This is a genomic window from Pedobacter sp. AK013 (genome assembly GCF_014205835.1).
GTDB lineage: Bacteria > Bacteroidota > Bacteroidia > Sphingobacteriales > Sphingobacteriaceae > Pedobacter.
Genome location: NZ_JACHCQ010000041.1, coordinates 1 through 50,988 on the forward strand (window position 1 = coordinate 1; position 50,988 = coordinate 50,988).

Annotated in this window: 44 protein-coding genes and 2 pseudogenes; 43 read left to right on the plus strand and 3 right to left on the minus strand. The window is 40.1% G+C overall.

Annotated features, from left to right (window positions below; all coding sequences use genetic code 11):
- Positions 1–66 precede the first annotated feature (66 nt).
- From HDC90_RS21660 to HDC90_RS21805, 30 genes and pseudogenes are all read left to right on the plus strand, one after another.
- Entirely contained in the window at positions 67–789 is a 723-nt protein-coding gene (locus HDC90_RS21660; protein WP_255497804.1) for an RHS repeat-associated core domain-containing protein, read from the plus strand.
- Between the two features lie 156 nt (positions 790–945).
- Positions 946–1,449 (plus strand): hypothetical protein, encoded by a 504-nt coding sequence (locus tag HDC90_RS21665; RefSeq protein ID WP_184470152.1) that lies wholly within the window; start codon positions 946–948, stop codon positions 1,447–1,449.
- 200 nt (positions 1,450–1,649) lie between these two features.
- Positions 1,650–3,017, plus strand: a complete 1,368-nt coding sequence (locus HDC90_RS21670; RefSeq protein WP_255497798.1) for an RHS repeat domain-containing protein — start codon at positions 1,650–1,652, stop codon at positions 3,015–3,017.
- A gap of 1,045 nt (positions 3,018–4,062) precedes the next feature.
- Entirely contained in the window at positions 4,063–5,424 is a 1,362-nt protein-coding gene (locus HDC90_RS21675; RefSeq protein ID WP_184470154.1) for an RHS repeat domain-containing protein, read from the plus strand.
- Positions 5,425–5,427: 3 nt separating this feature from the next.
- A complete protein-coding gene (locus HDC90_RS21680) occupies positions 5,428–5,622 on the plus strand; it encodes a hypothetical protein (RefSeq protein ID WP_184470157.1) in 195 nt (64 codons plus the stop codon).
- A gap of 1,030 nt (positions 5,623–6,652) precedes the next feature.
- Positions 6,653–6,808: pseudogene (locus tag HDC90_RS21685) on the plus strand (RHS repeat-associated core domain-containing protein); the annotation flags it as partial.
- Positions 6,809–6,925: 117 nt separating this feature from the next.
- Positions 6,926–7,498 carry a hypothetical protein gene (locus tag HDC90_RS21690; RefSeq protein WP_184470159.1) on the plus strand — a complete coding sequence of 191 codons (573 nt, stop codon included), beginning with the start codon at positions 6,926–6,928 and terminating at the stop codon, positions 7,496–7,498.
- A gap of 13 nt (positions 7,499–7,511) precedes the next feature.
- The gene (locus HDC90_RS21695; protein ID WP_184470162.1) at positions 7,512–7,868 is read left to right on the plus strand and encodes a hypothetical protein; all 357 of its coding nucleotides are present in this window, start codon (positions 7,512–7,514) and stop codon (positions 7,866–7,868) included.
- Positions 7,869–8,353: 485 nt separating this feature from the next.
- Entirely contained in the window at positions 8,354–8,575 is a 222-nt protein-coding gene (locus HDC90_RS21700; protein WP_184470164.1) for a hypothetical protein, read from the plus strand.
- A 403-nt stretch (positions 8,576–8,978) separates the two neighbouring features.
- Positions 8,979–9,818, plus strand: a complete 840-nt coding sequence (locus HDC90_RS21705; protein ID WP_184470166.1) for a LytTR family DNA-binding domain-containing protein — start codon at positions 8,979–8,981, stop codon at positions 9,816–9,818.
- Positions 9,819–9,821: 3 nt separating this feature from the next.
- Positions 9,822–10,766 (plus strand): hypothetical protein, encoded by a 945-nt coding sequence (locus HDC90_RS21710; protein ID WP_184470168.1) that lies wholly within the window; start codon positions 9,822–9,824, stop codon positions 10,764–10,766.
- A 2-nt stretch (positions 10,767–10,768) separates the two neighbouring features.
- The gene (locus HDC90_RS21715) at positions 10,769–11,257 is read left to right on the plus strand and encodes a hypothetical protein (RefSeq protein WP_184470170.1); all 489 of its coding nucleotides are present in this window, start codon (positions 10,769–10,771) and stop codon (positions 11,255–11,257) included.
- Positions 11,254–11,892 carry a toxin-antitoxin system YwqK family antitoxin gene (locus tag HDC90_RS21720; RefSeq protein ID WP_184470172.1) on the plus strand — a complete coding sequence of 213 codons (639 nt, stop codon included), beginning with the start codon at positions 11,254–11,256 and terminating at the stop codon, positions 11,890–11,892. The genes HDC90_RS21715 and HDC90_RS21720 overlap by 4 nt, the downstream gene beginning before the upstream one ends.
- A 14-nt stretch (positions 11,893–11,906) precedes the next feature.
- Positions 11,907–12,758 (plus strand): tail fiber protein, encoded by an 852-nt coding sequence (locus HDC90_RS21725; RefSeq protein ID WP_255497799.1) that lies wholly within the window; start codon positions 11,907–11,909, stop codon positions 12,756–12,758.
- 160 nt (positions 12,759–12,918) lie between these two features.
- The gene (locus tag HDC90_RS21730) at positions 12,919–13,824 is read left to right on the plus strand and encodes a hypothetical protein (RefSeq protein WP_184470174.1); all 906 of its coding nucleotides are present in this window, start codon (positions 12,919–12,921) and stop codon (positions 13,822–13,824) included.
- A complete protein-coding gene (locus tag HDC90_RS21735) occupies positions 13,824–14,822 on the plus strand; it encodes a hypothetical protein (RefSeq protein ID WP_184470176.1) in 999 nt (332 codons plus the stop codon). The genes HDC90_RS21730 and HDC90_RS21735 overlap by 1 nt, the downstream gene beginning before the upstream one ends.
- Positions 14,803–15,651: a hypothetical protein gene (locus HDC90_RS21740; RefSeq protein ID WP_184470178.1), complete on the plus strand. Its 849-nt coding sequence runs from the start codon at positions 14,803–14,805 to the stop codon at positions 15,649–15,651. Before HDC90_RS21735 ends, HDC90_RS21740 begins: the two co-directional genes overlap by 20 nt.
- 3 nt (positions 15,652–15,654) lie before the next feature.
- A complete protein-coding gene (locus HDC90_RS21745; protein WP_184470180.1) occupies positions 15,655–16,581 on the plus strand; it encodes a hypothetical protein in 927 nt (308 codons plus the stop codon).
- Entirely contained in the window at positions 16,582–17,514 is a 933-nt protein-coding gene (locus tag HDC90_RS21750; RefSeq protein WP_184470182.1) for a tail fiber protein, read from the plus strand.
- Between the two features lies 1 nt (position 17,515).
- The gene (locus HDC90_RS21755; protein WP_184470184.1) at positions 17,516–18,490 is read left to right on the plus strand and encodes a tail fiber protein; all 975 of its coding nucleotides are present in this window, start codon (positions 17,516–17,518) and stop codon (positions 18,488–18,490) included.
- Between the two features lies 1 nt (position 18,491).
- On the plus strand, positions 18,492–19,256 hold the full coding sequence (locus HDC90_RS21760) for a hypothetical protein (protein ID WP_184470186.1): 765 nt from the start codon (positions 18,492–18,494) through the stop codon (positions 19,254–19,256).
- A gap of 121 nt (positions 19,257–19,377) precedes the next feature.
- Positions 19,378–20,049 (plus strand): hypothetical protein, encoded by a 672-nt coding sequence (locus HDC90_RS21765; RefSeq protein ID WP_184470188.1) that lies wholly within the window; start codon positions 19,378–19,380, stop codon positions 20,047–20,049.
- 8 nt (positions 20,050–20,057) lie between these two features.
- The gene (locus tag HDC90_RS21770; protein WP_184470190.1) at positions 20,058–21,062 is read left to right on the plus strand and encodes a hypothetical protein; all 1,005 of its coding nucleotides are present in this window, start codon (positions 20,058–20,060) and stop codon (positions 21,060–21,062) included.
- Positions 21,063–21,208: 146 nt separating this feature from the next.
- Positions 21,209–22,447, plus strand: a complete 1,239-nt coding sequence (locus tag HDC90_RS21775) for a hypothetical protein (RefSeq protein WP_184470192.1) — start codon at positions 21,209–21,211, stop codon at positions 22,445–22,447.
- Positions 22,435–22,800, plus strand: coding sequence for a type II secretion system protein (locus tag HDC90_RS21780; protein ID WP_184470194.1), 366 nt, complete (start codon positions 22,435–22,437; stop codon positions 22,798–22,800). Before HDC90_RS21775 ends, HDC90_RS21780 begins: the two co-directional genes overlap by 13 nt.
- Positions 22,781–23,257 (plus strand): type II secretion system protein J, encoded by a 477-nt coding sequence (locus HDC90_RS21785; RefSeq protein WP_184470196.1) that lies wholly within the window; start codon positions 22,781–22,783, stop codon positions 23,255–23,257. Before HDC90_RS21780 ends, HDC90_RS21785 begins: the two co-directional genes overlap by 20 nt.
- A 1-nt stretch (position 23,258) precedes the next feature.
- On the plus strand, positions 23,259–24,398 hold the full coding sequence (locus HDC90_RS21790; protein ID WP_184470198.1) for a type II secretion system F family protein: 1,140 nt from the start codon (positions 23,259–23,261) through the stop codon (positions 24,396–24,398).
- A 63-nt stretch (positions 24,399–24,461) separates the two neighbouring features.
- A complete protein-coding gene (locus HDC90_RS21795) occupies positions 24,462–27,683 on the plus strand; it encodes a hypothetical protein (protein WP_184470200.1) in 3,222 nt (1,073 codons plus the stop codon).
- An 8-nt stretch (positions 27,684–27,691) separates the two neighbouring features.
- Positions 27,692–31,126 carry a DUF6443 domain-containing protein gene (locus HDC90_RS21800; RefSeq protein WP_184470202.1) on the plus strand — a complete coding sequence of 1,145 codons (3,435 nt, stop codon included), beginning with the start codon at positions 27,692–27,694 and terminating at the stop codon, positions 31,124–31,126.
- 20 nt (positions 31,127–31,146) lie between these two features.
- Positions 31,147–31,638: a hypothetical protein gene (locus HDC90_RS21805; RefSeq protein ID WP_184470204.1), complete on the plus strand. Its 492-nt coding sequence runs from the start codon at positions 31,147–31,149 to the stop codon at positions 31,636–31,638.
- On the opposite strand, the gene HDC90_RS21810 is transcribed toward HDC90_RS21805, so the two are convergent.
- A complete protein-coding gene (locus tag HDC90_RS21810; RefSeq protein WP_184470206.1) occupies positions 31,621–32,046 on the minus strand; it encodes a hypothetical protein in 426 nt (141 codons plus the stop codon). The two genes, HDC90_RS21805 and HDC90_RS21810, sit on opposite strands and share 18 nt — an antisense overlap.
- Positions 32,015–32,350, minus strand: a complete 336-nt coding sequence (locus HDC90_RS21815) for a helix-turn-helix domain-containing protein (RefSeq protein ID WP_184470208.1) — start codon at positions 32,348–32,350, stop codon at positions 32,015–32,017. Before HDC90_RS21815 ends, HDC90_RS21810 begins: the two co-directional genes overlap by 32 nt.
- A gap of 145 nt (positions 32,351–32,495) precedes the next feature.
- Here HDC90_RS21815 and HDC90_RS21820 point away from each other — a divergent pair, with 145 nt between their 5' ends.
- The 5 genes and pseudogenes from HDC90_RS21820 (at position 32,496) to HDC90_RS21840 (ending at position 38,489) form a co-directional block, all read left to right on the plus strand.
- Positions 32,496–34,121 carry a hypothetical protein gene (locus HDC90_RS21820; protein ID WP_184470210.1) on the plus strand — a complete coding sequence of 542 codons (1,626 nt, stop codon included), beginning with the start codon at positions 32,496–32,498 and terminating at the stop codon, positions 34,119–34,121.
- 15 nt (positions 34,122–34,136) lie between these two features.
- Positions 34,137–35,018 (plus strand): tyrosine-type recombinase/integrase, encoded by an 882-nt coding sequence (locus HDC90_RS21825; protein WP_184470212.1) that lies wholly within the window; start codon positions 34,137–34,139, stop codon positions 35,016–35,018.
- Positions 35,008–35,865 (plus strand): site-specific integrase, encoded by an 858-nt coding sequence (locus HDC90_RS21830; protein ID WP_184470214.1) that lies wholly within the window; start codon positions 35,008–35,010, stop codon positions 35,863–35,865. Before HDC90_RS21825 ends, HDC90_RS21830 begins: the two co-directional genes overlap by 11 nt.
- A gap of 913 nt (positions 35,866–36,778) precedes the next feature.
- Positions 36,779–37,567, plus strand: a pseudogene (locus HDC90_RS21835) (RHS repeat-associated core domain-containing protein); the annotation flags it as partial.
- A 7-nt stretch (positions 37,568–37,574) separates the two neighbouring features.
- Positions 37,575–38,489: an ankyrin repeat domain-containing protein gene (locus tag HDC90_RS21840; protein ID WP_184470216.1), complete on the plus strand. Its 915-nt coding sequence runs from the start codon at positions 37,575–37,577 to the stop codon at positions 38,487–38,489.
- A gap of 287 nt (positions 38,490–38,776) precedes the next feature.
- On the opposite strand, the gene HDC90_RS21845 is transcribed toward HDC90_RS21840, so the two are convergent.
- Complete coding sequence (locus HDC90_RS21845; RefSeq protein ID WP_184470218.1) at positions 38,777–39,415, minus strand: hypothetical protein; 639 nt, start codon at positions 39,413–39,415, stop codon at positions 38,777–38,779.
- Positions 39,416–40,439: 1,024 nt separating this feature from the next.
- Here HDC90_RS21845 and HDC90_RS21850 point away from each other — a divergent pair.
- From HDC90_RS21850 to HDC90_RS21885, 8 genes are all read left to right on the plus strand, one after another.
- Positions 40,440–40,856, plus strand: coding sequence for a type IV pilin protein (locus HDC90_RS21850; RefSeq protein ID WP_184470220.1), 417 nt, complete (start codon positions 40,440–40,442; stop codon positions 40,854–40,856).
- Entirely contained in the window at positions 40,856–41,383 is a 528-nt protein-coding gene (locus HDC90_RS21855) for a hypothetical protein (RefSeq protein ID WP_184470222.1), read from the plus strand. Before HDC90_RS21850 ends, HDC90_RS21855 begins: the two co-directional genes overlap by 1 nt.
- The gene (locus HDC90_RS21860) at positions 41,373–42,797 is read left to right on the plus strand and encodes a GspE/PulE family protein (protein WP_184470224.1); all 1,425 of its coding nucleotides are present in this window, start codon (positions 41,373–41,375) and stop codon (positions 42,795–42,797) included. The genes HDC90_RS21855 and HDC90_RS21860 overlap by 11 nt, the downstream gene beginning before the upstream one ends.
- Entirely contained in the window at positions 42,798–44,741 is a 1,944-nt protein-coding gene (locus tag HDC90_RS21865) for a type II secretion system protein GspD (protein WP_255497803.1), read from the plus strand.
- Positions 44,742–44,743: 2 nt separating this feature from the next.
- The gene (locus HDC90_RS21870) at positions 44,744–45,934 is read left to right on the plus strand and encodes a hypothetical protein (protein ID WP_184470225.1); all 1,191 of its coding nucleotides are present in this window, start codon (positions 44,744–44,746) and stop codon (positions 45,932–45,934) included.
- A 1-nt stretch (position 45,935) separates the two neighbouring features.
- On the plus strand, positions 45,936–46,481 hold the full coding sequence (locus HDC90_RS21875) for a hypothetical protein (protein ID WP_184470227.1): 546 nt from the start codon (positions 45,936–45,938) through the stop codon (positions 46,479–46,481).
- Positions 46,482–46,751: 270 nt separating this feature from the next.
- Positions 46,752–50,084, plus strand: coding sequence for an RHS repeat domain-containing protein (locus HDC90_RS21880; protein WP_184470229.1), 3,333 nt, complete (start codon positions 46,752–46,754; stop codon positions 50,082–50,084).
- Between the two features lie 8 nt (positions 50,085–50,092).
- On the plus strand, positions 50,093–50,988 hold an 896-nt coding region (locus tag HDC90_RS21885), incomplete at its 3' end, for a DUF6443 domain-containing protein (protein ID WP_221451924.1).

The following is a 50,988-nucleotide window of genomic DNA, read 5'->3' on the forward strand; positions in this document are numbered from 1 at the left end:
AACTTTACGCAAAAGGAACGTTCTTTATAACAGCTGAAAAATGCGGTAGGAAAACCTGAAAAACGGCTGAAAAGTTGTGGTAGGCAGTATGATTACGGCGCAAGGTTCTATGATCCGGTGATAGGGCGTTTCAATGTTGTAGACGCACTTTCTGACCATCCTAATCAAATTGATAAATCTCCATATGCTTATGGATGGAACAATCCGGTAAACCTTAGGGATCCTGATGGGAACTGTCCGATCTGTCCAATAATATGGGCAGTCGTTGAAGGTATCTCTATTTATGAGGCAGCGGTTGGGACTGCGGCTGTAATCACTACTGCTGTTGTCATCAATAATGGAAGAAATTACATCAATAATAACCGTTATTCACTTCAAAGAGATGATTATACCTCAAGTGGTATTGATTATAGCAAGGCTGTTGTTAAAAGTAGTAATTCGTCAAAATCTTCTGATAAGAAAGGTGATACTCCTGAAAATCCAGAGGCGACCAGTAGAGCAGCCCGACGTGGGGCCATGCGTAAAGCAGGTGTTCCTACAAGTCAGCCTTTGCATAAAGATAAAGATACAAAATCTGAAGATGCAGTACTTTTAGATAGAGATGGGAATCATACGGTTCAAGATGCTAAAAATGACGAAAGCCATAAAGGTCAACCACATTGGGAAGCAGGTAAAACAAAAAAAGATCCAACAAAGCCCGATGGATTAAATCGAAGTGGAAACGGTAGATCACAAACCAATAAGCCAAGAATGGAACAACCTAAAGGTAAAGTATATTATAAGCCATAAACTAATAATGTGAATTAAGGATTGAGTGATATCTGAAAATAACGTTTGATAAGGTGTTAATCCAAAATTAAGTATTTAATGTACTGTTAGTGTTTAAAATAGGATATATAAAATATAGTGATTATCTCAGGTTAATAATTATAATTTAAACTTTAAATGATGGGTAATTCTAAATTAGATTTTTTAATAAGAAAAAATAAAGGTAAAAAGGTTTACAATAGGTATAAACAAATATTTCTGGATGCGGGCTTTGCCGAGAAAGATATCAAATATGTTGACTTGGAAACTTCAGATAAAATAATAGCTAGCATTAAACAAATTTTTCCACCAATCAAAGAGAAAACTGAAATATTAACCGATAGTAGAGATCCGATAGATTCTAAATTATTATCAATAGCATTTAGTGGTAGTGATACTCTTGCAGAGTGCTACATGTTTTCCGATGATTATGATATTTGTGGAATGTATCTTGCTAAATCGAATTTTGTTGAAAAATTTTGTTTAAATATTGCAAAATATGGTTATAGTAAAACCTGCTTCATAGTTGATAAAAATTTTAAATTTTCGATGACAATAAATTATGATAACATTATTAATTCTGAATCAATAGGAAGTTTCGATATTCATCTTAAGGAAAATAAAGGAGCTATTGATATGTAACGATTACATATTCACCACTGTCCGTAGTCTTGAGCCTTTGGATTTAGGGTAGGGAGACTACGGATTCATTAATATTGAACGCGAGTTGAGGATTGATACTTAAAAATAATTTTATTCTTTAGCCTGGCCTTGGTGCCAGGCTTTTTATTTTCTTACGGTACGCCAATACCTTCAGTTATACCTACGACAGGCTGAACCGCTTGACCAACGCCTCAGCAGGAAATAACCTGGGCGAGGCCATTAGCTATGATGTAATGGGCAATATTACCAGTTTAACCCGCGATGGTTTTGGCACGAACAACTATACGGGCTACAATGGTAACAGGTTAACAGCTATCAGTGGTTTTACCAACAGCAGTTATGGCTACGACGCCAATGGCAACCTCACCAGCGATAGCCAGAAGAACATCACTCTGGGATACAACTTCCTTAACCTGCCGCAAACGGTAAGTGGAAGCCAGAATTTAACCTATACTTACAATGCTGCTGGTGAAAAACTGCAAAAACAGGCAGGTGGTACTACCACTAATTATATTGATGGTATCCAGTACACCAATAACAGCATTGATTTTATCCAAACCGAAGAGGGCTTAGCCCGTAGAAGTGGCAGTAATTACAGTTACGAATATAATCTGAGCGATCATTTGGGCAATGTAAGGGCAACTTTTTACCAGAACCCGACGACCAACCAACTGGAAGTACTGCAGCGTGATGATTACTATGCCTTTGGGTTGAGAAAAGAACCTGTTGTAAAAGCTGGGCTTAACAAGTATCTTTACAATGGCAAGGAGTTGCAAGAGGAGCTGGGGCAGTATGATTACGGCGCAAGGTTCTATGATCCGGTGATTGGGAGGTGGAATGTGGTGGATCCACATGGTGAACGATACGAATCAATATCAAATTATTCTTATGCTTTTAATAATCCAGCCCGATTCGTTGATTTAAAGGGAAGAGATCCCGGAGATGTTGTTGTTGTCTTTGGAGGTGCTGATTTAAGTAGAAATGGTGATCGTGGAGGAGCTCCATTAATATTACAAAAAATTCGCGAGGGCCATTTAGATAAAAGAGGAGGAGTGGGACAAGCTTTTCAATCAACCTATTGGGGGACTTCTCTAGATGATTCTAAAAGTTTAGATAAAGCCACTCAATACGCCTATGATTTTGTATTAGCCAATTATAATAAAGTAGGACAAGAAGATGTTGAAGGTGGTCAAATTATAATACAGGGATATAGTTACGGAGGAGTTCTAGCGAATCACTTAACCAAAAGGCTTAAAGAAGCAAAGCTTGATGTGAATCTTTTAGTTACTGTTGACGCTGCTGCAGGACCAGAATCGTCGAATGTAGATCGGACGATATCATCAAATGTTGAGAAAAACATTAATTATTATCAAACTACACCTTCTTTAATTAGATCTAGGGGGGATAGAAATAAAAAGGGGGATGGAGATAAAAATAAAAATACAATAAGAAATATTGATGTATCAAAAATCACAAATGAACACGGTAAAATTGATGATAAATTACTTCAAAACGTAGTGAATGATATATTAAAACAACTAAATTAATGAATAGAAAAATTAAGGAACAGTGCATTTGGTTTTTTTATATTATAGGTATTTTTTTTATCATACCTATAATATCTTACTATCTATCCTTACCAGATATATTTCCAAAACAAGCCTATATTCAAGTCTATTTAAGTGGTCCAATATTGTTGATTTTAGGATTATTTTTGTTTTTCAATTACAGAAAAAAAACAATTGGTTTAATTTTTCTGGTAACAGGTGTATGGTGGATATTTAATATAATATATGAGTTGTTAACTAAATAGGCCCTAGGAAGAACAGGAATATGGAATGCCATAGTTACCCAACTGTCCGTAGTCTTGAGCGCTAGGTTGAGCAATAGCAGACTACGGGCTAATTAATGAGGTTTGTTTTAAACTTGAAACGAATATGGATGTTGTTAGAAATTTGTAATTGTCTTAGCTGGTCTTAGTGTCTCGCTAAAACCAAAATTTAGCCAATAGAGCAAAGCGCTGCAATTTCAAATTGCGGCGCTTTGCTATTACTACCAGTCTTAATTCTTATTAGGGATATCGCAAAGGTTAGCTCTTTACTATCCACAAGAGCTTAAACTCAGTTTACCCCTTTATCACTCAAAAATCCCCTTCCCATCAACACTATAACTGTAAATCGATGTATTCGATTCCATTCTTTTCAAAATGCCCGATAGGAATATCACCTTTTTCAAAATAGGCCGATTTGCTTTCTGCAGGAATGCCACAAAGAATAATATTGGGTTCTACATAATGATAAACAACATCATTTCTGTTCCCCCTCTGTCCGTAGTCTTGAGTTGAGCCTTAGGATCGAGGCTAAGGAGACTACGGATTAATTAAATTCCTTTAAGTATTGCAATTGTATTATGCTTAGTGAGTGCTAGTAGATGACTTATGCTTAAAAATGATTTTATCTTGGTCTTAGTGCCAAGCTTTTTATTTCAGTACAGCCAATACCTTCAGTTATCAGTTATACTTATGATAGGCTGAACCGCTTAACCAATGCCGCAGCAGGCAATAACCTGGGCGAGGCCATTAGTTACGATGTAATGGGCAATATTACCAGTTTAACCCGCGATGGTTTTGGCACGAACAACTATACGGGCTACAATGGTAACAGGTTAACAGCTATCAGTGGTTTTACCAACAGCAGTTATGGCTACGACGCCAATGGCAACCTCACCAGCGATAGCCAGAAGAACATCACTCTGGGATACAACTTCCTTAACCTGCCGCAAACGATAAGTGGAAGCCAGAATTTAACCTATACTTACAATGCTGCTGGTGAAAAACTGCAAAAACAGGCAGGTGGTACTACCACTAATTATATTGATGGTATCCAGTACACCAATAACAGCATTGATTTTATCCAAACCGAAAAGGGCTTAGCCCGTAGAAGTGGCAGTAATTACAGTTACGAATATAATCTGAGCGATCATTTGGGCAATGTAAGGGCAACTTTTTACCAGAACCCGACGACCAACCAACTGGAAGTACTGCAGCGTGATGATTACTATGCCTTTGGGTTGAGAAAAGAACCTGTTGCAAAAGCTGGGCTTAACAAGTATCTTTACAATGGCAAGGAGTTGCAAGAGGAGCTGGGGCAGTATGATTACGGGGCCAGGTTCTATGACCCGGTTATTGGCAGATGGAACGTGGTGGATCCGTTGGCAGAGAAGACACTTAGTATTAATCCATATACCTATGGAAATAATAATCCTATTAGCATGATAGATAATGATGGTAAATATGCTGTCTCTGTTCATTATGACATAACATATAAAGCTTTGATTAAGCTAGGATATTCTAAAGAGCGAGCAGATTTAATTGCTCATTATTCTAGTACATATGCTGATCATCCCCCTGCGGGAGCAGGTTTTGCAGACTTTATGCTTCATCCTTTTGAAACTAAAACCCATCATTACAGGAAAGGTATTGATTATAGTAAAACTGCAGAATCACAGTTGGAGAAAAATAGTCATTGGCACTCTATGATGAGTGATGCTGAAGCAGATGCGGGTATGACAGAGAAACAAGCAATTGATAGAGGTCTCAAATTTGGCTGGGATAATATCTTTGGCTCTGATGGAGGAAAAGATTTGGGAAAACTTGGGCAAGGTATACACGCTTTGCAAGATGCAATCGCACATGGAGGTGTTAAAACTAATGATCATCTAGGATGGAATTCATCTTCTTTTGGAAAATTTTATAATGATTTGTATGGTTCGACTAAGGATGCATCAGATATTACAAGATCAGCGTTTATTGTTTTAGATGTTCTTCAAGGTAAAAAGGCAAATTTAAAAGATGGAGACACTTTAAATGTTGCAGGAATGTCTAACAATCAATTAATGCAGTTTTTGCAGTTGTTATCTAAACAGGGTTTTGAAGGAAAACTTAAAACAAACTAGATTATGAAAGTTGTATTTTTGATTGTAAAAAGTATTGTTATTTTGTTGCTAATCATAGATTTGCTTTTTTGGATGATGGCACATGCAAGTGGTCATATTATACCATCAAAAACTAATTGGGCATTTGGACTAAGTAGTGGTGGGCTAATATTGGTTTTGATTTTACTAAATATAGTTAGCAAGAAAGTACTTAGATAATTCTCGCCCCTGGTTTAAGTGTTCGCTTTTTAGCGGTCACTTAAATCCAAAATGAAAACCCAGGACTGTGTCCGCGATATTTGCAGAGAAGGAAATTAAAGCAGAGCCTAACAGAAATGGAGGGCACTGAAAAAGTTAGCCCCATCTGGTCTTAGCGTCTCGCTAAGACTAAAATGTAACTTAGACGACAAAGTCCGGCAGTTTAAAAACTGTTGGGCTTTGTTATTTCTGTAGGAGTTTAAGTTTGAGGAGTCTAGCTTTAATAGCTCCATAGGTGCGGGAATGTAGTTTGGCGAGCTGAGTAATCTTGATGCCTCCAAACAAAAAGTCTGCCTAAAAACTGCCCCAACGCCTGCGCAGGCCTGTCACACTGAGCCCGTCGAAGTGCAAAGCCGTCATTATAATGGGTGTTATGTTAAATAGCCGCTCTTCCCGACGCCTGGCCACCGCACCGCCGTCTCCCTCCGGTCAGTCATCGGCGAAGCCTGCGGCAGCAAGGCAGAGATTGATAATGGTAAAATGGTTCAGTGGTAGACTGGTCGGGGGAACAACGGTAGAACTTCGTAGCAGGGATATTGCACCCGCCCAACCTCTCAGGGATAGAAAGAGCCGCACCAGCCAACACACGAAACCAAAGCTCTTTCCATCCCTTTGAGGGAAGAGATGATGCCCCGGGAATGTTGAAAAAAGAACCGATAGAAAAAATAAAAAGCCATTATCTTTATATCGCTGGCGAAAGCGGAAACAGGCTCTGCTGAGGAGCAACCTGCGAGGAAATACACCAGTGTGCGACGAAGTATAACGTTGAAAAGGAAGTCAGGGCTAAGGTTCTGGCTTTTCTTTTTTTGTTCATACTTCAGAGCACTCAATGCCTAAAAAAAACTAAAAATCCCGGAGGGAACAGGAAAAATGAACGGAAACACTGTTGGTAAAAGCCAAACAAAAAACTAACTTTACGGATAAGGAACGTTCTTTATAACAGCTTAAAAATCCGGTAGGAAAACCTAAAAAACGGCTGAAAAGTTGTGGTAGGCAGTATGATTATGGCGCAAGGTTCTATGATCCGGTGATTGGAAGGTGGAATGTGGTGGATCCGTTGGCAGAGAAGATGCGGAGGTATTCGCCATATAATTATGGATTTAATAATCCGATTAGATTTGTTGATCCTGATGGGATGGAAGGAACGGATTAGGTCAAAAAGGGTAACAAATATCTATGGGATGATAGGGTTATAGATCAAAAAACTGCTAACGAGTATCAAAGTGGCTCCCAGTATATTGGGGAGCAGGCAGAAATAACTCCTATGAAAACGGATGGAAGTACTGTTGGTGCTACTATAAGTCTTAACAATGATGGAACTATAACTAGAGAGGGTGTTACCTTAGGTCAGAATTCCGATCAGATATTCACAAATGCAGCTGGATCGGAATTTGTACCAAGACAAACAGTTGGATCTCACTATGGTTTGTCTGTAAACGGCGCATTATTTGGTGGGTTTGGTTATGGTGGAGGAGTGGTAAAGGATGCTACTGGAAAGTGGTCTACCTATTTTACTTTTAATGGTAATATTGGTATTGGTGGTGGTGTGGACTTAGATATAGGTAAAAATACTCCAACTGGTTCAAATCAATTTTATAAAGAAGATTTTGCAGGGAATTCTGGTTCATATAATTTCGGAGTCTCAACTCCTATAGTAGATTTTGGATATGGTTTTGGAGGAAGTCTTGATCCACACGTAGGGGGTACGAAAGCGATGAATCCTGGTAATTTTGGTAGAAATAATGGCGGATATAAAACAGAGCAAATTGGCTTGTCACCTGGAACCGGTGCTGGTGCATCTGTTATGTTTAGCTATGGTAAAACATGGGTTTATTAACTAATAAATAGTAATGAAAAGAACAGATAAAATAATATTATATAGTATTTTTTATATCCCCGCTATTCTCGTGTTATGCTATTTCTTTTGGCCTGTTGTTTTTGGTAAACCGACCTCTGAGCTTATAAAGGAGGATGATCTTGCCGAGCGGTTCAGTGGAAAAGTAGAGTCCTTATATTTTGACAAGCAAAATCATAATGTTAAGATTGCATTATTATCGAATGGATATAAATATGAAATTTTTAGACAATGGGAGCCTAAAATTCAAGTAGAAGATTCAATTTCAAAGAAAAAAGGATCATTCGAAGTGATTATTTACAAGGGTAATAACAGATCTATCTTGGATTACAGAGATACTTACAGAAAGTAACCATCTATTCCTCCTAAGCTGGCGCACGCGTGTCGCGTGTGCGAAATGCCATCTGTCCGTAGTCTTGAGCTTAAGGAGACTACGGACCAATTAATAGAGAAGCGTTTTCAGTCCCAAACACCAACCAGTTGGAAGTATTGCAACGCAATGATTATTCACTGCTTGTTTATTTTTTTAACTGTGTTTATGGAGCTCGGTTGCGCTTCAGTTATTGTACTTTTGGTAGGTGGAATGTCATAGATCCCAAATCCGAGCTATTTGAAATGTCTTCGCTGTATGTTTACTCGGTGAACAGCCCTGTTAACTTTATTGATAAAGATGGTAGGCCTCCATTTATATTAATGGGCAGGTTACTGCAGAAAATCAAAGAGGAGACAAATCTTACTGGGATTACCAACTTTTGAGAACCATTGCAAATTCGAGAATTCCTAATCCAGGAGGCGATGTTCATTTTGTAGATGGTGATCAATGGCAAAATGGTAGCAATGTTAAAACATATGCTCAGCCAGGTTGGAGAGAAGTTCCTAATTCTTTCTATTAATAAAGAAAATTATACCAATGGCGGTAATCAAGCTGGACTAAAAAGAAACGCTGGGTATAGTTACGGTAAAGCTGATTTTGAAAATGTGCTAGCTAAACTTGCCAAAGACCCAAAGACCGGAAAGATGATTGGAAAAATACATCTCCAAACACACCAACAGATATGAATAAAATTAAAAAAGCTTATAAGCTATTTTTGAGCGGTTTTGTATATTTCATTAACTTTATTTTGTAATAATAATATTGCATTTTGTTTTGTAAATGTAGTTTTTTTATGCTTTTAAAATTAATGTTTTAATCGTATTTGCATGAATACAACTAACTGGGCAATATTTTATTTTTTTTTGCATTTTGTTTTTGTGTTTTATATTTTTTTAAGGATATTAGACATGGTTAAATGGCAAAAAAATGTACTCGTCTATTGTTAATGCTTCTCTCAATTTATTCTGCAACGCAGGTATTATCCCAACCCAAGATTCATAAACAAACCAGTCGGTTTCTGCTGTAATCAATAATTAATTTCAATGTCTGGTAAGGGGCATAACAATATTACATTTTAGACCTAACATTATGATCAGCTGTTACGTAATCGGTGAACTGCATACCGTTGAATCTTTATGTATGTACTTGAGCGACTATCCGCTTACCCAATTAAAAGGATACGCAGTACAGCGGCCAGAAAGCTTTGATGCAGTATATTCCATCAGGCCGGATATTGTTTTTGTTGATGTTGCATTTTTAAGCGGTAGCAATGGCTGGCTGGAACGTATCAAGCAGTTTTCTTCAATTGTTTTGGTATCAGAAAATACGGAAATGGCTTTCGAAGCTTTTGAGCATTCGGCATTTGATTACCTGCTCAGACCGATTACATTTAACCGTTTTGTAAAAAGCATCAATAAATTTGATCACCTTACACAACTGGCCCATTCTATACACAGCCCTAGGAAGCAGCAGGTGGTAGATTCTTTTTTTATCAAAGCAGATTCCAAAGGTCTGAAAGAATTCCTGATCAAATGCGATCAACTGATCTACATACAGGCCATGCAGAACTATGTTGTGCTTCACATGGAAAACGACCAGCGTTTTTCCTGCCACAACTCTATGAAAGAAATGGAAGATAGTTTACCTGCCAATTGTTTTAGCAGGATACATAAATCTTACATCATTAACGATGAAAAAATTACCGCTATAGAGGGGAATACGGTAATGCTGAATGGCGATGAAACCAATAAACTCCTGATAGGGAGCACATACCGGAAAGCTTTTTTTGAAAAAAAAGCGCAAAAAATGATTAAAAAAAAGGTTGGTGTCCAAATCTTTTCTTATTCCAGGTTAGCGGTGGCTTTAATTACCTTTGGAGGAGTGCTAATAAAAGCCAAGGCCATAGGCGAATTTAACATACAGTTTTAAAATATGAGAAAAAATATAAATCTTTTAATGGGAAGCATTTTGCTATTGCTGGCAGGCTGTAGCGAATTTATTGAGCCATCTATTGAAAACAGAAATATAGATGTACTGGCTCCTGCAAATAAATTGGAAACCAATAGCTATCAACAAACTTTTTGGTGGAATCCAATGGCCGATGCACTGTTTTACAGGTTACAGATTGTTTCGCCAAAATTTGACAGTGTAAGTAAACTGGTTTTGGATACCCTGATCAGGACTGAAAAATTTGTGTACACGATGGATCCTGGCAAATATGAATGGCGTGTGAGGGGCGAAAACGGCAGTAGCGCAAGTAGTTACAATACCCGTTCACTCCAAATATTTCCATCCAGTCTTAAAGATCAGAGCATACAGCTTACGGGGCCGGCAAATGGGCTTTACTCGTCTAAACCAGACGTCAGGTACGAATGGCTTAAGCTCTTTGGTGCTACGGTGTATAGGTTACAGGTAGATAACAATAATTTTCTCGACGAAAATAACATGACACTTAACGTTACCACAGATAACCTGGGCTTTTTACAAACACTTACTAAGGAAGGAACCTACCAATTCCGTGTAAGGGCAGAAAACAGTACAGAGAATTCGAAATGGAGTACCGTAAGAAGCTTTACCTACGATGCTACAGGCCCTGATCGGGTGCTGCTAAATACACCACTGAATAAGCAAAGCGTATCGCGGCCGGTAAGACTAACCTGGAATAGACTTGCTGATGCAGAACGCTATGAGATATCGGTATACCAAAGTGATGAGCAGACGCCCTATAGTAAGAGTTATCCACAGATGGTGACTTCGACCGAACACGTATTTGATGCCGGTAATCCTGGAGAAACCATTGCATGGAGGGTAAGGGCTTTTGATAAAGCTGGAAACGCTGGTGCCTATAGCGAGATCAGAACTTTTACCGTACAATAAGTATGAAAAGTAAAAAAACTACCTATATCCTAATTTGCTGTGTTGCAGGTGTATGGGGCATTATTTTTTATAGGGTTTTTGCCGGATTGGCTGCAGAAGATAATATACCAGTTAATTCGAGAACAATTAAAGAACCTTATTTTAATATGACCGATCATGCAAAAGATCAGGTGATATTAGAAATGAGCTATGCTGATCCTTTTGCTTTGGCCAATTCAGAACCTGAACCTATTGTTAAATCAGCTGCCCCTGTTTTGCCTTCAGCGCCAATACCAATAAAAACACAGGTAAACTGGACCGGAATTATTTACAGCGGACAGATTTATAATCCTACAGAAAAAAAACACGTAGCCATCATTAGTGTAAACGGTAAAGAAGTAATGCTTAGTGAGGGTGAACGCTCAAATGGCTTAAAATTTATAAAAAGGGTTGGCGACTCGATAAAAGTCGAATACCAGAATGCAACAAAATTTTTATCAATAAAACAATGAAATCAGTTTACATCACCATGTTCCTGTTGTGCCTGCTGTTTTTTAAGGCTGATGCACAACGCATAAATTCTTATTTTAATGTAGATAATTATACCCATACGGTTAATTACGACCATTACAAAGCTGTTTTTTATGTGCAAAGGCCAGAAATAGGAGCGGGTAACATCAAATCAGACCGGAAATATGCCTGGTTTAGTGGCAACCAGATCCGTTATACCCAGGGTGGTTATAGTGGTAAACTGCTTGACGGGGCATACAATGAATTTTACGATACCAAAGGACTTAAAACCCAGGGTGTTTTTGATATGGGACTTAAGATCGGAAAATGGAAAAGCTGGGGAGAGGATGGCGTTTTAGATTCGATTGTGAATTATGCTAATGGAAAAGCCAATGGCAGATTTGAGAAATACGATAATGAAGGGATATTATTAGAAAGGGGAATCTATCGCAACGGACAATTAAACGGGAAATTGGAAAAGCGTGTTAGTGCAGATAGTATCCAGGTAATTCTATATAAGAAAGGTAAGGTTATGGCTTACAAACCCAGCAAAGCAGTTAAAATTACCCGTTGGTTAAAATCCATTTTTAAAAAAGATAAGAAACTTAGTAAAAATGGAGTCAAATCCAATAACTAAAAATACTTTAAATAATGAAAAATACCATCAAATTATCAGCCCTCGTTTTATTCAGCATTAGTTCATTATTGGTAAATGCACAAACCGCTACAAGAAATAATGCTGGTTTGCAAGGTGATGCAGGAGCCGTATCCGGCTTTTTTGAAACCGTTAATCCCGTTAACTATCCGGCCGGATCAAATGGCTGGTGGCATTTATTAGATGTTCGCCATAGTAATACAGCTAATAATTACGCCATGCAGTTTGCGGGTAGTTTTTTTAACCAGGAATTATATTTCCGAAAGACGAATAATAATGCCGGTCAGCCTTGGTCGAAAGTTCTTTTAGAAACAAATGGTAATGTTGGTATAGGGACTTCATCACCATCCACAAGGTTGGAAGTAATGCCACCAGCAATTAATGAAAGTTCTGCAGGCGTTTTTCATCTACGTGGCGATCAAGCTTGGGGAAATGTATTAACATTAGCAACAGATGCTACAAATGGCAATGATGATGCAAAGTTATTGTTCAGCTATAGGAATAAATCAAAGCAATGGTCTATTGGTGGCGGCAAGGGAGCAACAAGCTTTGGAATATGGGAAGATGGGGGGGATGGTGTTTACGGTAGTGGTTTTGGCAACCAGAGATTTATCGTAACTGCAGGAGGAAATGTAGGTATAGGAATTTCGACTCCACAAGAAAAACTTTCTGTAAAGGGTAATATTAGAGCTAAAGAAATCAAAGTAGAAGCTACCAACTGGCCCGATTATGTTTTTGAGGAGGGTTATAAGGTTGGAACATTGCAAGAGTTAGAAAGTTATATCAAAACCAATAAACATCTTCCCGATATGCCATCGGCCAAAGAGATTGATAACCAGGGTTTATAATTGGGCGAAATGGTGAAAATGCAGCAGAAAAAGATAGAAGAATTAACGCTGCATCTCATCGAATTAAGTAAAAAAGTAGAAACTCAGGATGCTTATATCAAACAGCTAAAAAACAAAAAATAATACTGCTCTTTTTAAAATTTTAATCCAAACCAAACCAATGAAAATTTTCTTACTCTCCATACTGCTATGCTCAGCAGGCATTGTAATGGCTCAGCCACAGGTGGTAACCACAGGAAACAATGTTATAGATGCCTCCAACCCCTATGCGGCCGATGTGGTTATCGGTAGTGATGCTGCTGGAGGAACAAGGCACGACAGTAGCATCATGTGGTGGTCTAATTTGAGCGCCTCGCGCATTAGTAATACGGGGAATGCCTTTAATTTCTCAGTATGGGCTGCGCCTCAAACACCTAATGTTTCACTTTCAACAGAAATAGGCGGAAGAAGTTATCTGATGGGTAACCTCGGGATCGGAACAAGTACACCTGAAGAGTTGCTCGAAATTAGAGCTAACCAGCCAGTTATCACCTTTCATCAACCAGGTATCTCATCCTTTAAAATGGGAACGAGTAACGGAGTGTTTAAGTTATTGGCAATGGATAACGGCTTTGGCGGGCATACAGGGAATTTTTCCGATACGAATAACCCCTATGTTTTTAGTTTTTTGCAAAATGGTAATGTTGGAATTGGAACAAGTACACCCCGCGAAAAACTATCGGTAAATGGTAAAATCAGGGCACACGAAATTAAAGTAGAAGCCACCAACTGGCCTGATTATGTTTTTGAAGAAGGTTATACGGTTGGAACGTTGCAAGAGTTGGAAAGTTATATCAAAACCAACAAGCACCTGCCTGATATGCCATCGGCCAAAGAGATTGATACCCAAGGTTTACAATTGGGCGAAATGGTAAAAATGCAGCAGAGAAAGATAGAAGAGCTTGCTCTACACCTCATCGAAAAAGAAAAGCAGCTTCGAAATCAAGAAAATAAAGTTATTCAGTTGGAAAGTAAACTCACCCAACAAGAAAAAACCATTCAGGAAATTTTAAAGAAAATAAAATAATGAGAAATACCATCAAATTATCAGCCCTCGTTTTATTCAGCATTTGTTCATTATTGGTAAATGCACAAACCGCTACAAGAGATAATGCTGGTTTGCAAGGTGATGCCGGAGCCGTATCCGGCTTTTTTGAAACCTCCGCTCCGGTAAATTACCCGGCAGGAGCAAGTAGCTGGTGGCATTTATTAGATGTTCGCCATAGCAACACGGTTAATAATTTCGCCATGCAGTTTGCAGGTAGTTTTTTTAATCAGGAATTATATTTCAGGAAAACGAATAATTATGCATCACAAAATTGGTCGAAAGTTCTGTTAGAGACTAATGGGAATGTAGGTATAGGTACAAGTAACCCAAACTCTACTTTAACTATAAGATCGGCTTCCACAGGCGTAAGTATTAATCCCGGTGCCAGTCCATATTTCGGTACTTTGGCTTTTAACAGAGAGTCGGGCACAGGAGCCATATTCGATCCTTCGGGTAAGGCCTTTCAGATTAATAATGGTGGGGGAGATCAAAATCTGCACATCCAGGTGTATAATGGAGATGGTACTTTAGTGACGAATAATTCATTGGTTATTTCGGGTGCAAACGGAAATGTGGGTATCGGTACAGCAAATCTAACTGATGCCCTTACTGTTGCTGGTAAAATCGGTGCACGGGAAATTAAAGTTTCTACTAATGCAGGAGCCGATTTTGTATTCGAACCTGATTACCAACTCACCGATTTAACTGAACTGGAGAAGTTCGTAAAAAGCAACAAACACCTGCCCGAAATTCCAACTGCTAAACAAATGGTCGAAAACGGTGTAAATCTTGGAGAACTGAATATCAAACTGCTGCAAAAGGTTGAAGAACTTACTCTTCATCTGATTGAAGAACACAATAGAACTGTTGTACGCAACAAAGAGATAGATGAACTAAAAACCTTATTAAAACAACAGCAGAATCATTTAAATGAAATTGAATTAAAATTAAAAAAAGATGAAAAACGGAATAGATAAAATTATAGCTGTACTGGTTTTATGTTTAGCTTTTACAAGTGCAGGTGCACAGAACTGGAATAAGCCGGTATATATTGGTGGTGATGGTGTGACAGAATTGGGGAAATATATCGATTTCCATGAAAGTGATAATGGTACAGAGGATTTTTCTTTAAGGTTTGGTGTTTTTGGAAACAGATTGATCTCATCCGGTGCATTCAGTGTGCCAGGAATAGGTATCAACACCAATTCTTTTAACAATAACGAACTCCACATTTACGGTAACTCCCCTTCAGCAACAAACCTCATCTTATCGGCGAACTACGAAAATATTTACCGCTGGAAGTTTAAAACGACAGATAGAGGTAATGCCATAGATCTGGATATAGTCGCCACCAATAACATAGATCAGGAAGAACAATTAATTAAGTTTTCACCTTCTTTCTCCGGTCGCCCGGAACTCAGTTTTATGAACGACTGGTTAGTGGTAAACAATGGTAATATCGGCATGGGCACCGTTACACCAAGTGAAAGGCTAGCGGTAAATGGCAAGATCCGTGCCCGTGAAATCAAAGTAGATGCTACCAATTGGCCCGATTATGTTTTTGAAGAAGGACATCAGACAGGAACATTAGAAGAATTGGAAAGTTATATTAAGGCCAACAGGCACTTACCCGAAATACCCATAGCCAAAGAAGTTGAATCGAATGGAGTAGAATTAGGCGCAATGAATAAGCTTCTGCTAAAGAAGATAGAAGAACTTACCATACACTTGATTGAAAAAGATAAACAAATCAACTCACTGATCAATAGAGTAGATGTTTTGGAAAACAAAAAGAAAAATAAATAACAAATGAGACAACTCCTTTTAACCTTAACATTTGCCTTTATTTTTTGCAACTGTTTTTCTCAGGGTACAATATCACCCCTTTTCTACGATGAAAGTAACGGACTTAACGTAATTGAAGGTACGACCATGATTAATGATGGGAATGCGAACGGGGGGACTTGTATGTTCAGGCCTGCTGGCGCTCCAGGTGGGACCATCTGGGCAGGCCCTTATGTATCGGTTACCGCGGGTAATTATCTTTTTCAAGCAAGAATAAAAGTAGCCTCAAATGGCTCAGCCGCTAACCTTTTCATGCTTGATATTGTAAGTCAGTTTGGTTATGTAACACATGGAGCTATTTGGATCAAGCCAAATATGTTCAGAGCGAATAACGAATGGCAGCTGATTACCATCCCCGTATCTATCCCGCACGGAATTACCAATTTGGAAATGAGGGGAATGAATTTTCAGCCTGGAGTAACCGATGTGTATCTTGATTATGTTCAGCTTGTACCATCAAGCCTTCCAGGCCTTTATTCAAATGAATTAACCATTTCGGGCAATGGCGATGTAGGCATTGGGACTACCACTCCCCGCGAAAAACTATCGGTAAATGGTAAAATCAGGGCACACGAAATTAAAGTAGAAGCCACCAACTGGCCCGATTATGTTTTTGAGGAGGGTTACAAGGTTGGAAATTTACAAGAGTTGGAAAGTTATATTAAAGCGAATAAACACTTGCCTGATATGCCGGCTGCAAAAGAGGTGGAAACGAATGGAATAGCAGTAAGTGAAATGCTCAAACTCCAACAGCAAAAAATAGAAGAACTTACCTTATACCTGATTGAGCAGAATAAGGCTATCGACACTCAAAATGAAAAGCTTTTACTGCAAGGTAAGCAGATCAAACTGCTTAAAATTCAGATTAATGCAATTAAAAAAGGGAAATAAATGAAAAGGTTGGTATTAATCGCAATGCTTTCTGTTGGTGTGCTTGCTAAGGCACAAACTTTTGATGCCGGTGGCAATGGTCCGGCAGTAGCAATGGACGCCGTCGATCGGTTTAACTATTTAGGAAAACCGGTAGCTCATTATGGTTTAGGTTGGTATAGCGAAGCGATGAGCATCCCGCCTTATATGTATATGTCGGGCTTTGCAGGAATTAAGCTTTTTACCTGGGGAGAGGCACGAATGATTATTGATGGAAGTGGCAAAGTCGGAATAGGCACATTAAATCCCGAATCGAAGTTGCATCTTCAGGATGGCAGTGTATTTATTAAAACTTTACGCGCCGGGAGTAATAGCGAGTATCCATTAATTTCGGGTACGCAGGCGGTAAATGGTACTTCTGGCCATGCTGGCATTTATTTATATGAAGATGGGAGCGGAGGTTTCGGACAAGCTTCCGGACTGGCGTTTAAAGTATCGGTAAATGATGCCAGCCCCGCAACTGCATTATTAATCAAAGCCAATGGCAATATTGGTATTGGTACGGATACCCCAAATGAAAAACTCTCCGTAAACGGCAAAATCCGTGCTAAAGAAATTAAAGTAGAAGCCACCAACTGGCCCGATTATGTTTTTGAGGAGGGTTACAAGGTTGGAAAGTTAGAAGAGTTGGAAAGTTATATTAAAGCGAATAAACACTTGCCCGATATGCCGGCTGCTAGAGAAATTGCCACTAATGGATTGGAATTAGGAGAGATGGTAAGATTGCAACAACAGAAGATAGAGGAATTAACATTGCATTTAATAGATAAAGATAAAGCCCTTAAAAAAGTAGAACTCGAAAATACCCAACTGAAAGCAAAACAGGTGGAACAAGACACCGCCATTAAAAAAATGATTGAACGAATAGATAAAATTGAACTTAAAAAGCCATAAAATGAAAAAAATATTACTCGTATCTATATTAATTGGAAGTGTTCTAAATCAGGTAAAAGCACAATTGGGAAATGTTAAGGGAAATGCTTTTGAGATATCTTCATCAGGTGGTACAACCACAAACAACGTGATGCATAAAACATGGCTTTTACGTAACAACGATGGAGATAGTTGGTACACAGCATCCGTACACGATGGAATTGCTGTTGATGTATCATTCTGGAATCCGCAAGTAGATACGCGCACCTGGTGGGAGCGAAATCCTTATAGCGGAACACAGATGTGGGGAGATGCGAGCCAAACTTATATGGTGTTATCGGGCGGGAACTTAGGCTTGGGTACCCTTACCCCGACTTCGAAGCTTGAAGTACAAACATCAGGCAATGGTTGGCCATTAAGTTTACGGGCCAATGCCTTTAGTCCTGGTGATATTAACGGGATAAAGTTTTATTCAGGATACATAGGTGAAGATAAATGGGCAGGTATAGCTAGCGTGGCAGAGGATTTGCATAGCAATAAAACCGCTTTATCTTTTTATTCTGGCCAAACAGAAAAAATAAGATTGGCCTGGAATGGAAACGTTGGTATTGGTACATCTAACCCACAGGATAAGCTTACAGTAGCTGGAAACATTGGCGCCCGCGAAATAAAGGTTTCTATTAACGCAGGTGCAGATTTTGTATTTGAGGCTGATTATAAACTTCCGGACTTAGCAGAACTTGAAAAATTTGTGAAAACCAACAAGCACCTACCTGATATTCAGACTGCAAAGCAGATGATCGAAAATGGTATAAATCTGGGAGAATTGAATATTAAACTGTTGCAAAAGGTTGAAGAACTCACCCTGCACCTAATAGAGAAAGATAAAAATATTACACAGCTAACAGAACAGTTAAAATTGCAGGCAGAAATGCTTAAGGCTTTTGCGAAACAGTTAAAAACAATCGAGGAATCTAAAAATAAACTTAAAGATTAATATGAAAACAATAGCAACATTATGTTTTGCTGTTCTATGCATAAACAGCTTTGCTCAAGAAACTTTACAGTCAGTTACCGATAGGGGGACGACAACAAATAAGGAAATCCAATTCAGATCAGAGGCAAATCCAAACAAATATGCTTTTGCTGGTGGTACCCCTGGCTATGCAAGGATTGGTGCTTATGATATAACAACCGGCTATGATAACTTATTTATTGAAGCTGCAAATGTAAGTGTTGGGCATTCTGCTCCACGTGCTGTTTTTGACATTACCAAGCCAATTCCCGACGGAGCATTAGGTGCGGTATTAGGAAGATTACCTGAGGGTGACGATGTTGGAAGTGGGACTTTTTTGGGCACACAAGGACATAATACCAATGCCTTAGGAGGGAAAAGCTTTTCCATTGTACATAACTTTTACGGTCAAACAAACAGTTCTATCAATTTCCATAGAGGTGGAGATATGACAGGAGGATTTATTAGTTTCAGCACTAATGCGAATGAAGAAAAATTAAGAATTGATGCTTATGGCAATGTGGGTATTGGTACAACTAATCCCACCGAAAGATTGTCAGTAAATGGCAAAATACGCGCTAAAGAAATCAAAGTAGAAGCCACCAACTGGCCCGATTATGTTTTTGACGAGGGTTACAGGGTTGGAAAGTTAGAAGAGTTGGAAAGTTATATCAAAGCAAACAAACATTTGCCTGATATGCCGGCGGCCAAAGAAGTAAAGGAAAATGGAGTAGCGCTCGGCGAATGAACAAACTTTTACTTCAAAAAATAGAAGAATTAACGCTTTATGTAATTGAGTTGAAAAAAGAAAATTTAGACCAGCAAAAACAACTCGATCAATTGAAAAAAAATAATCAGCAATAAAAAACATGAAAAAAATCTATTTAGCACTCATTTTAGCCTGTTCATCTATAGTGGTTCAGGCGCAAAGTCAGACCATCAATGGTGATTTATCTATAGGTGTCGAGGGGACAGCATTGACTGGACCAGGGAATAGGGTGTATTTTAATGGAGCAAGCTTTAATGGAGATGAGTTATCTATTTATCGTTTTAACAGAGGGGCAGATATTAGCGATCTGAGGGTAAATATTGGCGATAATTATGGTAGCGGTGATGATCGTTTTCTTGTGGGATCTCATAACTGGCAGGATGGCCAATATTACGCGCATATGGTTGTGGGCGCAGATGGAAAGGTGGGTATTGGCACAGAAACTTTCGGTGCTGAACGCCTGGCCGTTAATGGCAATATCCGCGCCAAAGAAGTTAAAGTGGAAGCAACAGGCTGGCCTGATTATGTATTCCAAAAGGATTATAAAATCTCCTCTCTATCAGATTTAGACCGTTACATTAAAGCAAATAAACATCTTCCGGGTATTCCAAGCGCACAAGAAGTGGAGAAAAACGGGATTGAACTAGGGGAAATGAACAAACTGTTGCTGCAAAAAATCGAAGAACTAACCCTGCATCTGATTGAAAAGGATAAAACAATTGAAGGCATATTGAAGAGGATGGACGAAATGGAGCAAAAAATAAAAAAATAAGCACACTGATGATGAAATTTCAAATATTATTCGCTGTTGGTACATTATGCCTAAGTACTGTATGTATTGCCCAGAATACTTTTCCTATAACAGGTAATGTTGGCATTGGAACAAATTCTCCTGTTATTCGGTTACAAGTTCAAAAGGAATCTTCTGCTCCTGCGATTATGATTGGTGGAGGGTATACGGGGACGCCAAGATTGCAGATTTATGGTTTGGGGGAAGACCCTAGTGCTTGGATGGGGCTTGGGACAGATATGGGCGGGCATTCATATGAACACAGTATTTATTTTCCGAAAGCGCCATCCGGCAGTACTGTAGGGAGGTTGAGTATCGGTAATTATAATGGTAGTTTGTATCAATCCAGATTAACGATTTTAGATAATGGGAACATTGGTTTAGGTACCGAAAATCCTCAAAGCCTTTTGCATGTTGCTGGTGGATCTCTGATGGAGGATAATTTAAAAATTTTTGCTAAAGATGCCGCATGGGCTGAGGGAGTTTTGGTGGTAAAACCTTCAGGATGGGGCGGATTGAGGATAGCAAGATTAGATCCATTAACTAATAATTATGATGGCAATTGGGCAGTTGGCTATAATGCTAATACTGGGAATGATTTTTCAATTTCTAACCATGTTGGAAATGTGCAGTCAGATTATCTTTTTCATATTAATGCTGTAACCAAAAATGTAGGTATTGGTACTTCCACGCCTTCTGAGAAACTTGCGGTCAATGGAACAATTAAAGCAAAGGAAATTAAGGTAAATATGCAGGGCTGGCCTGATTATGTTTTCGCTACAGACTATCGTAAACTTAGTCTAGGTGAACTTGAAAAATATATTTCGGTTAATAAACACCTGCCGGGTCTTCCTTCGGCAAAAGAAGCCGAAAAGAATGGCATTGAACTTGGAGAAATGAATAAAAAACTGCTCGAAAAGATAGAAGAGCTTACTCTGTACATGATCAGCCAACAAAAAGAAATAGATGAATTGAAGAAGAAAGTTAAACAGTAAACAGTTTTCAGTTGGCAGTTTTCAGTTTTTTTAATAACCAATTATCAACAATTGTTTTAGACAATTTGACTATCAACCATGAACCAATAACCAAGCAATAACCAATTTGAAAGCACCAATGACTAATAAACCAATGAACTAAAAATATGCTCAAAGCCGGCGCTTTATATTTCTCCATCATTGTAGCTTTCATCATTGCAGCGATCTGTGCATCGCTGATCATGCTGGCTGCGCATTATCGCGGAAGTTACCTGCAAGAGATGCGGATGGCCAGGTTAAGCAGGAATATGGATTCGGGTATTGCTTATGTACTTGCAGAAAGTGCAAACAGCGGGCAAAACAACGTCGCTTTAGATCTCTTTGGCGACCAGACCGACAGCGTATTGATTGAAAAAAAACACTGGGGCATTTTTACTTTGGCTACCGTAAAAAGTTTCGTACTGGCCGATAGCCTGAAGCGGAGTTTTTTGATGGGGCAGGAAACCAGTAACGATGGTCTGGCGGTTTACCTCAGCGATGAAGACCGGCCTTTATCGGTTAGTGGCGATACCCGCATTACCGGTAATGTAGAAGTGCCCAAGGCAGGGATGCGCAAATCGTATGTAGATAGCCGGCCATATTCGGGCGATCAGCTGGTTTATGGTAAAATTGCCGACAGTAAACGAACACTGGGCGGATTGGAAAGCAAGTGGATTAAGGAAATAGAAAGCGAACTCGATTTTGATCTGGCGAAACTTCCCACTTTAAATGCTGATGATGAACAGGTTTCTTTTTTCGACAGGGTTAAAAAGTTTAATGTATCGGGCCTAAGTCAGATCACTAACCAGCTTTCAGGTCAGGTTATTTTGTATTCTGATACCACCGTGAAGATTTCGGCAGCGGCAAAACTTGATAATACCATCATTTATGCCAAAAGCATTGTAGTGGCCGATGGTTTTAAAGGCAATTGCCAGCTTTTTGCCAGAGATTCTATTGTTACAGGAAATGATGTAACCCTGAATTACCCATCGGTGCTGGGACTATTAAGTAAAGAAAAGATGGTTGATCAGGCCAAGGTTACACTGGGTAAAAACAATCGCTTTGAAGGCATTATTTTCAGTTACGAACCTAAAAGATCGGCATTGCAAACCCTGGTAAGCCTGGGCGAGCAAACTACGGTACAAGGCGAAGTGTACGCAACAGGACTGATTAAACTCGATAAGAAGGTAAAGGTAGCAGGAAAGGTTTCCTGTAACCGCTTTATCATGAAAACCCCCGCAACACTCTATGAGAATTTCCTGATTGATGTAATACTGAACAGAAAGGCAAGGAGCCGGGTATACCTTAGCTCGGCCATATTTACGGGGGGGGATGAAAGACAAAAAATATTGAGATGGCAAAATTAAAGGGCAAGCAACTCGAAGCCTCTACATTGATTGAGGTACTCATTGCCATGGTGATCATCATGGTTGTTTTTTCTATTGCGATGGGGCTTTTTTCCAATGTGCTTAGCGGCGGTGTATCCATGCGGAAAGTGCAGATCGGGCAGCAGCTGGAAAGCCTTAGGGTGCAGGTTGTTGAAAGTAGAAGTATTGAACAGGAAAATCTCCGGGTTGATAGTGTCGATTATAAAATCAGTGTAGTTAAACAGATTGCTCCAGCCATGCAGCTTTTGGAAATCAAGGCAAATGACCATGGAACACCGGCAGGTAATATCAGGTTTCTTTTAAAAATGAACGATGAAAGCAAAGAAAATTGAGGCCTATACCCTGATGGAAATAGCTATTGCTATGCTGCTGGCTGCAATATGTATGAGCATCTGTTACACGGCGTACAGTATGATTGGAGATTATTTTCGTGCTTTTCAGAAAAAAAATGCCGCCACAGAAGAAGTACTTACTTTACGCAGAACCATGGAAAGAGATATGGCTAAGGGCCGCTACCTGATCAGAACAGCCGAAGGAATCAATATCACCGGAGATAGTGTGAATATCGCTTACAAATTTGCAGATACAGTAATACTACGAAAGGCAGAAAATTTGCGTACCGATAGCTTTCATGTAAGTCCGGTTGAAACCAGTTTTCTTTTTGAAGGAAGGGAAAGCCTTGAGATGGATACCGTTGATCACATCAGTTTTAGGCTTAAAACGGAAAAACAACAGATGATCCCGATCACATTAGGGAAATTTTATAGTGCCCACGATTTACTTAAATAACATGCCATCAATAGATATTTCAAAAATCCAGAAAAAAAATGCTCCGCTCAAAGAAAAGGAGGAAGCAGGTTTTTTTGATTTTTTGAGCAAAGATATTTCTTTCGGAAAGGGTAAATTATCTGATAAGAAAAAGGAAGGGTTTTACAATGAACTGGGTACGCTGATCCGGTCGGGTATCGATATCCGCTCTGCGCTCGAACTTACGTCGGGTTCTTATACCCAAAAAAAGGATGTAGAACTTTTTTCTTCCGTACAGAAACAGGTAATAGCCGGTAAATCGCTGTCAGAAACCATGCAGGCCGAATCGAAATTCAGTCCATACGAATATTACAGTGTAAAAATAGGGGAAGAAACAGGTAAGCTTGGCGAGGTGCTGGGCGAACTGGCCAAATATTATAAATCGAAAATCAGTCAGCAACGGAAAATTATCGGTGCCATTACCTACCCACTATTGGTGCTGTTTACCTCTTTCGCAGCAGTGTTTTTTATGATCAAATTTGTGGTACCCATGTTTGCCGATGTTTTTAAACGTTTTGGCGGCAAGCTACCTTATATCACCTCACTCATCGTGAGTTTTTCCGATTGGTTCGATCGTTATATCTACCTCATGCTGTTGGTTATTGTAGCATTGGTGATTCTCTATTTTGTAAACCGGAATAAATTCTGGTTTAAAAAAGGAGCGGCCTTGCTCTTGCTCCGCATCCCGATAGTGGGCGAAATTACCAGGAAAATCTACCTGGCCCGTTTTGCCAATACCATGCGCCTGCTCACCGAAACCAATACCCCTTTGTTACAGGCCTTAGAACTGGTAAGGCAGATGATTACTTTTTACCCTGTAGAAAATTCGCTTCGCCTGGCTGAAAAAGATATCCTTTTAGGAAGCAGCCTCTCGGCAGCACTCTCTAAATATGATTTTTATCCCGCAAAATTTATCCAGATGATCAAAATTGCCGAAGAAGTAAACCGCCTCGAATACTTTTTTGAACAATTGGCCGAACAATATACCGAAGAGGTAGAATACAAAACCAATGCCATCAGCGGCTTATTGGAGCCTTTAATTATCATCTTTTTAGGGCTGGTAGTCGGGGTGATTTTGATTGCCATGTATCTGCCGATGTTCCAGATGAGCAGTAGTTTTTAAAAGTAGAATGAAATTAAATTCAGACCATTTATTATCCATTATAACGTTCAAACAAATAATTATATGCACAAATTCAAAATTCAATTCTTAATTATGATGATGATGTCTGCCGTACAGGCATATTCTCAATCGGGGAAGCCTAAGCCAATTATACCTTTGGCTCCTGAAGCAGCTGAATTTGCCAAGTATGGCTCCTTTCCAGTTTCACTAATCACAGGTACACCAAATATTGGGCTTCCTATCTACGACCTTAACACCGGATGGATTAAAATTCCTATTGGTTTAAGTTATAATGCTTCGGGCGTGCAGGTAAATCAAAGAGCCACTTGGGTTGGCCTTGGTTGGTCTTTAAACTCGGGTGGCGTAATTACCAGAACTATCAGGGGAAAAGCTGACGAATCCAATGGTGGATATTTTGAGTTGACTTATACAGCCGATCAGATTATGAACATGAATTCTCAAAATCAAACAGTTTTAAGAGGATTTGCAGATAATTCTTTTGATACACACCCAGATATTTTTAATTACAACCTACCGGGAGGAAAAAGCGGCCGATTTATTTTTTCTAAAGACCTGAATAAATTTCAGTCTATTCCTGATGAGGGAATAGAAATAACGAGAAATAGTACCGAAAATATTTATACCATTAGAGATGTTGATGGCAAGAGGTACTTTTTTACAGCTAAACAGACAGCAGGTTCTGATGACAATGGATTAAAGATTAATACTCAATCCTGGTATATCACCAAAATATTAAATGCTGACCAAAGAGATTCTGTAGTTTTTACCTATGATACGACTCCCAATGGTGGAGTACAAGGAGAAGAAACTACTTATACCTCAACCCGTACTTATAAAAATTATGACAATTCAAATATGTGGACAAATGAAGGTGTTACCACAACAGGGTCGAATTCCTTTACCAGCTATATGCAACCGGATGAGATTTTGTTTAAAAATGGTAAGATAAAATTTTACAGCGTTAACCCCCGGCAGGATTATTCAGGTAGGATGTTAGATAGTGTTGTGATTTTTAGTAAAAAAGATAACAATTACATAAGGTTAGAAAAATATGTTTTAGATCACGATTATTTTGTTTCCACAAACCCTAGTACGCGAGATTTTTATCGTTTACGCCTCAGTTCTTTTAGTAAGGTAAGCGTAAGTAACCCCAATGACAGACAGACACATACATTTGAGTATAATAACATCACTTTACCTAAGTACAATTCAACAAGCCAGGATTTTTGGGGTTATTACAACGGTACACCTGAGTGGAATGATTTGCTGCCGAAATCGCTACCTCGAGCACCTGAATTGGGGCTTTACCTGAACAATAATATGCCTATAGGTGTAGGTAACCGTGATGGTAATCCTGAATACGTGAAGGCTGGGGTTTTAGAAAAAATAGTTTTTCCGACTAAAGGTTACACCAGGTTTAATTTTGAATCGAACAATTACATTGGGCGAGATATCCAAAACAATATTGTTACCAATTCATTTGCCAATTTAAATAATTATGGTATAGGGAAGCGAAAGATCAGCACCGCAACGACCACATTTACCTGGCCAGAAAATGCTTATACAAATGAAGCCATTTTTATCATAGAATTTTCTGCCCACACGAACCCAAGTGCAATTGATGTAGCACAAAAAGTAATCATAAAGGATTTAACAGGCGGAACACAGTGGATTTATGAACATACGGGTGACTTTACTCAAAACCAAACCATTAATCCAGGACTTATGCTGGTTCCAAACCATCAATACGAAATTAAAAGTTTAATTGATGATGTATCTGCCACTTATATTAAGATTAATGCCACTTCCAAATACATGGTTACTACCCAAGATAATAATATTAAATATGGAGGAGGCCTAAGAATAGCCGATATTACCAGTTTTGATGAAAACAATGTGATTAAAGGCAAAGATATATATACCTATTTTAGCAATCAAGGAGGAGCAAATGTTGGCGCTGTTACCCGGGATGATTTATCTAGAAATGAAAATTATTATCAGGTTGAAGAGGATCAATATCAGTGTGCAGGTGGTGCATGTACCTGTAATCCAAAAATAGTAAGGTACATTAATTACGTGGGGTCTCCAACCTACCCGTCTGGAGATTTTGCTGGAGGTAAGGTTGTTTACAATCAAGTAACCAAAACGAGTGTAGATGCGTTAGGTAAACCGAACGGAAAATTGATGACTGAGTTTCGGACAGATGCAATATTAAATGCAAATTCAATCTACAACCCCAATACACCTGGCGGAAGAGATTATTTTGAAAATACTACTTACCAGGCAAGCCAACCTATTTACGAGGGTACTTACAAATATGATACGGCTTTAAATGACTTTAAACTTACAAATGCAAAAAACTATGCTTATTCAGGCTTAAACGGTTATTCTGAAAGATTTGCTAATGTATTCCGAATTAGGTTTTTCCCTTTAGGAAGTTGCTCGTGGGAAGACGATGTAAGGTCTTTAGACTATCGCATATCTATGAGTGCATTTAAACTTTCTTCCATTGAAGAAATTAATTATAATGATTCGGGAGATATCACCACTTTAACCAACCTATCTTACAATAATGTAAATTTACTGGTAAACCAAACCACAAAACAAAGCAGTAATGGTAAAATTTTTAAAACCATTAGTAAATATCCCAGCGACTATAGTGATGCTAGTTTCGGTTCGGATTTGTTAAGAAATCAATTTGTTAATGACGTTGTATTAGATCAAACAGAATATGTAAATGATCAGTTAGTTTCGAGAGATGTTACCAATTATGCTAATTTTAATGGCATTATCAAGCCTTCGTTAATTCAGAAACTTTCTACCAGCACACAAGCACTGGAAGACAGGATTAAGTTTACAGATTATGATTACTTTGGCAATTTACGCTGTATCTATAATGTTGGGGGTGCTAAAACTGCTTATATATACAGCTATAATTCACTTTATCCCATAACAGAAATTAAAAACGCCGATTATGCCAGCATTGAATCAATACTTGGATCAGGTACTGTCAGTAATTTTGCTGCATCCGACCCTACAGATTTGGAGGTAAATTCATTGGTTAACACTTTGAGAAATTCTCCATTAATGAAGAATTCTCAGATTGCTTCCTATACCTACAAGCCTTTGGTGGGGATGACCAGCAGTACTGATGCCAAAGGCATGACCACCTATTACGAGTACGATGCCTTTCAGCGTTTAAAAGCAGTAAAAGACCAGAACGGCAACATTTTAAAACAGACCGATTACCACTATAAAAACTAAGACGCTCCATGAAACAACATCTAAAATATTTTTACGCTGTAGCAGCGCTATTGCTGCTTGTTGGCCGCTCTTCTGCCCAGAAAGTGGTATCGGTTTATAATGGCGAAAGCGAAATCAGTGCACCATCGAGTGTAACCCTTACCGATGGTTTCCATACCATGGGTCCGGTACGGATTTTTACCACGGGTTTGAGTTATCTGAACTGCCAGCCGCTCTCTTCAACGCCAAGTACCAACCAGAACTATATCAGTACGAAGATATTCAAACAGCCGGGCATAGACCCGAACAATCTTTCTGGTCGCAGCATTTGTGAGGTAAATGAAACGATCCAGTACTTCGATGGTTTGGGCAGGCCATTACAAACCGTTCAGGTTCAGGGTAGTCCGGGTTTTAAGGACATTGTACAGCCGGTTGCCTATGATGCCTTTGGCCGCGAACAATTTAAATACCAGCCCTATGCCGCACAGACCGGAACCAATGGCAATTACCGTACAGCTGCGCTGGCCGATCAGCTGGCTTTTTACAACAGCCCAACGGCTGGGGTAAAAGCAACAGGTTATCCCTTTGCCGAAACGGTTTTCGAAGCCTCACCACTAAACCGGGTATTGCAGCAGGGTGCCCCAGGTGCAGATTGGCAAATTAACAGTGGGCATACCCTTAAAACCGATTATGGCACCAATACCCTGGATGAGGTAAAACTGTGGATCGTTAACAACGCTGGTAATGGTGCTGCAGCCAGTGTTTACGAGCCAGGAAAACTCTATAAAACCACTCTTAAGGACGAAAACTGGAAACCAGCAGATGTAAAGGCAGGTACTACGGAAGAGTTCAAGGATTTTGAAGGGCGTGTGGTACTGAAACGGGTATGGGAAACCGATGACAAAAAGCTGAGTACCTATTACGTGTACGATGACCTGGGCAACCTGCGTTATGTGCTCCCACCGGCAGTAAACGAAAACGGGCAGGCAGCGTTAAGCACTTTTGACGAAAGCCAGACGGTTTTCGACCAGTTTATCTACGGTTACCGTTACGATGGCCGCAAAAGGCTGGTGGAGAAGAAAATCCCTGGCAAGGGCTGGGAGTTTATGGTGTACAACAAACTCGACCAGGTGGTGATGAGCCAGGATGCGAATCAACGAAACAAAAGCCCGCAGGAATGGCTGTATAGTAAATACGATGCCTTTGGCAGGATAGTAGCTACGGGGCTTTACGCGCAGGCGGGTACCACTGCCGACAACGGGGCGGTTCCCCAGCGTGGAGCGAAGGATGCCCTTCAGACCGGACTGGACAACCAGGCACAGCAGATTGCCAACGGTGATGTTTCTATATCGTTATGGGAGACCCGCAATGGTACGGATTATGATTCAAAGTCCTTTCCACAGAGTGGAGGTAATTTGCTGACGGTAAGCTACTACGACGATTATGATTTTGTAGATAATATCTTTGGCCAGCCCGGCCCAGGCCAGGCGCCTGCAGCACGGACCAAAAGCCTGCTGACAGGAACCAAGATAAAGAACCTGGGTACAGGCGCCATGCTGCTTACCGTAAACTATTACGACCTGGAAGGGCGTATACTGCAGAGCAAGAGCAGCAACCACCTGAATGGTACCGATGTGGTAGACAATACCTGGAACTTTGATGGCAGCCTGAAAGCGAGCACGCGTACCCACACGGTAGGTGGGGCAGTTACCACCATTGCCAACCGCTACGAGTACGATCATGTGGGCCGCAAGATCGCCACTTTCGAGAACATCAACGATAAAGGCGAAATTGCATTGAGCCACCTGGAGTATAACGAAATCGGGCAGCTGAGTAAAAAGAACCTGCACAACGATAGCCAGGCCACTACCTTTGCCTACAACGAGCGTGGCTGGATGAAGAACAGTACCTCCGATCAGTTCAGTATGGAATTGAAATATAACGATGGTATCCTTGCGCAGTTCAATGGCAATATCTCAGGTCAGAGTTATACCAACGGTACGGCCAATACATTCAGTTATACTTATGACAGACTGAACCGCTTAACCAACTCGACAGCAGGCAACAACCTGGGCGAAGCCATTAGTTACGATATAATGGGCAATATTGCCAGTTTAACCCGCGACAATTTTGGTACGAACAATTATACCGGCTACAATGGCAACAGGTTAACAGCTATCAGTGGTTTTACCAACAGCAGTTATGGTTACGATGTGAATGGTAACCTCACCAGCGATAGCCAGAAGAACATCATTCTGGGGTACAACTTCCTTAATCTGCCACAAACGGTAAGTGGGAGTCAGAATTTAAACTATACTTACAGTGCTGCTGGCGAAAAACTGAAAAAACAAAATGGAGGAACTACAACCGATTATGTTGGGGGCATCCAGTACACTAATGGAAATATAGATTTTATCCAGACCGAGGAGGGCTTAGCCCGTAGAAGTGGCAGTAATTACAGTTACGAATATAACCTGAGCGATCATTTGGGCAATGTAAGGGCAACTTTTTACCAGAACCCGACGACCAACCAACTGGAAGTACTGCAGCGTGATGATTACTATGCATTTGGGTTGAGAAAAGTTGCAACTGGGGGAACAAATAAATATCTTTACAATGGCAAGGAGTTGCAGGAAGAGTTGGGACAGTATGACTACGGCGCAAGGTTCTATGACCCTGTGATAGGCCGCTGGAACGTGGTAGATCCGTTGGCAGAGAAGTTTTATTCTATTAATCCATATAATTATACGGACAACAATCCTGTAAATAATACCGATCCTGATGGGATGGATATTGTCTATGGAGCCAATTCAACCACCTATACAGGGGCAGATGCGCAGTCGGCGTTTTCCCAGTTGCAAAGCCAAATGTCTTCTAGGCAGAATAATGACCCGCCAGCTTGGTTACAGAAAGTGCTTAATTATTTCGGTTTTGGTACTAAGGGGCCAAGGGATGCCCAAGAGGCTTCAGAACAAAGCGACAGACGGGAAGCATTGCTCTCTAATAACGCAAAAGTCGAAGAGAATATGAAAATTGCCGAAGATATTCCAGTAGCTGGTGGGCTATTGAAAATATCAAAAGGTGCAATGGGAACTTTTTCCGGAGGGAAAGATTATGGTTCGGTTGTTTCTGGGGGTGGTAACGTTTTGTTTGATATCGCTGGCGGTAGTATAGTGAAAAATGGTCTTAAGGTAATGACTAAAGATGTTCTAGGCCATATTTTTAGAAATGCTGTCGGTCACGTTAACCCCTCAACGGTAGAGTCAATGGGCAGGTATATAAAATTATTTGAGAATGTAGCTAGTGATACCAAAAATTTAAATTCAGCCGTTTTGTCCAATTATCAAAGAGGAGCTGGTGGTTTTCAGGGCTTTACTCAGACCTTTAAGAACGGAAAGCAAGTTTGGGTACAAACATTCAATGGGAAAATCATTAATGCAGGCGTAAACGTAGTGCCAAAATAGTTAAAAAACAGTATCAACACATGAATAAGGCAATAATAAAAGACATAGAAAAAAAGTATATTGAAGCAGTTAAATGCTATGAGGAAGAGATAAATGGAAATAGTCATCCGGATATTAATTGTTTCATAAACTTAGCTTTTTTATACTGGTCATTTGCAACTGAACAAATTGAATTTAATGAGCCCAATAAGATACCTGAGGAATGGAGTTTAATTGGAGGGGAAAATTTTCTGCCTACGCTTGACAAGGGACTGGAAAATTATCCTGGCAATTTGGAATTGATTTTTTGGAAGCAATACCTCTCATATAGGCTTTATATGACTGATTTTTCTGAGAATGACTGCAAGAGCCTGATAAAACAATATGGAAACGAGAATAGTCTGGTTCCCTATTTTTTTCTTTATCTCTTTGATGAAAAATCACATTCGGAAAAAATAAATGAGTTAAGGAAAATATGTAAAGGTCTGCCTACGGCAAAAAATATTTATATAAGTTCATTTATAGAGAATTGATCCATCTAGTCTTAGCAGATATGAATATAATTGTACCAAAGCCCAGCTGTTTAAAAACTGCTGGGCTTTGTCATTTCTGCAGGAGTCCAAGTTTAAGCAATCTTGCTTTGATTGCTCCGTAGGTGCGAAAATGCAGTTTGGCAAGCTGTGTAATCTTGATGCCTTCGTTAAAGCGTTGTGAGAGTAAGTTATCCTCTTGTCAATCCAGACTAAACCTCTGTTTCGTTTTTCGGTGAGGGCTTCGAGTTGGTTAACGGCGAAGAATAATGCCCTGATGATTTCGGGCTGGTTGTATGGGCTGTCTGCAGGGAATACTTCCCCGGTTACGGGGTCGGTGCCGGCTGCCAAAGCCTGGAGCATCTCCAGGTGGCGGTTTTTATCCTGCATAGGCTTTACCGGTTTTGGCATCACGGATGATTGCGTTAGCCAGGAAAAGGAGCTTGTCCTTAATGGAGGGTTCGAGTTCCTCTATTTCGTCAATAAGCTTTAGGGTCTGTTTATCAAAGCCTGTCTTGCTGCCTTCCCCGGCCAGGTAATCGAGCGATACTTCGAGTGTATCGGCTATCTTTTTGGCTACCTCAACCGATGGCGAAACCTCGTTTCGTTCGTACCTGCCGATAATCTCACGAGATACATTTGCCTGTTTGGCCAAATCGGCCTGAGAAAGCTTTTTGGCCTTGCGTAGGGTGGTTATTTTATCGCCTATGTTCATAATAATGCACAAAAGGATACTTAATCCAGTTGAATAGTTCAAATGTAGAGAACAAAAGTTAATAAATAAAATAATTGTTCTCTTGATAAAAACAAATCATTGTTTACATTTGTGCAGAATAGTTCTCATAAAACTTTTTATCCACATGGCCAAACTCATTTCCGAAAACCCCGAACTGCTGCTCTATCTCGATGGTAAATTACATCTAACCGTTTTGGGCGGTATAAAACTAACCGGTTTGGACAGATTGAAAGTAACCTTAAAAATCAGAAAAGCCTCCCCAACCGGGGGAGGTTTGGAGGGGGCTGCATACAGGCACAACCTGGACTTGTACAACGGCATCCAGACCGAGCAATTGATTGAGAAAGCTTCGGAAACGTTGGACGTCAGCACGAGCGAAACCAGTCAGGTCATCAGTCGATTGATAACCGAACTGGAAAACTACCGGGCAACGAGGCTGGAAGAGATGAAGCCCAAACAGCCAGAAAAACGGGAACTATCAGAAACAGAGCGAAAACAGGCTATCAACTTTCTAAAATCCCCAAACCTGTTGGGACGTACAAAAGAAGCGATAAAATTGAGCGGACTAATTGGCGAGGAGACCAACAGTATGATTGCCTATCTGACCTATACGAGCAGGAAGCGCCATGTTCCGCTGCACCTGATGTGTTTGGGCGCAAGCGGAACTGGTAAGACCTGGCTGCAGGAAAAAGTATCTGAACTCATGCCAGAAGAAGACAAACTGGAAATTACCACATTATCCAGCAACGCTTTTTATTATTTCGGCAGGGAAGAACTGAAACACAAACTGCTATTAATTGAAGACCTGGACGGGGCAGAAAGCGTGCTTTATCCATTACGGGAACTACAGAGCAAACGGAAAATCAGTAAAACGGTAACCCTGAAAGACAATAAAGGCAACCTAAAAACGGTCACTTTGAACGTTGAGGGGCCGGTTTGCGTGAGCGGTTGCACCACCAGGGAACAGCTTTACGAAGATAACGCCAACCGCTGCATATTGCTCTATATGGACAATAGTACCGAGCAGGACAGAAATATTATGGATTACCAACGTAAACTAAGTGCAGGGAAGGTTGACCAGGCGGAGGAACAACAAATCAGAAACCAGATTAAAAATGTACAGCGGCTGCTGAAACCAATTACCGTTAAAAACCCTTATGCCACCTTTCTGCAACTGCCGGAAGCGGTTTTCAAGCCGAGAAGAACAATGCTCTTGTTGTTGCTCTTTACCGAAACCATCACCTATTACCACCAGTACCAACGCATTCTAAAAACAGATACCGATACTGGCGAACAATATATTGAAAGTACGATTGAGGATGTAGAAAATGCCTTTACGCTACTGGAAAACACCATATTGAAGAAAAGCGACGAGCTGAACGATGCCTGCCGGGGTTTCTTTGAAAAACTGAAAGCATATCTAAAAGAACAGGATACGGAAGCCTTTTATGCGAAAGAGGTTCGTTCGGTGTTCCGGCTAAGCCCGAGTAGCTTGAAGCGTTACCTGTTCGAACTGGAACGGATGGGCTATATCAAAATCGTTCGTGGCAACCGTTACAAAGGCTTTGAATACAAAATAAACAATTGGAACGACCTGGAAAGTTTGCAGAACGATAGCCAAAATATGGTAAAAACGATACTGGAAAATATCAAAAGCGTAGCCCGTAGTTCAGTAGTAGCCCAAAGTGCGAATGGGCTACATAACGGGCAGAAAACCAGTAAGAAAGTGGTGGTAGCCCAAGAAAAGTAAAAAATGCAGGGCAGGATGAAAATAAAACTCACAAATCCGCTTTACAGCCGTCTACAAGTTGGTTTCAGCGAGTGGCTTCGGATATTGAACTTTGAGCAGAGCAGTCAAAGGGATATGCCCAAGATGCTGAACGAGTTCCTGCAATATCTAATTGAAAAAAAATGTAACCAAATCAGCGAAATAACTGAAAGCCACATTCAGGACTACCTAAACCATTTATCTGAACGTCCGAGCAGAACCCGGCCAGGAGCATTAAGCCAGAACTATATCCGTAAACATCTGCAGGTGGTCAAAAAGTTCAGCAGATACCTTGCGGAGAGCAACCAGGAAAGCTTTGAAGTAAATATCAAGCTGAAAGGAAAAACGAGCAACATCAAAAGCATACTGACCCAAAAGGAAATAGCCAAACTCTATGAAGCGACCAAGGAAGATAAGCTGGGCTTTAGGGACAGGGCAATGCTGGCACTTTATTACGGTTGTGGCCTAAGGAAAAACGAAGGCTTGGCGATGAATGTTGAAGATGTATTGCTGGAAAAAGAACTGGTCTATGTGAGAAAAGGCAAAGGCTACAAAGAACGAATGGTACCATTAACAGGCAGAAACAAAGAAGACATTGAAAACTACCTGAACTATTCAAGACCACATCTAATCCATAAAAAAGAGCAGGCCCTGCTACTCAATATCAACGGTAAAAGGCTGAAAACGGTATTCGAGCGAATACAAAAGTTAAAATCAGAGGCGAAAATAAACAAGCCCATCGGTTCACATACCCTGCGCCATAGCATCGCTACGCATCTTTTAGCTTCTGGAATGAAACTGGAGCATATTCAAAGGTTCCTGGGGCATAGTTCACTGGAAAGTACCCAAATCTATACACACGTTGCCAATGAGCTTTGACGAATACTTAAAAGAACAGGGCTTTAAGTCCGATACTGTCAATCAGCACCAGGCGTATATCCGTTACTTTTTGTGCTGGCTTACTGATATGGGCATCTTTCTGAACAATGTTGGCTACAGCGAAATACTGGACTTTGCAGATTCGCTCAAAAAGGAAGAAAAGAGTATCAATCAGATAAACAGGTGTTTGAAATCAATCGAATATTACTTTTCCTACATTAAAAAAGAAAATAAAATAACAAGTCTTCCAATATCAAATGTTAAGCTGAAAGGCTCAATACGGAATATTCCACACGACCTTTTGGAAAAGACAGAACTGGAGGAACTTTATGAAAAGTATGAAATCAAGGACGAGCGAACCCATCGGAACAAGGTTATATTGGGTTTGCTGGTTTACCAGGCATTGACCAGGAGCGAACTGGAAATGTTACGTCCGGAGCATTTGAAACTAAGGGAGGGTAAAATCCACATTCCCCAAACCAATAAGAACAATAGCAGAAATCTAAGTTTACAGCCACACCAAATCTTAGACCTTCAGGAGTATCTATTGATTGTCCGACCAAAATTACAAAGCAAAACTGAGAGACTTTTTACTGGTAGAAACGATATGGAAAGCCTGAAAAACAGTCTGCTCCATCTGAACCACGCCTTAAGAAAAATCAATCCAAAGTTAAAGAATGCGATGCAGATAAGGCAAAGTGTAATCACTGAATGGCTGAAAGAAAATAACTTAAGAACGGTTCAGTATATGGCCGGGCATCGTTATGTGAGCAGTACCGAACTTTACCAGACCAATAATCTCGAAGACTTGAAAGAAGCCCTGAACAAACACCATCCATTGAAATAGCACACAGACCCCGGGCAAAAAATCCAGCCTGCTCGTGCCTCGCTTCCCCCTGTCTTTTTTGCCCTTAGCCCGGCCGGCCCTTCTGGCGGTTTTTAGGCGGACTTTTTGTACCCCAGCATGGCAGCACATATACCTTACAGTACGAGTTCCCCTACCTTACAGGCATATAAGCTGCCGCCCCCTCCAACAAAAAGTCCGCCTAAAAACCGCCCCAAAGCAAAATAACATAACACGCATTATAAAACAGCCCCACGATTCCGGCACACAAACCAAAGCCGTCGTTATAATGGGTGTTATGTTAAATAGCCGCTCTTCCCGACGCCTGGCCACCGCACCGCCGTCTCCCTCCGGTCAGTCAGCGGCGAAGCCTGCGGCAGCAAGGCAAAGATTGATAAATGGTAAATGGTTCAGTGGAAGACTGGTCGGGGGAACAACGGTAGAAGTTCTCATCAGGGACATTGCACCCGCCCAACCTCTCAGGGATAGAAAGAGCCGCACCAGCCAGTACACAAAACCAAAGCTCTTTCCATCCCTTTGAGGGAAGAGATGTCGCCCGGGAATGTTGAAAAAAAGAACCGATGGAAAAAATAAAAGCCATTATCTTTATGTTACTGGCGAAAGCGGACACAGGCTCTGCTGAGGAGCAACCTGCGAGGAAATACACCAGTGTGCGACGAAGTATAACGTTGAAAAGGAAGTCAGGGCTAAGGTTCTGGCTTTTCTTTTTTTGTTCATACTTCAGAGCACTCAATGCCTAAAAAAACCTAAAAATCCCGGAGGGAACAAAAAAAAATGCACTGACAACAGGCTTGTAAAAACGGAACAAAAAACTAACTTTACGCATAAGGAACGTTCTTTATAACAGTTTAAAAATGCGGTAGGGAAAATCGGAAAACGGCCAAAAAGTTGTGGTAGGCAGTACGATTACGGCGCAAGGTTCTATGACCCGGTGATAGGGAGGTGGAATGTAATTGACCCGCTGGCGGAGAAGATGCGGAGACATTCTCCATATAATTATGGATTCAATAATCCGATTAGATTTGTCGATCCAGATGGGATGATTCCGACTCCGGCTGAAGCTGCTAGAATGGCTGCACATGTTTATGGAGATAAAAAAGATAATATACTCAAAGGTGGATGGCGTGTTTCAAAAAGAGATTTTGGTATTTCGCTTACAGATAATAATGGTCTGAAGTCTCAAGTTTATGAGAGAGTTGTAAAAGGTAAAGTAACCGAATACTCCTATGCAACCGCTGGAACAGAAGCAAGTTGGAAAGATGCTGGTGCTGATGTAAAACAGCCATTAGGTCTATCAAAACAGTATGAAAGTGCAGCTGATAATGCTAAAAAACTTTCAAGTGCTCTAGGTAACATGGAATTGACTTTTACAGGGCATTCTTTGGGAGGAGGGGAAGCAGCTTTAAATGCTTTAATTACAGATAGAAAGGCAATTACATTTAATGCAGCCGGAGTTGGAGATATTACAAAGTTTGTGGAAGGAAATTGGAAAACACCGTTTAAATCAGAAAAGAATATTGACGCATATATTTTGAGAACAGATCCTTTAAATACTATTCAAAATAATAGTCCTATACTTCCAGATGTAAATGGTAAGAAGCATTATCTAATGCCTCAAGATTTGCCGTCTGTCTACAATGGTCACAGTATGGATAATGTATTGAAGAATTTTGATGTGAAATAAATAAACTATGAACAGATTAATAATAATATCGATAATTCTATTGGTTATGTTTCATTCTTGTACTAACGTCAATAGGGATAAATCTGTAGATAGATCTAAATTAACTGAGGATGATTATCGCCTTTTTCAAAACACACCTGCTTGGATGCTTGCGATAGCAGTACAAGATGGAGATGAAAAAAAGATAATTGAAATCGTATCAAAATCACCGCAGGTAATTAATGCTCAGGAACCTCAATATGGTAATACACTTTTAATGCTCACTATAATTAATCAACAGTTTGAGCAATTTAAGGTTTTACTTGATAATAAGGCAGATGTAACTATACATAATACTTACAATGGAACTTCTGCATTGATTGAAGCTTGTTCGTCTAAACAGTACAATATTAATTTTGTAAGGTTACTTTTACGTCAAGGTGCAGATGTAAATGATATAGAATGTGGTAAAAGGCGTGAGGGAAATAGTACTAGATTGACACCATTAATAGCGGCTTCAAAAACAGGAAACCTGGATCTAATTAGATTACTTATTGACAAAGACGCAAATATAAACTATAGAAACGAGTTTGATCAATCTGCTCTTAGTGAGTCTGTTATGATTGGTAGGTATGATGTGGTTATTTATTTATTACAAAATGGAGCCGATTTTAAAACACCTATTTTCTACAGACCTGATTATACTATTCCTTCAGACTCAAAAAATGCTGCAAATAGAGGAAAAGCAATGTATTTAGTAGATCTTTTAAGAGAGAATTTTTCTGATTTTGAAACAAATGAATATAAATACAAAATGCAGGTCGTAGCATATTTAAAAAAAAATGGAATAGATTACAGGAATGCACCAATACCTAATTTTATCAAAAGCAAAGCTCAAGAGAAATATCCAAACAATTGGAGACAATATCTGGATAAATATTAAGAACTCCACATCTGTCTGTAGTCTTGAGCGCTAGATTGAGCATTAGAAGATCACAGACTAATTAAGTCTATTTTAAACTTGAAACGGATATGTATGTTATTAGAAATTTGTAGTTCTACTAGCAGGTCTTAGCGCATTGCTAAGCCCAAAATTTAACTAACAAAGCAAAGCGCGGCAATTTCAACTGCGGCGCTTTGCTTTTTCTACCAGTTCTTAATTCCCAATTAAAAGTATTGAAAAGTTTGCCATAACCAATCCGCAAGGGCTTAAATTAGTTTACCCCTTTATTACTCAAAAATCCCTTTCCCATCAACACTATAACTGTAAATCACCATGTATTCGATGCCATTCTTTTCAAAATGCTCAATAGGAATATCACCCTTTTCGAAATAGGCCGATTTGCTTTCTTCAGGAACGCCACAAAGAATAATATTGGGTTCTATAGGATGATAAACAATATCATGTCTGTTGCTTGCTATAGTCATCAATTCGGATAAACTTTTGCCCGATCCTTTTTTGTGACACTTTGGATGGTGTGGACGCTGATTGGCTGATACCCAGGCGCCAGGCACCATCGGTTTATAAAATTTGCCAAAAGGAATATCGAACCGGCGGGGCAAAAAACAAGAGGCTATTGTCCCGTTGGGTGTAATGGTTCCGGTTTCGATAAAGAAATGACTAACCTGTATCCAGTGCCGGGTAAGCTGATACACGTATTCCCTGATCGCGTTTTGCCCATCCTCTAAAAATTCTGCCCAACCGGTGTAGCGTGGCATAGTCATCATGATTTCGGAAACAGTTCCATCAATATGATGCAAGGTGGCCTTAACCGCGCAAATGGCAGGTAATACATTCGTGTAATTGGCTTCAGCTGCAACCTGAACAGGGAGCTGTGTGTTTTGGTTTTTACAATTGTTGTTTCGCATAACATTGTTAAAAAGATCCTGGGTGCTGCGAAACAACAATAAACTCTTTTCAGAGAAAATTTAGATACGGTGCCAAACCGCTCACCCAGGAATATTGTTAAAATTGATTTGCTTATTTAATTGTCCTCTGTCTAAGTTGAAAATTCTGTTTATTATTATTTCGCAAAGGCAATTTAGAAATAAAAGCTCAAATCACAAAGAAAAATCTTGATTAAAATTAAGGCGTTTTGATTGCTGCATGGTACTAATCAGCGTAATTTAGATCATGAGCAGAAGACAAACCCTATCTGTCCGTAGTCTTGAGCGCTAGGTTGAGCGTAAAGAGACTACGGATTCATTAATGTTGAACGCGAGTAAAGGACTGACAATAAAATATTTATTACAGTCTGTCACGTTGAGCCTGTCGAAACGCATTTAAAACATGGCTTTTCGACAAGCTACCATTGACTTTATTTTATAATTGCCAGTTAATGAGGAGATTGTGGTGTTATGCATTTCCGTACAGCTAGGCCATAGCACTGTATCACCGTTCTACTTAAAATCGGCCTAATAAATTTTTCGGACTGCACTGTTCCAGCCATACTACTGCCTTCAAAAGAAAACGGCGAAGCCCTCATGAATACAACTGAAAGCTACAAAAACAAATGAATAAATTTTCAGCCGGCATTTTTTGTTACTTTTTGATGCCAAAAAGTAAGAGCCCTTCGGCGGCGGTGAGCCGAGGCAAGACAGAGCGGTATGGCATAAGAAATCAGTATGTCATTTATAGTAATTTTTATGAAATAAATTATCCCTCAAGGATGACAATCTTACTTATGATAAAGCTTCTAAGCACACGCATTGATACATCAATATAACACGAAGATTAAGCATAAGGAAACTACGAACCAATTTTTTACTCCAAAACTCAATAATATCACTCAATTTACATTGTTCGTCAAAAATATTGGGAAAATTATTTATTTCTTTGCAATTTACATGCTCGTCTTATTAAGATGGACCGGGCCATAGAAATTAACGCAAAATGAAAATTAATACTTCAAAAAAACTTAACGCTTACACCCTTACCGAGATTCTGATTGTTCTGGCCATTATTGGGATATTGATCCTACTGGCACTACCTAACCTGATGCCTTTGATTACGAAGGCAAAAACAACAGAGGCCAAAATGCAACTGGAGCATGTGGCTAAGTTAGAACAGAGTTATTTTTACGAACACTCCAAATATTCTGCAGATTTATCAGAAATAGGCTTTATTCAGGAGAAGTTAACTTCTGATGCGAAGGATGGCAAAGCCAATTATAAAATTGAAATTACGGCTGCCACCAATAATACCTTTACGGCAAAAGCTACGGCCGTTGCCGATTTTGATGGTGATGGTACATATAATGTTTGGCAGATAGACCAGGATAAAAACTTAAAAGAGATAGTTGCCGATTAATGTTTTTGTTGCAGGGGGGGATTTTTATGGTGTTAGCAGGCATGGTTTACCAGGATTTTAAATATCGGGGCATTTATTGGTGGATGTTTCCGGTACTTTTACTGCTCATGGCAGCCGCTACAGTAAAAGTATTGGGTTTCACATTCACAATTTCGCTGGCAGTTAAGAACGGAATGTTTTTAGCTTTGCAATTTGCAGTATTAACGGGCTATACTTCTGTCAAACAGAAAAAACTGACCAACATATTCGATGGGTTTTTCGGTTTGGGAGATTTGTTATTCCTGGTAGTACTGTGTTTTGGTTTTTCCTTTCTAAATTATGTGCTTTTTTACCTGTTAAGCCTCATGCTGATCATTTTATTTACAGCGATTTTTGGTCATCAGGATAAAACACATGGAAAAAAAATACCATTGGCAGGTTACCAGGCTTTGCTGTTTATGATACTGATGGCTGCCGATTGGTTTACACCACATATCAATCTGCTTGCCGATGATCACCTTCTAAATTTGCTCGGTTATGGAAGTTAAAGCTGAAATACTGGGATTGATATCCAAAGCGTTTGCGATGGAGTACCGTGTATTCCCGAAAGAACGCAGTTCAAACGGCAATTTGGTATTATATTGGGATGGACTTGGCAATCGGGATCAACTTGCCGATGAATTGCAGGTCATGCTGGGCTGTAATGTCTCCTTATTACCGCTCGATCAGCAGGAAATCAGCCGGTTGCTTTCCAAATATTACCTGGGCGATGTATCGGCAGAAAGTGAGGATAAAGAAGTTTCGGTTATATCAGCCAACGATGATTTTTTAAATGTATTGATTGAAGAAGCGAGGCGTTTAAAAAGCAGCGATATCCATATCGAAACCTTCGAAAAACGCGCCCGCGTAAGGGTAAGGATAGACGGGATGATGATTGAACGTTACCAGATCGAAAAGAAAGATTATCCTGCACTGATCAATAAAATCAAGATCATGGCCAACCTGGATATTGCCGAAAAGCGTTTGCCGCAGGATGGCAGGATCCAGTTTACCTCTGCACGTTTTGCTGCTTTCGATATTAGGGTATCAGTATTGCCAACCCTTTATGGCGAAAAAATTGTACTCAGGTTATTAAACAACAGCAGTACCGATATCGATCTGAATACCCTGGGCCTATCTGAACAGGATATGCAACACTATATGGAAGGCGTACAGCGGCCCAATGGTATTATTTTGATCAGCGGACCAACCGGATCGGGTAAAACCACCACGTTATATGCTACACTAAAACTTTTAAATAAAAGTACCCGCAATATCCTCACCATCGAAGACCCGATTGAGTATACCCTCGAAGGGGTGAATCAGGTACAATTAAGAGAAAATATCGGATTAGGTTTTGCCGCTACCTTGCGTACTTTTCTAAGGCAGGATCCTGATGTGATTATGGTGGGGGAGATTCGCGATCCCGAAACGGCCAATATGGCGATCAGGGCCGCACTTACGGGCCACCTGGTATTGTCTACCATTCACACCAATTCGGCCTGGGGCACCGTATCGCGCTTAATGGATATGGGCATACCTGGCTTTTTGGTAGCCAATACGCTGAATACTACTGTAGCCCAGCGCCTGGTAAGATTGCTTTGCCCAAAATGTAAAAAAGAAGAACCGCTTGAGCCTGGGCGGTACCCGCGGCAGTTTAATCCACCTAAAGCTGTAAGCAGCCATTTTGTGGCTACCGGTTGTGCACAATGTTATTATACGGGTTACAGCGGGCGTAAAGCTGTTTACGAAGTGATCCCGATCGATGCAGAACTCTCACAGGAAATCAGGAAAGGGAATATGGCTATTGAGCCTGTTCTCGAAGAGAAAAAAATAAGTACACTATCTAAAAACGCTTTTGCTTTATTTGCCGATGGATTAACCTCCATTGAAGAAATTTACCCCTTGTTACTCGCTATCTAAATGAAGAATAGAACGCTACTAAAAATGTTGATGGGTTTGGCCTTTATCGCCTTAAATCTATCTGTTTTAACCACCTCAGCTCAGGTTAATAGTCAGGAACGGCTAAAGGCCATTGAAGAACGCCTCAGAAACCTTTCGGTAACCGTACCGGGATTAAACCAACCTGTTCAACTGTCAATGTCGGGAGCTTCTGCACAAGAATTTTTAAGGGCCCTGGCACAGGCCAATAACCTGAACATCAATATCGATCCGCAACTGAATTTTAAGGTTTATACCAACTTCCGTAACGAAACGGCCATGAACGTAATACTGTTCATTGCCAAAGAATACGACCTGGATGTTAACCTCATTGGCTCTATCATGTCGGTAACCAAGGTGCAAACACCCAAACCTGTGGTAGTGCCTAAAGATTTTCGTGTAAATTACAACGCATCAAACGAATACCTGGGTTTCGAACTCAATAACGATACCTTAAGTCAGGTAGCCAAGAAAATCAGCCAGCTTTCGCAAAAAAATGTGGTGGTTCCTGTAGCCTTAATGAGTAAAAAAGTAAGCGGTTTTATTGCTGCGGCTCCCTTTGAGGTAGCCTTAGAAAAACTGGCTTATGCCAATGAACTTAAAATGAACAAAACCAACGACGGGGTATTCATTTTTCAGGCTTTAGGCGAAGGAGAAGAACTTTATGTAAACGGCGATCAGGCCACGGCAGTAAAAAGAAGCAATAAAAGTGCAGCGGGGCAAGGCGCATCAAGCTTTAATTTAAGTGGCCGGAAAGATAACCAGGGTAATCGCACCATAAGCGTAGATGCGCTAAATACACCAATATTAGACCTGATCAAATCGGCTTCGAATGAGGTAGGAGCCAATTATTTTATCTATTCAGATATTAAAGGAACGGTAAGCACCAAACTAAATGGTATCGGTTACGATACTTTTCTTACTGCTTTATTACAGGGAACAGAATATACCTTTAAAAAAGATGGCGGGGTGTATTTGATCGGAGACCGGAAGCTGGAAGGATTACGGGCCAACCGGATTGTACAATTGCAGCACCGTTCGCTGGATACCATCCAGATGATGATCCCCGCCGAATGGAAAAAAGGGGTGGAGATTAAAGAATTCAGGGAACAGAATACAATATTGCTTTCAGGGGCTTCACCACAGGTAAATGAAATTGAAAATTATATTAAACAGATAGACCGGGTAGTGCCCATGGTACTGATAGAAGTAACATTGGTAGATGTACGTAAAGGTAAAAGTGTTAAAACCGGTATTTCTGCTGGCGTTTCTGATAGTGTAAAAACAGGCGGAACCATATTGCCCGGTATAGATTATACTTTTGGGGCCAATTCCATTAACAATTTTCTGGCTAAACTGGGCAGAAATGGCTCGGTAAACCTCGGTAGGGTAACGCCTAATTTTTACGTTAAGCTCAGTGCCTTAGAGAACAATAACAATGTTGATATCCGCTCGGTACCGAAATTATCAACCCTAAATGGCCACTCGGCTAATTTAAGTATCGGTAGCTCGCGGTTTTATAGTCAGAAAACCCAAAACGTAATTCCTTCATTAAACGCACAAACGGTGGTAACCGAGCAATTTACAGAGGTGAATGCAAATCTTGAAATCGATATCAAGCCGGTGGTTTCGGGCGATGACCAGGTTACCCTGAACATTAAGGTAAACATATCTGATTTTATCGGTAATCCGCCTTTAAATGCACCTCCACCCAAATCAACCAGTAAGTTCAGTTCTATTATCAGGGCCAAAAACGAAGATATGATTGTGTTGGGTGGTTTAGAACGTACCGAAAGCAGCGAGAGTGGTTCAGGTGTGCCTATTTTATCACGGATCCCGATATTGAAATGGCTTTTCAGCAGCAGGGAAAAATCGAACAATAAGGTGGTAACACTGGTTTTTATTAAACCTACAATCTTATATTAGGCATGTTCGAAACCTTTGAACATATTTTGGGCATAGAGCTCACGCTATTGCAGAATGAAACATACCGCTGTGGCTATGCAGTAGTTACACGCAAAGGCGATAATATAGATGCGGCAGATTACCATACAATAGAAGGTAATTTGGTTAAAGTGCTGGAACGTATTCCCCGAAAATACCCGGTGGCCCTATCCATTAACGGAAAAGGCATTATACACAAACTGCTCAAGGGTATTGGGACAGAGAACAAAGACTTATTTAGAGCGGCTTTTCCGTCAGTTGAACAAAAAGATTTTTATGTGCAGGAAACGCTATCTAATGACCGAGCCTGGGTAAGTATGGTTAGGCGAACATTTGTTAATGATATTGTTGGTAAACTGCAATCATCAGGATTAAATGTTTATATGCTGAGCCTTGGTGCATTACCGGTTATTTCGATTTGGGAATTATTGAGCGGCGCCGGGGAAGGTTTTTCGGTTAACGGACATCAGTTTGAGGTTTCTGCAGAAGGGAGCATAACGGAATATCGCTACCAGGAAGGAACAGAAGATAAAGGGAGCCTGAAACTCGGTAATACCAAACTTAAATCTACGCTTTTGGTGCCGTATGCATTGGCTTTTCAGCTCTTTCTGTATGACAAACTCTCTGCAATTAAAGTGGAAAACGAACAGGTTGATCATCGTTTTAAAGATTTTCTTGAACAATCAAAACTTAAAAAAACAGCTGGAATTTTTGTATTTGTCTTATTAGGGCTTTTACTGATCAGTTTTTTTGCACTTACGCACTACAATGCTGAAAATGCAAAACTGAACCAGCAGGTAGGAGCACTTACGGCAACTGCAGATCAAAGCGACCTTTTGAAAAAGGAAATCACCAATCAAAAAGTATTATTGGAAAAACTCGGTTGGAACGGTGGTTACAGCTATGCTTTTTTGCTCAACGAAATCGGTAGCAGCAAACCAAGGGCACTTACTTTAAACGAGGTCATATTTGATCAGGTAAAAGAAGAAGCCAATGGCGCAAAAGATGTGCTTGCATCGGTAAAGATAGCTGGCGAAACCGCTAACCTGACAGCCGTAAACAACTGGATATTTTTGCTTAAAGAAAAAAAATGGGCAAAAGAAGTTAAGCTCTTGCGCTACCAGCAGGATACCGAATCAGAAAGTTTTGCCTTTAACCTATTGATCCGATACTGATATGCTGGAAAAACTAACCCTTAAGAACAAAAAGGTGATCATGGTTTTGCTAATGATCGTTGTAGTTTACCTTGCCTATGTTTTTTCTTTCGAGAAGGCCATCTCGGCAATTGCACTAAACCGCCAGCTTAAGGCAGCACAGCAGCTGGGACAGGAACCTGATGCCGCTTTCCCTCAACTGGAGCGCAAACACGCCTTTTACCAATCGGTATTAAAAGGTTATAGGGTAAGGCAAGAAGATCGTGAAAACCACTTATGGCAATCGGTATCGGCCATGGCCATTGCTAAAAATGTAGAAATCAATTTTAGTCCCAACATCACCACTGCAGAAAAAGATACCAGCGAAATTGCAAGGGGTATAGTGATACAGAAATTCATTTTTAAAGGCAAATACTTCGATATGGTTAAGTTACTCGATACCTTGGAGAAAAGCCAGGGTATAGGCAGGATCTCTGGCGCCAAACTGATGAAGAAAAAGGCAAATGGCAATGAAGAAAAAACAGATAAACTCACACTCGAACTGCAGCTAGTTGGAATAGAAAATTGATTGTAGTAGATTTAAATTTATCAAATTGATTTAATAACTCTGAGCGTTTATTGCGTTGATCTGGTTGCCCTGTATTGTGTGAGACCTAGAAGCTCTAAGGGAAATTAAGTATTTCAAATAGTTTTCTTTTTCTGATATATTTTACTGGTTAATAACATTAAAAAACCGCTTAGACTTTTTTTTTGTTAGGTTTTTTTATACATATTGCACAAAATAATTAACTGTTTTTGCAAAGCTCAGACTGCAAAAAGTATAGTATAGCTCTTACATATGAAAATTCTTACGCTCTTATTTGCGCTATGTGGTGTGGCCGCTTATGCCCAAACCTCAACATCTACAACCATTCCGAAATTAAATGTTGTCCCCTCATCAGCCGAAGCCAGTCATTTTGCCAGATATGGCGAAACCCCGGTGTCGCTTTATACCGGAGTGCCGAATATTAGTATTCCAATATATACTATTGATTTGAAGGGAATAAAATTACCTGTTTCGTTAAGTTATTATGCAGGAGGTATTAAAGTAGATGAAATTGCGAGTAATGTAGGATTGGGATGGTCTTTAAATTTTGGAGGATCTATTACGGCCAATGTAAACGGAATTCCGGATAAGGAGGCAAATGGCTGGTTAAATGTGCCCAGTATTTATCGATTGCCACAAACAGGGAGTTTACAAACCCAGTGGGGTGCTTTTGATACCTACCTTACCGATCCAAAATATGATTTTATGAACGAAGTAGCTGCTGATCATTATGATACGCAGCCCGATTTATATTACGCCAATATCAATGGCAAATCGTTCAAATATTTTTATGAACAGGATGGAACAATCCATACCATGCCTTATCAAAATGTAAGAATTTTAGACGGTATAGAGATAACAGATGAAAATGATAATATATTTCAGTTTATAGGATCAGATCTAACCACCACAAACTATCAGTATTATGGAGGACTTTCTGCAGATGGTTCTCCTCCAAGCCATCAAAGTAATGCAATGTATCCCGGAAAGATAACTACCCCTTTTCAGGAAGAGGTAAATTATACCTATGAGACTTATAATTATAGTTTCAAAAATCAGGCATCAGAAACCAGGTACAGCAGGTACCCCAACCAGTTTGGTTGTGCAGGTGTTATGCCAAATAATACCTTAACAGAAAGTACCAGCCAGGTTGCTGCTTCTAGGATAAAGAAAATAACTGCAACCAACGGTGTAGAAATCAATTTTTATTATGCACAAAGCAGGACAGATCTGCCCGGCTCTGCTGCACTTACATCTATTGTTATAAAAAACATCAATACAAATGTTGTACTGGCAAGTTATACCTTTACCTATAGCTATTATATATCGATAACAGGTTCAATAGATCCGGATGCTTATCGTTTGCGATTGGAAAGTGTGCAAAAAGCAGGTGAAAATCCTTACTATTTTCAGTATAATGAAAGCCAATTACCGGTACGCTTAAGTAAATCTCAAGACCACTGGGGCTTTTTTAATAATGCGGAAAATTCGACCCTGCTACCTGCCGATACTTTTATCGGTTTCCCCTCAGGAGCAAACAGAGAACCATCAGCTCTGGTTGCACAGAATGGAATACTTACAAAAATAACCTACCCAACAGGTGGCAGTTCGGAGTTTGAGTACGAATCTAATTCTGTTGCTTCATCTACTGCAGCATCCTCAGGTTATGTTCAACGTAGTGCCGGCGCTTACGAATCGATTGATTCTACAATGGTTGTTCCATTTACTATTGGCGCTTCGCCAATGAACTTCACTGTTAAGTACAAAAGTCCTTATGGCGGAGATCCTGAAACCGGATTAGTCTGCGATAACTGTCCGGTACAAATACGCAATGCAAACCATCAATTGGTTTATAGCTTTTCTGGCCAATCTGCTCCACAAGGTAATGTTTTAGCGGCGCTAAGCTCCGGAAATTACTTTCTTGAAATACCTTATGTGGGTTTAACTACGGAAGGATTTATTGAAGTTTTTTGGTCTGAATACCAGGCTCAGCCAGCAGTAGAAATTAATAAAATTGTCGGAGGATTGAGGATTAAGAAGATAACTGATAATCCGTTAATTGGGGTAAGTAAGAAAACATTCTACAATTATGATCGATCTGATGGTTCTGGAATAACGACTGGTGTCAGTGGGGTGACTCCTAAATATGATTACATTCATACTCTGGAAACGCTTAATGGCGATTCACAGGTTAACTCTGATTGTTTATTTTACGCACAGTCAACTTCCAGCTTAAGTCCAATTGGCCGTGTACAGGGAGGTACGGTTGCTTATGGACAAGTAGGTGTTTATGTAGAAGATCAGCATAAGGGTTATACACTTAACAAGTTTTCTTATGCTGGAGATATTTCCGGAAGCTGGGAATTTCCATTTGGCGCTGTAATTAGCAACGATTGGATCGATGGATTACCATTGGAAACAAAAGAATTTGCCTGGAACGAACAACAAGGTAAATATTTTCCTGTTAAAAGGACTGTAAATACCTATAAAACAACATTTGGCCCAAATTCTGGCTATCCGCACGAATATGCCGTTAGAGGGGCGAAAGTTGCATTATATAAGCCGGCTATTCCGCCAAGTTTTCCTGCAACGGGCCCTTCACCCAGGGGGCCGGAGTTTAAGGTAAATTATTTTAATCTCTACTCGTCGTGGAGTTTCCCTATGAGTAAAATAGAAGTCTTATACGATCAGGCAGATACCACAAAGACCATTACCACGAGCTACCAATATTTTTACGATAATCCGGCACATATTCAGTTAACCAGGCAATTGTCTAGTAAAAGCAGTGGGCAACAAACTTTGGTATCCTTACGTTATCCGAAAGATATTAATTCATCGTTCAGTTACTATTCAAATCCTGTGGTAGAAAAAAAGATTTTCGTTAAAAACGGAAGTACGGTGAAACTAATTGATGGAGAATTAACTACGTACAAAAATCAGGCTGGTATTTTCCCTGAATATTATTATGACTTAACACTTGCTCAGCCAGTTGATTCTGCATCTTTCCCATCGTATAATGGAAGCAGCATTCCGACTGCATACGAGCAAAGGCTTGCCTATAATTATGATGCCAATAATAATATTATTTCTGTTGTTAACGATCAGAACAAGACACAGGGGTTTAAATGGGGCTATAAGGGTACTTTGGTGCTGGCTGCTGCTATAAATGCGTTAGAAAATGAATTTTATTATGAAGGTTTTGAAGAAACAGGTGTAGCCGGTAATGCGCATACCGGAAATAAAGCAAGCAATGGTGCTTATACCGTAAGTTGGACAAAGCCCAACAACAGAAATTATATTATTAGCTATTGGTATTTGGATGGTGTCTGGAAATTTCGAGAACAACCTTATGTAACAAATAGTTTGGCGCTAACCTTGGGTACAGTTTATGATGATATAAGGATTTATCCTGTAGATGCCCAGGTTACCTCTTATACTTATCAGCCTTTGGTGGGCATGACGAGTATGACCGATGCCAAAGGAATGATTACTACCTACGAATACGATGCCTTTCAGCGTTTAAAGGCAATAAAAGACCAGAATGGCAACATTTTAAAACAAACCGATTACCACTATAAAAACTAAGGCGCTCTATGAAACAACATCTAAAATATTTTTATGCTGCAGCATTGCTCTTGCTGCTTGTCGGCCGCTCTTCCGCTCAGAAAACAGTATCTGTGTATAATGGCGAAAGCGAGATCAGCGCACCCTCGAGCGTAATCCTGACCGATGGTTTCCATACCATGGGACCTGTGCGGATTTTTACCACGGGTTTGAGCTATCTGAACTGCCAGCCGCTCTCTTCGACGCCCAGTACCAACCAGAACTTTATCCTTACCCGTACTTTTAAACAGCCGGTAACCGATGCTACTCTGGGCAACAGCCGCAATGTATGTGAAGAAAACCAGGCCATCCAGTATTTCGATGGCCTGGGCAGGCCTTTGCAGACTGTTCAGGTACAGGGCAGCCCGGGTTTTAAAGATATTGTACAACCTGTGGCCTACGATGCCTTTGGCCGGGAGCAATTTAAATACCAGCCCTATGCGGCACAAAGCGGCACCACAGGCAGTTACCGTACAGCTGCGCTGGCCGATCAGCTGGCTTTTTACAACAGCCCAACAGCAGGGATAAAAGCAACAGGTTATCCCTTTGCCGAAACGGTTTTCGAAGCCTCACCACTAAACCGGGTATTGCAGCAGGGTGCCCCAGGTGCAGATTGGCAAATTAACAGTGGGCATACCCTTAAAACCGATTATGGCACCAATACCCAGGATGAGGTAAAACTGTGGGCGATTAATGGTACCGACAATGGGGCAACAGCCGGAGTTTACCTGCCAGGAAAACTCTATAAAACCACTAGTAAGGATGAGAACTGGGTACCTTCGGATTTAAAAGCAGGCACTACCGAAGAGTTTAAGGATTTTGAAGGGCGTGTGGTGCTGAAACGGGTATGGGAAACCGATAGCAAAAGCCTGAGTACCTATTACGT

Bases quoted from the DNA above. Each gene is read 5' to 3' on its own strand.
- HDC90_RS21705 (WP_184470166.1), top strand. From the start codon at position 8,979: ATGATCAGCTGTTACGTAATCGGTGAACTGCATACCGTTGAATCTTTA.
- HDC90_RS21725 (WP_255497799.1), top strand. From the start codon at position 11,907: ATGAAAAATACCATCAAATTATCAGCCCTCGTTTTATTCAGCATTAGT.
- HDC90_RS21675 (WP_184470154.1), top strand. From the start codon at position 4,063: ATGGGCAATATTACCAGTTTAACCCGCGATGGTTTTGGCACGAACAAC.
- HDC90_RS21865 (WP_255497803.1), top strand. From the start codon at position 42,798: ATGAAGAATAGAACGCTACTAAAAATGTTGATGGGTTTGGCCTTTATC.
- HDC90_RS21795 (WP_184470200.1), top strand. From the start codon at position 24,462: ATGCACAAATTCAAAATTCAATTCTTAATTATGATGATGATGTCTGCC.
- HDC90_RS21875 (WP_184470227.1), top strand. From the start codon at position 45,936: ATGCTGGAAAAACTAACCCTTAAGAACAAAAAGGTGATCATGGTTTTG.
- HDC90_RS21720 (WP_184470172.1), top strand. From the start codon at position 11,254: ATGAAATCAGTTTACATCACCATGTTCCTGTTGTGCCTGCTGTTTTTT.
- HDC90_RS21715 (WP_184470170.1), top strand. From the start codon at position 10,769: ATGAAAAGTAAAAAAACTACCTATATCCTAATTTGCTGTGTTGCAGGT.
- HDC90_RS21880 (WP_184470229.1), top strand. From the start codon at position 46,752: ATGAAAATTCTTACGCTCTTATTTGCGCTATGTGGTGTGGCCGCTTAT.
- HDC90_RS21860 (WP_184470224.1), top strand. From the start codon at position 41,373: ATGGAAGTTAAAGCTGAAATACTGGGATTGATATCCAAAGCGTTTGCG.
- HDC90_RS21730 (WP_184470174.1), top strand. From the start codon at position 12,919: ATGAAAATTTTCTTACTCTCCATACTGCTATGCTCAGCAGGCATTGTA.
- HDC90_RS21825 (WP_184470212.1), top strand. From the start codon at position 34,137: ATGAAAATAAAACTCACAAATCCGCTTTACAGCCGTCTACAAGTTGGT.
- HDC90_RS21830 (WP_184470214.1), top strand. From the start codon at position 35,008: ATGAGCTTTGACGAATACTTAAAAGAACAGGGCTTTAAGTCCGATACT.
- HDC90_RS21870 (WP_184470225.1), top strand. From the start codon at position 44,744: ATGTTCGAAACCTTTGAACATATTTTGGGCATAGAGCTCACGCTATTG.
- HDC90_RS21805 (WP_184470204.1), top strand. From the start codon at position 31,147: ATGAATAAGGCAATAATAAAAGACATAGAAAAAAAGTATATTGAAGCA.
- HDC90_RS21770 (WP_184470190.1), top strand. From the start codon at position 20,058: ATGATGAAATTTCAAATATTATTCGCTGTTGGTACATTATGCCTAAGT.
- HDC90_RS21850 (WP_184470220.1), top strand. From the start codon at position 40,440: ATGAAAATTAATACTTCAAAAAAACTTAACGCTTACACCCTTACCGAG.
- HDC90_RS21665 (WP_184470152.1), top strand. From the start codon at position 946: ATGATGGGTAATTCTAAATTAGATTTTTTAATAAGAAAAAATAAAGGT.
- HDC90_RS21735 (WP_184470176.1), top strand. From the start codon at position 13,824: ATGAGAAATACCATCAAATTATCAGCCCTCGTTTTATTCAGCATTTGT.
- HDC90_RS21690 (WP_184470159.1), top strand. From the start codon at position 6,926: ATGAAAACGGATGGAAGTACTGTTGGTGCTACTATAAGTCTTAACAAT.
- HDC90_RS21745 (WP_184470180.1), top strand. From the start codon at position 15,655: ATGAGACAACTCCTTTTAACCTTAACATTTGCCTTTATTTTTTGCAAC.
- HDC90_RS21810 (WP_184470206.1), bottom strand. From the start codon at position 32,046: ATGCCAAAACCGGTAAAGCCTATGCAGGATAAAAACCGCCACCTGGAG.
- HDC90_RS21780 (WP_184470194.1), top strand. From the start codon at position 22,435: ATGGCAAAATTAAAGGGCAAGCAACTCGAAGCCTCTACATTGATTGAG.
- HDC90_RS21815 (WP_184470208.1), bottom strand. From the start codon at position 32,350: ATGAACATAGGCGATAAAATAACCACCCTACGCAAGGCCAAAAAGCTT.
- HDC90_RS21760 (WP_184470186.1), top strand. From the start codon at position 18,492: ATGAAAACAATAGCAACATTATGTTTTGCTGTTCTATGCATAAACAGC.
- HDC90_RS21855 (WP_184470222.1), top strand. From the start codon at position 40,856: ATGTTTTTGTTGCAGGGGGGGATTTTTATGGTGTTAGCAGGCATGGTT.
- HDC90_RS21775 (WP_184470192.1), top strand. From the start codon at position 21,209: ATGCTCAAAGCCGGCGCTTTATATTTCTCCATCATTGTAGCTTTCATC.
- HDC90_RS21845 (WP_184470218.1), bottom strand. From the start codon at position 39,415: ATGCGAAACAACAATTGTAAAAACCAAAACACACAGCTCCCTGTTCAG.
- HDC90_RS21820 (WP_184470210.1), top strand. From the start codon at position 32,496: ATGGCCAAACTCATTTCCGAAAACCCCGAACTGCTGCTCTATCTCGAT.
- HDC90_RS21710 (WP_184470168.1), top strand. From the start codon at position 9,822: ATGAGAAAAAATATAAATCTTTTAATGGGAAGCATTTTGCTATTGCTG.
- HDC90_RS21785 (WP_184470196.1), top strand. From the start codon at position 22,781: ATGAAAGCAAAGAAAATTGAGGCCTATACCCTGATGGAAATAGCTATT.
- HDC90_RS21790 (WP_184470198.1), top strand. From the start codon at position 23,259: ATGCCATCAATAGATATTTCAAAAATCCAGAAAAAAAATGCTCCGCTC.
- HDC90_RS21695 (WP_184470162.1), top strand. From the start codon at position 7,512: ATGAAAAGAACAGATAAAATAATATTATATAGTATTTTTTATATCCCC.
- HDC90_RS21750 (WP_184470182.1), top strand. From the start codon at position 16,582: ATGAAAAGGTTGGTATTAATCGCAATGCTTTCTGTTGGTGTGCTTGCT.
- HDC90_RS21765 (WP_184470188.1), top strand. From the start codon at position 19,378: ATGAAAAAAATCTATTTAGCACTCATTTTAGCCTGTTCATCTATAGTG.
- HDC90_RS21755 (WP_184470184.1), top strand. From the start codon at position 17,516: ATGAAAAAAATATTACTCGTATCTATATTAATTGGAAGTGTTCTAAAT.
- HDC90_RS21740 (WP_184470178.1), top strand. From the start codon at position 14,803: ATGAAAAACGGAATAGATAAAATTATAGCTGTACTGGTTTTATGTTTA.
- HDC90_RS21800 (WP_184470202.1), top strand. From the start codon at position 27,692: ATGAAACAACATCTAAAATATTTTTACGCTGTAGCAGCGCTATTGCTG.
- HDC90_RS21840 (WP_184470216.1), top strand. From the start codon at position 37,575: ATGAACAGATTAATAATAATATCGATAATTCTATTGGTTATGTTTCAT.
- HDC90_RS21700 (WP_184470164.1), top strand. From the start codon at position 8,354: ATGTTAAAACATATGCTCAGCCAGGTTGGAGAGAAGTTCCTAATTCTT.
- HDC90_RS21680 (WP_184470157.1), top strand. From the start codon at position 5,428: ATGAAAGTTGTATTTTTGATTGTAAAAAGTATTGTTATTTTGTTGCTA.